We start from the raw sequence: 57,671 nt of genomic DNA on the forward strand, positions 1-57,671 counted from the left end.
ATGTCAGAAAAAGAAATTTGGGAAAAAGTCCTAACCTTGGCTCAAGAGAAAGTAAGTTATCCTAGCTATCAAACTTTCCTTAAAGATACTAAGCTTTACTCATTGCAAAATGATGAAGCTATCGTTGTTATCGATGATCCATTTGTTGCCAATTGGTTAAAAACACATTATGTTGAAATTATTCAAACTGCATTATATGAGGCAATCGGTCATGAAATTATGCCAGTTTTCTATTCTGAAGATCAGTTAGAGAGTTTAAAGTCCGGTGAAAATCAACACACAAGTCAGGAGATGCCACAAAAGAAAAAGTATACACCAGGTGTAGATGAAGCTGTCATTGGCGGCGAACAATTCAATACACACAATACTTTTGATACTTTTGTGATCGGACCTGGCAATAGATTTCCTCATGCAGCAAGTCTTGCTGTTGCCGAAGCACCTGCTCAAGCCTATAACCCGCTCTTCATTTATGGTGGCGTTGGTTTAGGAAAAACGCATCTAATGCATGCAATTGGTCATTATGTATTGGAAAACAATCCTGATGCTAAAGTTATTTACACGTCTAGTGAAAAATTTACTAATGAATTTATTAAATCTATTCGTGATAATAAAACTGAGCGTTTTAGAGAAAAATACCGTAATATTGACGTTTTATTAATAGATGATATTCAATTCATCCAAAATAAAGAGCAAACGCAAGAAGAATTTTTCCATACTTTTAATGAATTACATCAAGCAAACAAACAAATTGTTATTTCGAGTGATAGACCGCCGAAAGAAATTGCTAAATTAGAAGATCGTTTGCGTTCTCGCTTTGAGTGGGGATTAATCGTTGATATTACGCCTCCTGATTACGAGACAAGAATGGCTATTTTGCAGAAAAAAATTGGAGAAGAAAATTTAAATATTCCAACTGAAGCATTAACTTATATTGCTAATCAAATCCAGTCTAATATTCGTGAACTTGAAGGTGCACTCACTCGTGTATTAGCATTTTCTAAACTTCAAGGCCAACCGATTACAACTGAATTAACTGCTGCAGCCTTAAAAGATATTATCCAAGCGCCAAAATCGAAAAAAATCACGATTCAGGACATTCAAAAGATAGTTGGACAATACTATAACGTAAGAATTGAAGATTTTAGTGCTAAAAAACGTACAAAATCCATTGCTTATCCGCGCCAAATTGCAATGTACCTATCACGTGAGCTAACTGATTTTTCATTACCTAAAATTGGTGAAGAGTTTGGTGGTCGTGATCATACTACGGTTATCCATGCACATGAAAAAATAGCTAAAGAAGTAAGTAGTGATTCAACTTTTAAACAAGAACTTGAAAACTTGGAAAAAGAAATTAGAAATCAATAAAAAAACTGTACTATAACAGATTAATTGTAGAAAAATGAGGAATAACGTAGTAACGATAAATTTTGGGGAATTGTGGATAATGTGTAAAAGTCATACACACTGTGCACAAGTTATCCACAGTCGTTAAATAATGTCATACCTGAATTCATATAAGTTATCCCGTAATCCACAAGCCCTACTACTATTACTACTGTTTTAAAACCTATATAATTTATATATAAACGACTGGAAGGAGTTTGAAAATTAGATGGAATTCACAATAAGAAGAGATTATTTTATTGCTCAATTAAATGACACATTAAAAGCCATCTCACCAAGAACTACATTACCAATATTAACTGGTATAAAAATTGAAGTTAAAAATAACGAAGTGATACTTACTGGTTCTGACTCAGAAATATCTATCGAAATCACTATACCTAAACAAGTTGATGGTGAAGACATTATAGAAGTTGCAGAAACTGGATCAGTCGTACTCCCTGGTCGTTTCTTCGTAGACATCATTAAAAAATTACCTGGTAAAGAAGTAAAACTTTCTACAAATGAACAATTTCAAACATTAATTACTTCAGGCCATTCTGAATTTAACTTAAGTGGTTTAGATCCAGATCAATATCCATTATTACCACAAGTTTCTCGCGATGATGCGATTCAATTATCTGTAAAAGTACTTAAAAACGTGATAGCACAGACGAATTTCGCAGTGTCCACCTCAGAAACACGCCCAGTACTCACTGGTGTTAACTGGCTTATACAAGATAGTGAATTAATATGCACAGCTACTGATTCGCATCGCTTGGCTGTAAGAAAAGTGGCATTAGAAGACGAGTCAGAAAATAAAAATGTCATCATTCCAGGTAAAGCATTATCAGAGTTAAATAAAATAATGACAGATAGTGAAGAAGAGATTGATATCTTCTTTGCATCAAACCAAGTACTGTTCAAAGTTGGCAATGTGAACTTTATTTCACGTTTATTAGAAGGGCACTATCCTGATACATCTCGTTTATTCCCAGAGAATTACGAAATTAAATTAGGCATTAATAACGGTGAATTCTATCATGCAATCGATCGTGCATCATTATTAGCACGTGAAGGTGGTAATAACGTTATTAAATTAAGTACTGGTAATGAATTAGTAGAATTATCTTCAACATCTCCTGAAATTGGTACTGTTAACGAAGACGTTAAAGCAAGTAACGTTGATGGTGGCAACTTGAAGATTTCATTCAACTCGAAATATATGATGGATGCATTGAAAGCAATTGATAATGACGAAGTCGAAATAGAATTCTTCGGCACAATGAAACCATTTATTTTAAAACCTAAAGACGATGATTCGGTAACACAATTAATTCTACCAATCAGAACATATTAGAAATTAATAACTTATCCCTAGACAATTTATTTTGTCTGGGGTTTTTTCTATTCATTTTTAAATTCGAAAGTAATTACTGGTCTATATGCGTGTATATAAATAAAGCAGGGGACATTTTTTAAGACAAGCTTAAATTTCAGAAGTATTTTAAGTGGTATATTTCATTTTTAAAGGCACTGAGAGATTAAATATAAGCATTTATAGTTAATTGTTAGGGTATTTTAATAGAATTTTAAAATGCGTCTAAAACACGCTTTAAATGTCATTTAAAATCTCAAATATTAAAAATGAAGATATAATTTCGAATTATATTTGAAAATTACGGATAGAGAATCATAAAATCGGATTAAAACTACTCGAAATTTGATATAATATTACATGTAAAACAACTACTATAACGGGCTTTGTAGATAATTATTAAAAAGAAGTGGAAATTAGTTATAAGAATACGCTTACACACTGTATTTTACATGAAATTTTTCGTGAAAAAAGGTATAATATATTAGTGAGCTTAAAAGAAACGGAGTGATTGATTTGGTTGAAGAGGTAATCGTTGATGGAGACATTACTTTAGGGCAATTTCTAAAGACAGAAGGTATTATCGAATCTGGTGGACAAGCAAAATGGTTCTTACAAGATTTTGATGTCTTGATAAATGACGAACGTGAAACACGTCGCGGTAAAAAGTTAAACCATCAAGATAGCATTGTCATACCAGAAATCGGTTCATTTGTTATTTTACATCAAGGTGAAGAATGAGATTAAAGACACTCCAGATAGAAAATTATCGTAACTATGATTCAGTTACCCTTGATTGTCATCCAGAGGTAAATATATTGATAGGTGAGAATGCACAAGGGAAGACAAACCTCCTTGAATCTATTTATACATTAGCGTTGGCTAAAAGTCATAGAACGTCCAATGACAAGGAACTTATACGTTTCGGTATGGACTATGCTAAAATAGAAGGTGAACTTAGTTATAGATACGGTGAAATGCCTTTAACGATGTTTATAACCAAAAAAGGTAAGCAAGTTAAAATTAATCACTTGGAACAAAGTAGACTGACTCAATATATTGGTCACTTGAACGTCGTATTGTTTGCGCCTGAAGATTTAAATATTGTCAAAGGATCACCACAAATTAGACGCAGATTTATAGATATGGAGCTTGGACAAATTTCTGCAGTATACTTAAATGATTTGTCTCAGTACCAGCGAATTTTAAAACAAAAAAATAATTATTTGAAGCAGCTGCAATATGGTCAAAAGACAGATAGCACAATGCTAGATGTCTTAAATCAACAATTTGCAGCGTATGCGCTCAAAATTACGCTCAGACGTGAACATTTTATTAAAGAACTTGAATCACTAGCTAAGCCTATCCATTCTGGGATAACGGACGAACGTGAGACATTGTCATTAAAATATTTGCCTAGTATAAAACTCAGCGATGAAGAGAAAAGTGAGACGGAACGCTTAGAAGAAGTCTTAACTTTGCTCAATGACAATATGGAACGCGAGAAAGATAGAGGCGTTTGTTTATACGGTCCTCACAGAGATGATTTAGGTTTCAATGTAAATGGTATGGATGCTCAGACGTATGGTTCTCAAGGCCAACAAAGGACTACTGCTTTATCGATAAAACTCGCAGAAATCGAGTTAATGAATATCGAAGTAGGAGAGTACCCTATCTTATTGCTAGATGATGTATTAAGTGAATTAGATGATTCACGTCAGTCGCATTTATTAAGCACAATTCAACATAAAGTGCAGACTTTTGTAACTACAACATCAGTCGACGGTATAGAGCATGAAATTATGAAGAACGCTAAACTTTATCGCATCAACCAAGGCGAAATTATAAAGTAATAGAAAGTGAAGGTGGAAGCATTGTCAGATGTGAACAACACGGAAGATTATGGTGCTGGTCAGATTCAAGTATTAGAAGGTCTAGAAGCGGTTCGTAAACGACCAGGTATGTATATAGGTTCAACTTCAGCAAGAGGTTTGCATCATCTTGTATGGGAGATTGTCGATAATAGTATCGATGAGGCACTTGCTGGATATGCCGACGAAGTTGAAATTGTTATAGAAAAAGATAATTGGATAAAAGTTACTGATAACGGACGAGGAATTCCAGTAGGTATTCAAGAAAAAATGGGACGTCCTGCTGTAGAAGTTATTTTGACAGTGCTTCATGCTGGCGGTAAATTCGGCGGCGGCGGATATAAAGTGTCTGGTGGACTACATGGTGTAGGTTCATCAGTAGTTAACGCCTTGTCTGAAGATTTAGAAGTGTACGTTTATAAAGATAACGAAATTTATCATCAGGCTTATAAAAAAGGGGTACCTCAATTTGATTTGAAAGTCATCGGGGAAACTGATAAGCCTACTGGTACAGTAATTCGTTTTAAAGCGGATCCTGAGATCTTCACTGAAACTACAGAATATAACTATGATACATTACAACAGCGTACAAGAGAGCTTGCTTTCTTAAATAAAGGTATTTCAATTACGTTAAAAGATGAACGTGAAGAAGAAGTAAGAGAAGACTCATATCACTATGAGGGTGGTATTAAATCTTACGTAGAAATGTTGAATGAAACGAAAGAACCACTTCATGATGAACCGATTTATGTGCATGAATCAAAAGATGACATTGAAGTTGAAATCGCATTACAATATAACAAAGGTTATGCAACTAACTTATTAACATATGCGAACAACATTCACACATACGAAGGCGGTACGCACGAAGAAGGATTCAAACGTGCGCTTTCTCGTGTGCTAAACAGCTATGGCCTAAACAGTAAAATAATCAAAGAAGATAAAGAGCGACTTTCAGGTGAGGATACACGTGAAGGTTTAACAGCGGTCGTTTCTATCAAACATAGTGATCCACAATTTGAGGGACAAACTAAGACGAAACTTGGTAACTCAGAAGTGCGTCAAGTCGTTGATAAACTATTTGCTGAATTGTTTGAAAGATTCTTATACGAAAATCCACAAGTCGGACGTATTGTCGTTGAGAAAAGTATTATGGCGTCACATGCACGTCTTGCAGCTAAAAAAGCACGTGAAGTTACACGCCGTAAATCTGCATTGGAAATCTCAAGTCTACCTGGTAAACTTGCAGACTGTTCTAGTAAAGATCCATCTCGAAGTGAAATCTTTATCGTCGAGGGTGACTCTGCCGGAGGGTCTACAAAATCAGGCCGTGATTCAGAGACACAGGCGATTTTACCATTACGTGGTAAGATTTTAAATGTTGAGAAAGCACGATTAGATAGAATACTAAATAACAATGAAATTCGTTCAATGATTACTGCTTTTGGTACAGGAATTGGCGGAGAATTTGATTTGAGTAAAGCACGTTATCACAAGATTGTCCTTATGACAGATGCCGATGTCGATGGCGCGCACATTAGAACATTGCTTTTAACATTCTTCTATCGCTTTATGAGACCGTTATTAGAAGCGGGATATGTGTATATTGCGCAGCCACCACTTTTCAAATTGACGCAAGGTAAACAAAAATATTACGTGTTTAACGAACGTGAATTAGATAAGCTTAAAGAAGAACTAGACCCAAGTCCAAAATGGTCGATTTCACGTTACAAAGGTCTCGGTGAAATGAATGCGGATCAATTGTGGGAAACTACAATGAATCCTGAACATAGAGCGTTACTACAAGTATCACTCGATGATGCTATAGAAGCAGACCAAGTATTTGAAATGTTGATGGGCGATGTTGTTGAGAATCGTAGACAGTTTATTGAAGATAACGCAGTCTATGCGAACTTAGATTTCTAATACAATGAACTGAATTTTTGAAGGAGGATATCTTGATGGCTGAACTACCTGAATCAAGAATTAATGAACGAAATATAACCAATGAAATGCGCGAATCGTTCTTAGATTATGCGATGAGCGTTATTGTCTCACGTGCTTTGCCAGACGTTAGAGATGGATTAAAACCAGTACATCGACGTATATTATACGGATTACATGAACAAGGTATGACACCTGACAAATCATATAAAAAATCTGCACGTATTGTTGGGGACGTAATGGGTAAATATCACCCACATGGTGACTCATCGATTTATGAAGCAATGGTAAGAATGGCACAGGACTTCAGCTATCGATATCCTTTAATTGATGGTCAAGGTAACTTTGGTTCAATGGACGGCGATGGTGCTGCTGCGATGCGTTATACAGAAGCACGTATGTCTAAAATTACGCTTGAAATGTTGAGAGACCTTAACAAAAATACAATTGATTTCATAGATAACTATGATGGTAATGAAAGAGAGCCGTCAGTCTTACCATCAAGGTTCCCGAACTTACTAGTTAACGGTGCTTCAGGTATCGCTGTTGGTATGGCTACTAATATTCCACCGCATAACTTAACAGAAGTTATTAACGGCGTATTAAGTTTAAGTTATAACCCTGACATCACAATTTCTGAATTAATGGAAGATGTCCAAGGTCCTGATTTCCCTACAGGTGCTTTAATTCTAGGTAAAAGTGGCATCCGTCGTGCATTTGAAACTGGACGTGGTTCGGTTATAATGCGTTCTCGTGCTGAAATAGAAGAGCGCGGTGGCGGACGTCAACGTATCGTAGTGACTGAAGTACCATACCAAGTCAATAAAGCGCGTATGATAGAAAAAATCGCTGAATTAGCTCGTGATAAAAAAATAGAAGGTATTACAGATTTACGTGATGAAACAAGTTTACGTACAGGTGTACGTGTCGTAATTGATGTTCGTAAAGACGCAAACGCAAGTGTTGTTCTAAATAACTTGTATAAACAAACACCGTTACAAACATCATTTGGTGTAAACATGATTGCATTGGTAAATGGTAGACCGAGACTTATCACGCTTAAAGAAGCATTGGTTGAATATTTAGATCACCAAAAAGTAGTTGTAAGAAGACGTACTGAATACAACTTGAAAAAAGCATTAGACCGTGCACATATTTTAGAAGGCTTAAGAATTGCACTGGATCATATTGATGAAATCATTAGAGTAATACGTGAATCAGATAACGACAAAATTGCGATGGCAAGCTTGCAAGAGCAATTTAAGTTATCTGAACGTCAAGCTCAAGCGATATTAGACATGCGTTTAAGACGTTTAACTGGTTTAGAACGCGATAAGATTGAATCAGAATACAATGATTTAATTGCTTATATCGAAGAGTTAAAAGCAATTCTTGCAGATGAAGAAAAGCTTTTACAAATCGTGCGTGATGAATTGATTGATGTTCGTGATCGTTTCGGTGACGAACGTAAAACTGAAATTCAACTTGGTGGACTTGATAATATTGAAGATGAAGACTTAATCCCTGAAGAACAAATTGTCATTACATTAAGTCATAATAACTATATTAAACGTCTACCTGTTTCAACATATAGATCACAACATCGTGGTGGCCGTGGTGTACAAGGTATGAATACACTCGAAGAAGACTTCGTTAGTCAACTCGTAACGTTAAGTACACATGATCACGTTTTATTCTTTACGAATAAAGGTCGTGTTTATAAACTTAAAGGTTACGAAGTACCAGAACTCTCACGTCAGTCTAAAGGTATTCCAGTAGTCAATGCCATAGAGTTAGATAGTGATGAATCTATCAGTACAATGATTGCCGTTAAAGATTTAGAAAGTGAAGAAGATTACCTTGTATTTGCAACATTAAAAGGTAGAGTTAAACGTTCTGCGTTAAGCAACTTCTCACGCATAAACAGAAACGGTAAGATTGCTATCAACTTTAAAGATGATGATGAACTGATTGCAGTACGTCTTACAGATGGTGAAACTGATATTCTTATCGGTACTGCGCATGCGTCATTAATTCGCTTCCACGAAACTGCATTACGTCCACTTGGTCGTACAGCGGCAGGTGTGAAAGGTATTACGCTTAGAGAAGGGGATAAAGTTGTCGGCTTAGATGTTACTAAAGCGGAACAGGATGATGAAATCCTAGTCGTTACTGAAAATGGTTACGGTAAACGTACACCTGTAGGAGATTACAGATTATCAAACCGTGGCGGTAAAGGTATTAAGACTGCTACGATTACTGAACGTAATGGTAATATTGTTTGTATAACATCAGTCACAGGAGAAGAAGACTTGATGGTTGTAACGAATTCTGGTGTTATTATTCGTATTGATGTAAATGACATTTCACAAAATGGTCGTGCAGCCCAAGGTGTGAGATTAATCAAATTAGATGATAATCAATTTGTATCTACGGTAGCTATAGTAAACGAGGAAGATGAAGAAGAAGTTGAAGCAATTGAAGAATCTGAAGCAAATGAAGCAAGTTTAACAAATGCTCAAACAACGGATTCTGAATCACAAGATGCGTCATCTAGTAATGAAGCAGTTGTAGAAGATAACACACCAGGAAATGGTATTCATACAGAAGTTGAAGATGACAACTCTGAAGAAGATGGCCGTAAAGAAGTAAGAGAAGACTTTATGGATCGTGTTAACGAAGATATCGATAATGCAGATAGCGATGACAACGAAGAAGAATAATCTTTGATTAAATATAAATACACATATAAAAAGACCTACCTCATTAAGGTAGGTCTTTTTTCGTTATAAATTAGCTTTCTAATGATTTCATGGCATGTGGGATTTCGCTTATAAGTCTTGATGGCGGGACGACATACATTTTCTCTGCTAACTGTTCACCAATGAAGCTATGTGCGTATGTTGCACTTGTGACAGCTTCCTGAGTGTCATCAAACTGCCCGACGAAACTCGTAATCATTCCAGCTAGGGTATCACCCATGCCTCCGGTTGCCATAGCAGGCGTGCCGATTGGTAATTTATAATCTTTGTCTTTGAAATAAATCTCCGTACCATGCATTTTTAGGACAATAGTTGCTCCAATACGATCTGCTGCTTCACGATTACGTTCATATGTTTGTTCCTCAATTGGAATACCACTTAAACGTTCCCATTCTTTTTGATGTGGTGTAAAAATGACATGACAAGCAGGTATTTCAGGTTTCAATTTACTGAAAATCGTTATAGCATCGCCATCTACGATTAGCGTTTGATGCGGTTGAATATTTTGTAATAAGAATGTGATTGCATTATTACCTTTGAAATCACAACCTAATCCAGGGCCGATTAAGATACAATCTGTGTTTTCAATCATTTTTGTTAACATTTTTGTATCATTAATATCAATGACCATTGCTTCAGGACAACGAGAATGTAGTGCAGCATGGTTCGTTGGGTGTGTAGCTACTGTTATTAGCCCACTGCCACTATAAACACATGCACGTGCTGCAAGCATGATTGCGCCACCTAAGTTTGCATTACCTCCAATTAAAAGGATTCTGCCATAATCACCTTTATGTGTATCATCTTCACGTCTAGGAATGTTTACCGATGATAAAGTTTCCATATTGAAACCTCCTTTTAAAATTTATGATAATTTAATGCTATTCATTTTTGAATAATATACGTAAAAAGTCAGAGTTTAAAATTACAAAAGTAATTATAAATTGGTTTTAAAATCTTCAATTATACGTGCAAAATATTGCTGTCTATTGAAGGGGTTTTGTTTTTAAATTTTTAAGCTGTTTTTTAATACAATAGAAAATAATAAACCTGCATTGCATTTAAGTCAATAGGTAACGTTGTTAAAAAATGATTAAGTTTTCTAAAATGAAGATGAATGCTACTTCACCCTATTAAAACAGTGATTTGATACCATGTTACGGATGTCTCAAAAGCTATTGTTCTGCTGAAAATGTAAGCGTATACTCGAATTAATCGAATTAAATTCATAAGTAGGGAGATGGAGAAATGACATTACAATTAAATGGAGAAATGCTTACAATTGAAGATATCAAGAAATTTTTATATGAGAAAGATACGGTGGAAGTGACTGAAGAAGCTTTTGAACGGGTAAAACAAAGCCGTCAAACAGTAGAGAATATTATAGCGAATAAAGAGACAGTCTATGGTATTACGACAGGATTTGGTTTGTTCAGTGATGTGCGTATTGATGAAGGGGAATATAATCAATTACAAGTTAACCTTATCCGTTCACATGCATGTGGTATGGGGGATCCATTTTCAGAAGAAGTGTCATTAGTGATGATGGTATTAAGATTAAATACCCTACTTAAAGGACATTCTGGAACTACAGTAGCTTTAGTCGAACAGCTCGTATACTTCATTAATAATAGAATTGTACCGGTAGTTCCTCAACAAGGCTCACTTGGTGCTTCTGGAGATTTAGCCCCGTTATCTCACTTAGCATTGGCCTTGATTGGTGAAGGTAACGTCTTTTACCAAGGTGAAGAGGTAGACAGTCGGTATGTCTTAAATAACTTGAAGCGTAAGCCACTAGAATTACAGGCAAAGGAAGGACTAGCACTAATCAACGGTACACAGGCGATGACTGCCCAGGGTGTAATCAACTATATAGAAGCAGAAAGTCTAGGCTATCAAGCAGAATGGATTGCTTCACTTACACATCAATCACTCAATGGTATTACAGATGCTTATAATGAAAAAGTACATAAAGCACGTAACTTCCAAGAACAAATTGATGTAGCTGCGCGTATGTTAGATTGGTTAGAAGGTTCTGAGTTAACTACGACACAAGGTGAAGTACGTGTGCAAGATGCTTATACGTTACGCTGTATCCCACAAATTCATGGAGCAAGTTTCCAAGTGTTCAATTATGTTAAAGAAAAACTAGAATTTGAAATGAATGCTGCAAATGATAATCCACTTATATTTGATGAAGATGATGAAACACTAGTGATATCCGGTGGTAATTTCCATGGACAACCGATTGCTTTTGCTTTAGATTTCTTAAAATTAGGGGTCAGCGAACTGGCTAATGTTTCAGAACGTAGACTAGAAAGACTTGTGAATCCACAATTGAATAATGGCTTACCTGCATTTTTAAGTCCACAACCAGGTTTACAAAGTGGCGCAATGATTATGCAATATGCGGCAGCAAGTTTAGTTTCAGAAAATAAGACACTTGCACATCCTGCCAGTGTTGATTCTATACCGTCGTCAGCGAACCAAGAAGATCATGTATCTATGGGAACGATTGCTTCTCGTCACGGTTATATGATGGTAGAGAATGCACGACGTGTCTTAGCGATAGAGACGATTATTGCATTACAAGCAGTAGAATATAAAGATATTGATAAGTTATCACCAAAAACGTATGAAAAATATCAAACGTTACGCCAAATCATACCATCTATCACAGAAGATAGACAATTTCATAAAGATATCGCAGCGGTATCGCAATATTTACACGATATTGCGTATATGAATGAGATATAATAGACGTCAGCACTGTCACTCTTGAAAAACATAAGGTTATTTGCTATATTTAAAACAAGTTAATAAGTTATTGTTCGTAGGCTAAGTAGTATTAATTGTTTGATTTCAGAGAACTTGTGGTTGGTGTGAACAAGTAATCAACGTTAGTGTGAATCTACCTACTATTAGAAGAACAACCGGCTTTGGCCGTTATTTATGGAGAGTGCAGTCTAATTAGGCTGTTAAATAGGGTGGCAACACGTAGACCACGTCCCTTGTAGAGGGGATGTGGTCTTTTTTGTGTTATTATCCAAACATTTTTAAAAATTGAAAGGATGAATGCGATATGTTAGACATTAAATTATTCCGTAACGAACCTGATTTAGTTAGAGAAAAAGTAACAAAGCGTGGTATGGATGCACAAGTAGTTGACGATATTTTAGCATTAGATGAAAAGCGTCGCCAATTAATTAGCCAAGCTGAAGAAATGAAAGCGCAACGTAACAAAGTAAGTGGAGAGATTGCTCAGAAGAAACGTAATAAAGAAAATGCAGACGATGTTATTGCTGAGATGCGTAAACTTGGAGATGAAATTAAAGTCTTAGATGATGATTTAAATCAAATAGATCATGATCTTAATGATAAACTGTCTCGTATTCCAAACATAATTCAAGATGATGTTCCTGTAGGCGCGTCAGATGAAGAAAACGTAGAACTTAAACGTTGGGGCACACCAAGAAACTTTGATTTTGAAGAAAAAGCACATTGGGATCTTGTAGAAGATTTAAATATGGCTAACTTTGAACGTGGTGCTAAGGTATCAGGTGCGAGATTTGTCTTCTTAACTGGTGAGGGTGCTCAATTAGAAAGAGCATTAATGAACTACATGGTAACGAAACATACAACACAACATGGTTATACAGAAATGATGGTACCACAGTTAGTAAATGCAGATTCAATGTATGGTACGGGTCAATTACCTAAATTTGAAGAAGATTTATTTAAAATTGAAAAAGAAGGGCTGTACACAATTCCAACAGCTGAAGTACCACTAACGAATTATTATCGTAATGAAATTATAGGTCCTGATGTCTTACCTGCTAAATTCACAGCACAATCAGCATGTTATCGTAGTGAAGCGGGTTCAGCTGGACGTGATACAAGAGGTCTGATTCGATTACATCAATTCGACAAAGTTGAAATGGTTCGTTTTGAAAAACCAGAAGATTCTTGGGATGCGCTTGAAGAAATGACAAATCATGCAGAAGCGATTTTAGAAGAACTTGTGCTACCTTATCGTCGTGTGAATCTGTGTACAGGTGACATTGGATTTGGAGCTAGCAAAACATATGATTTAGAAGTTTGGTTACCAAGCTATAATGATTATAAGGAAATTAGTTCATGTTCAAATATAACTGACTTCCAAGCGCGTCGTGCGAATATCCGTTTCAAACGTGATAAAAATGCTAAACCAGAATTAGTGCATACACTAAATGGTAGTGGGTTAGCAGTTGGACGTACATTTGCAGCAATCGTTGAAAACTATCAAAACGCAGATGGTTCTATTACAATACCAGATGCTTTAGTTCCGTTTATGGGCGGTAAAACAGAAATCCGTCCTGTAAAATAAAATTAAACAAGCATGGCTAAAAGAGCGTAGCAAAGGCATTTGCTACGCTCTTTATTTATATCGTGGTGGGGTAGGGGAGGGGTAAAAATAACGTAATTTATAAAATTATATAAGTGACCTCAATGGTTTTTTATACGGAAAACAACAGGTAAGTCTAAAATATTTCATAAAATTCTGACACATCAAAAACCTTTTTATAACAACACATTTAAACTGAGGGTTGTCTTCCGTCACACAAACAGAAGTATAAAGTCATTGAATGAAACTCCTGCTTTATATTAAACTTAATCTATTGTTTTTAAAAATTAAAAATGAAAGGAGTGAGGTAATGGAAGCACATGTAACTTTTAAGCAAGGTGTGAAAGAATGTGTTCCTACATTATTAGGGTACGCTGGGGTAGGGTTGTCTTTTGGAATTGTAGCTGTAGCCTCAGGATTTAGTTTGCTTGAAATTATCTTACTCTGTTTACTCGTGTATGCTGGTGCTGCACAATTCATTATTTGTGCACTAGTCATCGCCGGTACGCCGATTTCTGCGATTGTGTTAACAGCATTTATCGTTAATTCCAGAATGTTTTTACTGAGTATGACACTTGCACCGAGTTATCAATCATACGGTTTATTAAATCGAATAGGGCTTTCAACGCTCATTACAGATGAAACGTTTGGTGTAGCAATTACACCACACCTTAAAGGAGAAAAAATTAATGATCGTTGGTTACACGGTTTAAATATCACAGCTTATTTGTTTTGGACATTTGCATGTGTTATGGGCGCTATTTTTGGAAAATACATAAACAACCCAGAGACGTTAGGTTTAGATTTCGCTATTGCAGCGATGTTTATCTTTTTAGCTGTATCACAGTTTGAATCAGTTCAACGCTCTCGCATTAAGACGTATTTTGTATTGATTATTACTGTAATCGTGATGATGCTTCTTTTAAGTCTCTTTATGCCATCCTATATGGCAATTATACTTGCTTCTACGATAGCAGCTGGGCTTGGGGTGGTGATGGAACGATGACAACAACGACGCACATGCTTATCATTATTTTGCTTTGTGGTATTGTGACGTGGTTTACACGGATAATACCGTTTTTACTTATATCTAAAATTAAACTATCTGAAAGAGTTGTAAAATGGTTGTCGTTTATACCAATTACGCTATTTACTGCTTTAGTTATTGACGGTTTGATTGAACAACAAGATGGAATGATGGGGTATAGCATTAATGTGCCATTTTTAATTACGATGGTCCCTACAGTAGTGATTGCAGTTATCACACGTAGTTTAACTATTACAATCGTAGGTGGCATTATTATTATGGCTGCATTAAGATGGGTGTTTTAATTTATTTCATTGATGTAAATCGTTTTATCCGTTAGAATAACAATAATTAGAAAATTCCGACATTTTCCAAAAAATAAATTGATTGTAGGAACATCAATAGTAGTAATGTAGTGCAATACAATTAAAATTAAATCTTATTTCGAGAAGCTAAGGGATTTGGCCCAATGATGCTTCAGCAACCGGCTGAATAAAGTACGGTGCTAAAACCAACGATATAGTCGAATGATAAGTAATTTTCAACTTCTTACTTATTATAGTGAGGAGTTTTTTTACTAAGTAGGAGGTAAATCATGACGAATTATACGGTTGATACATTAGAATTAGGACCATTTACAACAGAGTCAGGAGAAACAATCTCAAACTTAAAATTACGTTACGAACATGTTGGATTGAAAGGTCAACCTCTTGTGGTCGTGTGTCATGCTTTGACAGGAAATCACTTAACGTATGGTACAAGTGAACAACCTGGATGGTGGAGAGGCATTATTGATGGTGGTTATATGCCAATTAACGATTATCAGTTTTTAACTTTTAATGTAATTGGTAGTCCATTTGGTTCTAGTTCAGCACTTACTGATGAAGACTTTCCAGAACAACTAACTTTGCGTGATATAGTGCGTGCAATTGAATTAGGTATTGAGCACTTAAGATTTGAACGTATTAATATACTCATAGGTGGCTCTTTAGGTGGCATGCAGGCAGTAGAGTTATTATATAACCGTAAATTTGATGTTGATAAAGCAGTTATACTTGCTGCTACACAGAGAACATCTTCATATAGCCGTGCATTTAATGAAATTGCGAGACAAGCGATTCATTTAGACCATGAGCAAGGTATGAGTATCGCAAGACAGCTCGGTTTCTTAACATACCGTTCGTCTAAAAGTTATGAACAACGCTTCTCGCCAGATCAAGTAGTTGCATATCAAAGGCACCAAGGTGATAAGTTTATGAAGCACTTTAGTTATTCATGTTATCTAACACTGCTTGACGTCTTAGACAGTCACGATGTGGATAGAGGCCGTGATGACGTGGACGAAGTGTTCAGTAAACTAGATACTAAGATGATGACGATGGGCTTTGCCGACGACTTACTTTATCCTGATGATCTTGTTTATGCAGTTGGGCAACGCTTTAAATATCATAAACATTTCTTTGTACCTGACAATGTAGGGCATGATGGATTTTTAGTTAATTTTAATGATTGGGCACCTAATTTATACCATTTCTTAAAGGTGTATAAAATCAAGCGTAAATGAGAGTGACTTTATTATAGAATATTAAATTTAGGACGACAGAGTAGAATCAGAATAATCAGGTGGGATATACAAGGTAGACTGACTGCTACTGTATGTCCTATTTTTTATGGGAAAATGCAAGGAAATACCTGTGATTTTATGTAGTAGTAAGGAGTGTTCCTGTATCAAATATCAACTGAAAGGGTGAATATTAGTTTATCTTCAAATAGTTGAATGTGTAGTGTATGTTTAACTTCTATAGAAATGAGTTGGCAATAATTGTATAAAAGTTTTAAAGAGGTTAAAATAAAAGTTATAGTCAAAAATAGTATGGGAGTGGCGAATTTGTTTTCAAAAATATATCCTAAGGCAACTATACTTAGTATAATCACGCTAGTCATAGTAGCTTTAGCTTTACATATATTACCACCGCTTGGGCTTGTATTGAGTTTGTTTGCGACAATTCCAGTCATTATTTTATGGCATAAGTCTGTAGAATCATTTGGTTTAACAGCAGTCGTAACAGTTGTATTAACAACTTTATTAGGTAATATATTCGTATTAAGTATCATGGTCCTCGTACTCTTAGTGAGTTTCGTTGTTGGCCAATTATTAAAAGAACGTACATCTAAAGAGCGTATACTTTATATTACAACTACATACGTGAGTATGATCTCGTTAATTGCATTTATGGCTTTACAAACATTTGATAAAATACCAACATCAACAACATTAATGAAACCTGTGAAAGATCAAATAAATTATTATATTTCTAATGCAGGTGTTGGTGCAGATTATAAACAAATGTTTGAAGAAATGTTCCGTCAATTATCAGTTCAGTTACCAAGTTATGTAATCATTGCAGTATTTATACTCATATTAATCAATTTACTAGTTACTTTTCCAATTTTACGTAAATTCAAAATTGCTACACCAATATTCAAACCATTATATGCGTGGCAAATGAAGCGTTCATTGCTATGGATGTATATGATTGTCCTACTTTGTGTTATGTTTACTGTCGAACCGAGTGCGTTCCAAAGTATCGTATTAAACTTCGAAATTGTGTTATCATTATGTATGTATATTCAGGGGTTAAGTGTGATTCACTTTTTTGGAAAGGCAAAATCAATGCCGCTCACACTTACTGTGATTTTAATGGCAATAGGGACAATTCTAATGCCACTTACACATATTGTAAGCCTCCTGGGTGTTGTAGATTTATGTATTAACTTAAAACGTATCATTAAAAAATGATTTGAGGTGGAAAAATGAATCGTCAATCCACTAAAAAAGCCTTGCTCTTGCCATTTATCATAATGGCACTCACGGCAATTGCGCTTGTTGTAATATGGTTCGTTTTCAACCAAATTATGGCAGGCATCGCTGCGATTGTCTTAGTGGTTATAATTATAGGGACAGTATTTTTGGTAAGACAAGCTTTACAAAAACTAGATAGCTATGTAGATGGTCTGAGTGGTCATATTTCTGAAGGTAGCAACATCGCAATTAAGAATTTACCTATTGGGATGATCATCTTAGACGAAAATGAAAACATAGAGTGGATGAACCATTTTATGTCGGAACGATTAGACCGTAATGTCATTTCCGACCCAGTAAACGAAGTATATCCTAATATCTTAAAACAATTAGAAAAAACACAAGAAATTGAAATTAAAGAAAATGAATATCACTATCGCGTTCGATATTCTGAAAAAGAACATGTTTTATACTTCTTTGATATTACAGAAGAAATTCAGACGGAAGCATTATATGAAGAATCCAAACCGATTATCATGACACTATTCTTAGATAACTATGATGAAATTACTCAAAATATGAACGATACACAAAGATCAGAAATTAACTCTATGGTTACACGTGTAATCAGTAGATGGGCGACAGAATATAACATTTATTTGAAACGTTATAGTTCTGATCAATTTGTGGCGTATTTAAATCAACGTATTTTAAAAGATATCGAAGAATCTAATTTTAGTATTTTAAGTCAACTCCGTGAAAAGAGTGTCGGTTATCGTGCCCAACTGACATTAAGTGTTGGTGTCGGTGAAGGCTCAGAAAATCTTATCGACCTGGGTGAACTTTCGCAGTCAGGCTTAGATTTAGCGCTCGGCCGTGGTGGTGACCAAGTAGCGATTAAGAGTATGAATGGTAATGTACGTTTCTATGGCGGTAAGACTGACCCAATGGAGAAACGTACACGTGTAAGAGCACGAGTGATTTCACATGCTTTAAAAGATATCTTGATGGAAGGCGACAAAGTAATTATTATGGGGCATACACGTCCTGATTTAGATGCAATCGGTGCAGCAATTGGTGTATCCCGCTTTGCAATGATGAATAATTTAGATGCCTACATTGTATTAAATGAATCAGATATCGATCCAACGTTACGTCGTGTTATGGATGCAGTGAATGAAAAACCAGAACTAAAAGATCGTTTCATTACTTCAGATGAAGCGTGGGATATTATGACATCTAAGACAACATTAGTCATCGTAGATACGCATAAACCAGAAATGGTTATTGATGAAAATATTTTAAATAAAGCAAACCGTAAAGTCGTGATTGATCATCATAGACGTGGTGAAAGCTTTATCTCTAGTCCATTGCTTATATATGGAACCTTACGCAAGTTCGACAGCTGAACTTGTCACAGAATTACTAGAGTATCAACCGACAGAACAACGTCTGACACGTTTAGAATCAACAGTTATGTTTGCTGGTATTATCGTAGATACCCGTAACTTTACATTGCGTACAGGCTCTAGAACATTTGATGCCGCAAGTTATTTACGTGCACATGGTGCCGATACGATATTGACACAGCATTTCTTGAAAGATGATCTTGATACGTATATCAATCGTACTGAGTTGATTCAAACGGTGAAACTGCAAGAGAATGGGGTAGCGATTGCCTATGGTTCTAACGACAAAATCTATCATCCTGTTACAGTTGCACAAGCTGCCGATGAACTGTTAAGTTTAGATGGTGTAGAGGCTTCATATGTAATAGCGAGACGAGAAGACAACCTCATAGGTATGTCTGCTCGCTCACTTGGTGCAGTTAATGTTCAATTAACGATGGAAGCACTTGGCGGTGGTGGTCATTTAACAAATGCAGCTACACAAATGAAAGATGTAACTGTCGATGAAGCAATCGAAAAATTACAACAAGCTATAACAGAACAAATGAGTAGGAGTGAAAATTCATGAAAGTAATATTCACACAAGATGTAAAAGGTAAAGGTAAAAAAGGCGAAGTTAAAGACGTACCAGTAGGTTATGCAAACAACTTCTTAATAAAGAAAAATTATGCGGTGGAAGCAACACCAGGTAACTTAAAACAATTAGAACAAAAAAATAAAGCAGCTGAAGCTGAGCGTCAACAACAAATTGAAGACGCTAAACAATTAAAAGAACAATTAAGTAATATTGAAGTCGAAGTATCTGCTAAAACAGGTGAAGGCGGCAAATTATTTGGTTCGGTAAGTACGAAACAAATCACGCAAGCATTACAAAAACAACATGACATCAAGATTGATAAGCGTAAAATGGACTTACCAAACGGTATCCATGCATTGGGTTACACAAACGTGCCAGTTAAATTAGACAAAGAAGTCGAAGGTACAATTCGTGTACACACAGTTGAACAATAATAACGGATTGAGATATGAGGTGTAATCGTAATGGATGGAATGTATGAACAAAATCAAATGCCACACAGTAATGAGGCTGAGCAGTCTGTCTTAGGTGCCATTATCATAGATCCAGAATTGATCAACACAACTCAGGAAGTATTACTTCCTGAGTCCTTTTATAGAGGCGCGCATCAACACATCTTTAGAGCCATGATGAACCTCAACGAAGACAACAAAGATATTGACGTGGTAACAATCATGGATCAATTGTCACAAGAAGGACGATTGAATGAAGCGGGCGGTCCACAATATCTAGCTGAATTATCTAGTAATGTGCCAACCACACGTAATATTCAGTACTATACAGAAATTGTATTTAAACACGCAACCAAGCGTAAATTAATACAAACAGCTGATAGTATTGCGAATGATGGTTACAATGATGAACTGGAACTAGATATAATACTGAACGACGCGGAACGTCGTATATTAGAATTATCATCCTCACGTGAAAGTGATGGATTCAAAGACATTAGAGACGTACTTGGTGAAGTATATGAGACGGCAGAATTATTAGATCAAAACAGTGGTCAGACACCAGGTATTCCTTCAGGGTATCGTGATTTAGACCAGATGACAGCAGGGTTTAACCGTAATGATTTGATTATTTTAGCTGCCCGTCCTTCTGTAGGTAAGACTGCCTTCGCACTTAATATTGCGCAGAAAGTAGCTACAAATGAAAGTAATTATTCAGTTGGTATCTTCTCGCTTGAGATGGGTGCTGACCAATTAGCGACACGTATGATTTGTAGTTCGGGCAATGTCGATTCCAACCGATTAAGAACAGGTGCAATGACTGAAGAAGACTGGAATCGTTTTACAATTGCAGTAGGTAAGTTATCACGTACGAAGATATTTATTGATGATACACCAGGTATCCGTATTACAGATATTCGTTCAAAATGTCGCCGCTTGAAACAAGAACACGGGCTAGACATGATAGTGATCGACTATCTACAATTAATTTCAGGTAGTGGTTCACGCTTTTCAGACAACAGACAACAAGAAGTTTCTGAGATTTCTCGTACATTAAAAGCCATTGCCAGAGAACTTGAATGTCCTGTAATCGCACTAAGTCAGCTATCACGTGGCGTTGAACAACGTCAGGACAAACGACCAATGATGAGTGATATACGTGAATCTGGTTCGATTGAGCAAGATGCTGATATCGTTGCCTTCCTATATCGTGATGATTATTACAATCAAGGCGAAGATGAAGAAGACGATGACGACACGAACTATGAACCACAAACGAATGATGATAATGGTGATATCGAAATTATTATTGCCAAACAACGTAACGGTCCTACAGGAACTGTGAAGCTACACTTTATGAAACAATATAATAAATTTACAGATATAGATTATGCCCATGCAGATATGATGGGTTAGAAAAAAAGATTAAAATTAATTTTTCCGTACAATAATACAAACTTATGTTTTATTGTACGGTTTTTGTTTGGATTTTATTCTTGAATCTTAATGTAAGTATGTGTCTTTTTTAAATGCAAAATACAATGAAAACATTGGTATTACTATGTTTACCGTATTTATTGCGGTGTTTGAATATCGATGAGAATTAGAAAAATGATGAAAAATCAATGTTCGATTTTTGTTTGCAATATCGTTGTGGTATTGGTAGAATACTCATTGGTTAATTGAGAAAAACTTGGAGGTGCTCATATGTCATCAATAGTAGTCGTTGGGACACAATGGGGAGACGAAGGTAAAGGTAAAATTACGGATTTTCTAGCAGAACAAGCAGATGTTATTGCACGTTTTTCAGGCGGTAATAATGCGGGCCACACAATTATATTTGGTGGAGAAACTTATAAATTGCACTTAGTACCATCTGGTATTTTTTATAAAGAAAAATTATCAGTGATTGGTAATGGTGTAGTCGTAGATCCAGTTGCACTATTAAAAGAATTAGATGCTTTAAATGAACGAGGTATTTCAACAGATAATTTACGTATTTCTAATCGTGCACAAGTTATTTTACCTTATCACTTAAAACAAGATGAATATGAAGAAGAACGCCGTGGAGATAATAAAATTGGCACAACGAAAAAAGGTATCGGCCCAGCTTATGTAGATAAAGCGCAACGTATCGGTATTCGTGTGGCAGATTTATTAGACAAAGAAACATTTGAACAATTACTAAAAAATAATATTGAATATAAAAATGATTACTTCAAAGGTATGTTTGGCAAACCATGTCCAACTTTTGATGAAATCTTTGAAACATATTACGCTGCAGGTCAACGTATCGCACCTTTCGTAGTAGACACAGCTAAAGTATTAGATGATGCGTTTGTAGCAGAAGAAAAAGTATTATTTGAAGGTGCTCAAGGCGTTATGTTAGACCTTGACCATGGTACATACCCATTTGTAACTTCAAGTAATCCAGTAGCAGGTAACGTTACTGTAGGTGGCGGTGTTGGTCCAACATTCGTATCTAAAGTAATTGGCGTATGTAAAGCATACACATCTCGTGTGGGTGATGGTCCATTCCCAACTGAACTATTCGATGAAGATGGTCACCACATTCGTGAAGTTGGCCGTGAATACGGTACAACAACTGGTCGTCCACGTCGTATTGGTTGGTTTGACTCAGTGGTATTACGTCATTCTCGTCGTGCAAGTGGTATCACAGACTTATCAATCAACTCTATTGATGTATTGACTGGTCTTAAAGAAGTGAAGATTTGTACAGCTTATGAATTAGATGGTGTAGAAATCACTGAATACCCAGCAAACTTGAAAGACTTAAACCGTTGTAAACCAATCTTTGAAACACTACCAGGTTGGACTGAAGATATTACGGGTTGTCGTTCATTAGAAGAATTACCTTTAAATGCACGTAGATATTTAGAACGCATTTCTGAGCTATGTGATGTGAAGATTTCAATCTTCTCAGTAGGCCCAGACCGTAATCAAACAAACTTATTAAAATCTTTATGGTAGGAAAATAATACCAAGTTAGGCTTCCAGTCTAATTATGAAAAAATACCTTGTAGAGTTCACCGTTAACGGTGCGTCTACAAGGTATTTTTATTTATATATAACTGTTATTTAATTGAATTGGCAAATTTTATTACGAAAAGCGAGTATTTGGTCTACTGCATATGCATAACCCGCTACATCGATAGATTGCACGTTTTTTACTTTTTCGATATGTCGTTGATAATACATTTGATTTTCTAACATTTCTGATACAGCACAGCTTAATTGTTCAGACGTAATGGCCTCATCAATGTGATGACCTACATTTAAGTCTGCTATCTGTTTGGCTACCATAGGTTGGTCTGCACTCTGTGGGAAGGCTAGCATTGGCACATTCATCATCATAGCCTCGTTTGTACTATTCATGCCCGCATGTGTTAAGAATAATGCTGTATGCTGTAATAACTCAGTTTGTGGTACATAATCTTTAATTATAAAGTTGTCAGGTACCTCATCGAAATCGTTCAGATGATTTGTTTCACCGATAGAAACGACGATCGATGCATTGATGTCTGCTAATGCTTTAAAACATTTATTGAAAAAAGCGATATTTTGATTAAAAATAGTTCCTAAAGAAATGTAAATGATTGGTCGTGTCTGATCAATGTCATCCATAAATCCAGAGGGTTGTGGTTGAATGACTGAAGGGCCAGTAAAGACACAATGCTGTGCATCAAACAGGTCATAATTCATTTGGAAACCTTTCATTACATAACATAAGTTGAAATCTCCAGGATTATTCATCACTTCAAAGCGAGAAGGCACCTCAACGTTATATGTAGATTCAATATGTTGTTTCAATTCATTAAATGTGTCATCGGCTTGTTTAATTTCATTGGTATCAACCATTGTTGTTAATTTTTCTGTAAATGCATCAAAACTTTGTTTGCTATGCGCAAATGATGCAATAGAAGATATTGAAGGGATATTTAATTTTTGTGCAAGGATATGGCCACAACTAAACATAGAATCATGAATCATATAATCATAATGCTCATCTTTCGTTTCTTCCAAAATTTGAGGCACGATGATATCCGCAGTTTTCAATAAACCGTTAATTACGTTATATAAGTGATGTTGGCCATAAGATCTAAAACGGTCGACTATAGCATCAGTAGGTAACGTGCGTACTTCTACACCTGTGTCAGCTAATTTATCTTTATATTTATCGCATATGTAATAAACGACGTTTTCACCGCGCTCAACGAGTTCCTTACATACTGCAATAGTTGGATTAAAATGTCCGGGTGATCCTGAGTTGATAAATAATACATTTGCCAAAGGTAAGCCTCCTAATTTATTTTATTACACAAGTTTAGCAAAAAGTTTTGAAAACAAAAAAGATTTTAAGTTTAATAGTTTTGTTTTAAAATAAAAATTATTGACACGATATTGAATGAATTTAAAGATTTCTGCATTTTCATTAGTGGCTTTATAGCAGTTTTTTCAAAATAAATCTTAAAACACTAACTTTATACAATTAATATAGAAAATTATACTAATAAAATTAAAAAAAGAGCTTGTCTTCCTTCTAGAGACTTGGTATAATTTAACTTGTGCTTAAGACAGGCTCCTTGGTCAAGCGGTTAAGACACCGCCCTTTCACGGCGGTAACACGGGTTCGAGTCCCGTAGGAGTCACCATTTTTAAGGTCTCGTAGTGTAGCGGTTAACACGCCTGCCTGTCACGCAGGAGATCGCGGGTTCGATTCCCGTCGAGACCGTATAATGCCCATCCAATAGGATGGGCATTTTTTGGGAGTGGGACAGAAATCTAATGTTTTTAGCAAGATTTCGTCGTCTCACCCCGGCAAAGCTGACTAGAGTTGAAAATAACTTGGATAAGTGCATTTTCAATTCAGTCAGCCACTGCCAGTATAATGATTGAGGTTGAGACATGTATATATGTCTCAGCTTTTTTAATTATCAATTGATTATACTAGTGTTATTACATATAAAAGTTATAAAATGAGCTTAATTTGAATTTGATAAAAAAATTGCTTATGATAAATGAGCATATGGTAGATTAATATCAATTTTCAGCATAAACATAATGAGATGTCGCGGTGATGATGAGTAGTTATTGGCATAGCATCATATTAAATCAATGTGAGGAGTGTAAGTATGGCAAATGATAAAAGTATAGAGGGATTGGATCTCATAGATTTAATTAGTGAACGTCACAGTGCGCTTAGACAAACCTTGGAATCCACAACTTCTGAGCAAATACAAGATGTTCACTTCAGCAGCTCAGAATGGTATTTGATTGATAAAATCAACTATGAGAAACCAACTTTTGCCGAACTTACTAGAAAAATTCATCTCACACGCCAAGCTATTCATAAAGCGATCAAACAATTAGAGCACAAAGGTGTCGTTCAAGTTGAAGCTGTGCCCAATAATAAAAAAGAAAAATGCGTAAACTTAACTACATTAGGTCTGCAGTGTTTTGAAGAGTATGTAGAACATAAATTACAACTCGTCGCGCACATAGAAACAATGATTGGTAGTACACAGTTAGAGCAACTTAAACAAGTACTCCAGCAAGATTGGCATTTAGAAGATATTGAAATAAATACTAAATAGATACTTAAGTATCAAGCAATAGAAGCAATTGTTTGATGCTTAATTTTTTTACAATTATTTTCGTCAACTAGGTTGACATTATTTTGAAAAATTTGGTACAGTAAGTAAGTTCATATTGAGCGGACGTTGTTTGTTGTCATCATGATTTAAATTATTTCCTAGGTGATACTAAACTGATGTTCAATTTATATAGACTAAAATGAAATGGAAATATAGGAATAAGTAGTAAAGCATGGAGATGAATTTAATAAAATGAGCGACAAAGCACGATTGCTTTACACTTGAATTTTTACTTCAAGGCAACACTCACTTTATTATCTCTTAATTATACTTATACTTCGTTTACCATAAAAAGGAGTATATCAAATGGCAACACAAGTAATAGTGAAAAATCCAAAAATGTATGCACTCGTATTAATGATTGGCGGATTTATGGGTCTGTTTAGTGAAACAGCATTAAATATGGCTTTAACAGATATCATGGCTGATTTTCAAGTTTCAGCAGCAACTGTACAATGGTTAACGACAGGTTATTTACTCGTCATGGCTTGTTTAGTTCCTGCATCTTCGTATTTAATCAAATGGTTTAATACAAAGTCTCTAGTTATTACAGGCATATTATTATCTTTATTAGGCGTCATCGTAGGCGCACTTGCACCTAACTTTGGCTTGTTATTGTTAGGACGTATTATACAAGCATTAGGTACAGGTATCTTGTTACCGATTATGGTGACCGTACTAATGTTAATATTCCCAATTGAAAAACGTGGTGCAGTCATGGGTATAATGGGACTTGTTATTACAGCAGGACCAGCACTCGGACCGACATTATCAGGTGTTATTATTTCAGCATCAAGTTGGCACTTCATCTTCTGGATTAGCGCAATTTTATATATTGTTGTATTATTGATGGCTTTTTCAAATGTTGAAAACGTTGGAGAAATTACGAAACCTAGAATAGATATTATATCGATTTTCTTATCGACGATTGGTTTTGCAGGACTAATATTCGCACTTAGCTCAATGGCAGAAGCGGCATTTACAGATGTCATCGTATGGTTGCCATTATTCATTGGCGTAATTGGCTTAGCAATCTTTATTGTGCGTCAGTTTAAAATCGACTCACCAATGCTTAACTTAAACGTATTTAAGTACCCAATGTTTATATTAGGTGCAGCAATTGTGTTCATAACGATCTTATGTATATTATCTACAGGTATTTTATTACCACTCTATTTAAAAGGCGCGCTATTATTTAGTTCTGTTGTTGCTGGTTTAATCTTATTACCAGGTAACGCAGTGAACTTAGTATTATCGCCAGTTATTGGATCACTATTTGACCGCTTCGGCGCGAGATACTTTGGTATTATAGGTTTCGTACTTATGTTTATCGCAGCAATCTCATTCGCGTTTATGATTTCAGCTTCTACTCCAGTATGGGCAATCATTCTTGCATTCATGGTGTTGTTCTGTGGTATATCCATGGTTATGATGCCAGCACAAACAAATGCGTTAAATCAGTTGCCACATCATCTATATGCAGATGGTTCAGCTACGATTACAACATTAATTCAAGTAGGTGGCTCAGCTGGTACTGCGATTGCCATTACAATTTATACTACAGCAATGAAGGCATTCGGTTCAGCTAACCCGAATGCTGCACAAGAAGTTGTACTTGCACACGGTATCCAATATACCTTCTTCTTTATAGTAGGTTTAACAATAATTGGATTTATACTGTCTCTATTTGTTAAAAAAACGAAAACAATTTAAAAATGATAAGTGATACATATAAATAAGCGACGCGTACATATAGAAATTAGAGGGAATGAATCATTCTCCGCTGTAACCTAAATACATGAACCGTTACTTCATATATGTATCACTTTTTTTGATTTTAGTAGGGAAGATGTATGCGTATTGCATGCTTCTTAAAAGGAAGGTTAAATGCAGACTGTATATGGGTTATAGGCAAGAAGTTCGATTGATACGCTGATATTGTTTACACTTGATGCATCTATGATTTATCGATAAGTACCCATTTAATACGAACAATGTTATAATTTTACAATATACAAATATAATTTTCTATTTAGAAAAATAGAAGTAATAGGTTATAAATGGTAAATTATATTAGAGAGAAAGACGTAAAATTTTTAAAAATGAACGTACTACAATTTAGAAATGAGGTTTATAAATATGGCTAGAAAAGTTGTTGTAGTCGATGATGAAAAACCAATTGCTGATATTTTAGAATTTAACTTAAAAAAAGAAGGTTACGAAGTATTTTGTGCCTACGATGGTGATGATGCAGTTGATTTAATATATGAAGAAGAACCCGACATCGTGTTATTAGACATTATGTTACCAGGGCGTGACGGCATGGAAGTATGTCGTGAAGTACGTAAGAAATTTGAAATGCCGATCATTATGCTTACAGCAAAAGACTCAGAAATTGATAAAGTATTAGGTCTTGAACTCGGTGCCGATGATTATGTAACGAAACCGTTTAGTACACGCGAATTAATCGCACGTGTGAAAGCAAACTTACGTCGTCATTATTCACAACCAGCACAAGAAGTGGACAACGCATCCAATGAAATTTCTATTAAAGACATCGTTATTTATCCAGATGCATACTCTATCAAAAAACGTGGCGGAGAAATTGACTTAACACACCGTGAATTCGAATTATTCCATTACTTATCTAAACATATGGGTCAAGTAATGACACGTGAACATTTATTGCAAACTGTTTGGGGTTATGACTATTTTGGTGACGTGCGTACAGTAGACGTAACAATTCGACGCTTACGTGAAAAAATCGAAGACGATCCATCTCATCCAGAATATATAGTAACTCGTCGTGGCGTTGGATATTTCCTCCAACAACATGACTAGGGGACGCTTATAAATGAAATGGCTTAAATATTTTCAGTCTTTACACACGAAACTTGTTATTGTCTATGTGTTGCTCATTGTAATCGGTATGCAAATTATCGGTTTATATTTTACCAATAGTCTAGAAAAAGAATTAACACAAACATTTAAAAATAATATTTCGCAATACGCGAAACAAATCGAAATTAATATAGAAAAAGTCTATGACGAAGACAATTCGGTTAATGCTCAAAAAGAAGTTCAAAACTTATTAAATGAGTATGCCAATAGACAAGAAATAGAAGAGATCCGCTTTATTGATAAAGACCAGATTATTATGGCTACTTCAAAGCAGTCTACGCGTAGTCTAATAAATCAAAAAGCGAACGATAACTCTATTCAAAAAGCCTTATCTTTAGGCGAAATTAATAGCCATACCGTGTTAAAAGATTACGGTAACGGGAAACAACGCGTGTGGGTATATAACTTACCAGTTAAAACATCAAACGACGGTACGATAGGTAACGTCTATATCGAAGCGGATATTAACGATGTATTTAAACAACTTAGTAGCATCAACCAAATCTTTATCGTTGGTACAGGGATTTCCTTATTAATTACTATTATCTTAGGATTCTTTATTGCACGAACAATTACGAAACCTATTACAGATATGCGTAACCAAGCTGCAGAGATGTCTAAAGGTAACTATACGCAACGCGTAAAAATATACGGTAACGATGAGATTGGTGAGCTGGCACTTGCCTTTAATAATCTATCGAAACGTGTACAAGAAGCACAAGCGAATACAGAAAGTGAGAAACGTCGCTTAGACTCAGTTATCACTCATATGAGTGATGGTATTATTGCGACCGATCGCCGTGGTCGCGTGCGTATTGTCAACGACATGGCATTGACGATGATGGGCTCACTAAAAGAAGATATTATTGGGGACTACATGTTAAATGTCCTTAAATTAGAAGAAGAATTCTCTTTAGATGAAATTCAAGAGAATAATGATAGCTTCTTATTAGATATTAATGAAAATGAAGGCATTATTGCACGTGTTAACTTTAGTACAATTGTCCAAGAAACTGGGTTTGTGACAGGTTACATTGCCGTACTACATGACGTTACAGAACAGCAACAAGTAGAACGCGAACGTCGTGAATTCGTAGCAAATGTTTCACATGAATTACGTACACCACTGACATCTATGAACAGCTACATTGAAGCGTTAGAAAGTGGCGCTTGGGAAGATAAAGAACTTGCGCCGCAATTCTTATCTGTAACACGTGAAGAAACAGAACGTATGATTCGTCTCGTAAATGATCTCTTACAATTATCTAAAATGGATAACGAATCCGATCAAATTACGAAAGAAATCATAGACTTTAATATGTTTATCAATAAAATTATTAACCGTCACGAAATGTCCGATAAAGAAACGACATTCGTCCGCGAAATTCCAAATAATACGATTTTTACAGAAATCGATCCAGACAAGATGACACAAGTGTTTGATAATGTTATTACCAATGCGATGAAGTATTCTCGTGGCGATAAACGTGTAGAGTTTCACGTGAAACAGAACGCGTTATACAATCGTATGACAATACGTGTGAAAGATAATGGCATTGGTATTCCAATTAATAAAGTGGATAAAATCTTTGACCGTTTCTACCGTGTGGATAAAGCACGTACACGTAAAATGGGTGGTACAGGCTTAGGCTTAGCCATTTCCAAAGAAATTGTTGAAGCACATAATGGTCGCATTTGGGCAAACAGTGTAGAAGGACAAGGAACATCAATATTCATTACACTGCCATGTGAAGTACTAGAAGATGGTGATTGGGATGCGGAGTAAAGAGTTAATCAAATCCATCATCCTTTACCTTTTAGTATTAATGAGTGTTGTGCTGACATACATGACGTGGAACTTCTCGCCAGACTTAGCGAACGTAGATCAACAAGATAGTAGTAATAAAGATGCGAAAGCAAATACGATAGGTAAACCACTTGATCAAGGCATGAGTAAAGTTGTTGCTCCATATCAAATTATTCACTCTAATGGTGATGACACAGAAGGTATGGAAGCGACACGTAGCAACGTCGAAGAGACCATCAGTCCCTTGAAAAATCAGCGCGTACTACATGCCGAACAAATGCATAGTAACCATAATTTGATTATTCCAGATTTAAGCGACGAATTTTTAGTACTGGATTTCAGCTATGATATGCCACTAGCAACCTATTTAGGCCAAGCATTGAACATCGATGCGAAAGTGCCGAATAACTTTAAATTCGACCGTTTATTAATTGATGACAATCAAGACGGCAAAGTTAAACTCTATGCTGTTAGTAAAGATCGTCATAATGTCGTACGTATGACGACGACGGCGAAGATCAGTTCATTTGCTAAACAAATGAAAGAACAACAGAAAAGTATGAAGCCATATACAGAGATTATTACGAATAAAGATACCATCGATAAGGCTACACATATTTTTGCACCGAAGGCACCTAAAGGTTTAAAATCATACCACACGATTTATAATCGCATTAGTGTCGATACGATGAATTCTATACTCTTCAATGACTCAGTAGTCGTACGTAGCACGAAAAGCGGGACAGCAACATACAACAACAACACGGGTGTCGCCAACTACAGTGAAGATAATGAAAAATATCGTTACACGAATCTCTCAGAAGATGAGGATCGTTCAACAAACATGCAAGATAGTATTCCAAGTACTTATGATTACATCAACAATCATGGTGGCTTTACAGATGATTACAGACTGTTCAGCACAGATAATAAAGGCGGCGAACTGACATATCAAATGTTCTTAAACGGCAGACCAACCTTCAATGATGACGACTTGAATAATATTAAAGTCTCGTGGAGCGACAAAGGCGTCTTCAGTTATGCACGTGCATTGTTAAAATCTAATGTCACGATAGACAGCGGTGAAGATGAAATAGATTTACCAGGTGCTGAAACAGTACGTTCAGAACTGGCAAACAATCCTGAAATCGACTTTGAAGAAGTAACAAACATGACGATTGGTTACAACATGGAACACAAAGATGACGGTAGCGACATCGAAATTCAACGTAATAGTGAATTCAAACCACAATGGTATGTAGAGTATAAAGGCGAATGGCATGCATACAACGATGGGGGGCTAGAATAAATGAACTGGAAACGCGCAAAAACATTATTTATTATCGTATTTATTCTAGTCAACATTAGCCTGATTATTATCTATGTGGATAAAGTGAATAAATCACAAATTAGTGATAGTGAAGATGAAAATGCAGTGAATTTTAAACAAGAAGAAATTAAAATTCCAGAGAACCTCCCAAGCGTGAATGGTTTGAAAATGCAGTTACTGACAGCAAGGTCTAATGATTTTTCATCTTATGCGAAGACACGTCCAAGTATCACCAGCGAGCATTCAGGCGCATTAGCCAAAGGTGATATTAGTGACCCAATTAACATCAGTAATGATCAATTCACCGACCTTAAATCGTATGTCAAAGGCAGCGTCTATAAAGGTGAAGATTACGAAATGAGCCATATTGATGATGAAAAAGTTACATTTGAACAGACATATAATGATTATCCAATTATGAATAATAGTAGAGCGAAATTAGAATTTAATGTAGAAGATGGCAAAGCTTCAAGTTATGAACAAACTGCTATGAAATCTATCGAGCCTTCAGAAGGTACGAATAATGATAAAAAGCAAGTGAACACAGCGCGAAGTGCCATCGAAGACCTTTACTATAATCGTTATCTCAAACGCAATGATGAAGTAACCAATGCACGACTAGGCTACTATACTGTTGTCAAAGAGCCGAATGTTCAAGTGCTTGAAGCCAATTGGGAAATCAAAGTAAAACACGGTGACAAGATTAAAACATATTATGTCGAAGCTGTAGCAGACAGTCCAAAAATTATTGAAGAATAATCTTGTGGATAACTGTGGATAAGTTGAGAATGAATTACGCACACCTTTTTAGTAAGGTGTGCTCATGCTGTTGACAAAGTCTCTGACTTTGTTGGCAGTTTTTTTATGCACGCTTTCCGCGGGCACTGCCTTAGCCTGTAGTCTTTGGCTAGTGCTGTTTCCTCAGGCGTATCGTTAAAAATTTTTATAAGTTACGTATAATTATTAAATCACTTTTTAGAAAGTGATTAATGTAATTTAAAAGATAGTTTAGTATTTAAATAAACAATTTGGACATGCTGAAAGCTAAAAGTATGTTAAAATTAAATACTGCTAATGAGAGTTATTAAAGAAGTATGAAATAGTTCGAAAGCTTATCATATACTTAGAATTTCGAAGATAGCTTAAGCCAATTTTTAGAAAAGAGCTCGTTTCATATTCTCAAAAACTTAGATAAATTACTTTATTATAATAAATAATTAGACAGAGGGCATGTTGATGGCACATAAACCGGAGACTTCCCCATAAGTAATAGAAGCAATAGATTAGAAAGGGTGAATCGCTTGATACGTATGAGCGCATTAGCGAGTGGCAGTACAGGGAACGCCACTTATGTGGAAAGTGATAAAGGTAGTATTCTTGTCGACGCAGGTTTGACAGGGAAAAAAATGGAAGAGCTATTTGGACAAATAGACAAACAAATTAAAGATTTAAACGGCATCTTAGTTACACATGAACATACTGATCATATTAAAGGTCTAGGTGTGTTAGCACGTAAATATGGTTTGCCAATTTATGCGAATGAGAAGACATGGACAGCCATTGAAAAGAAAGATAGTAAAATTCCAATGGATCAGAAATTCATTTTTAATCCATACGAAACGAAATCAATTGCTGGATTTGATATCGAATCGTTTAATGTTTCACATGATGCGATAAATCCACAATTCTACATTTTCCATAATAATTATAAGAAATTTACGATTTTAACAGATACAGGTTATGTTTCAGACCGTATGAAAGGCATGATTCAAGGTAGTGATGCCTTTATCTTCGAAAGTAATCACGATGTGGATATGTTACGCATGTGCGGTTATCCTTGGAAGACGAAACAACGTATATTGAGTGATATGGGACACGTTTCAAACGAAGATGCAGGTTTAGCAATGACAGACGTCATCACAGGCAGCACAAAACGCATTTACTTGTCTCACTTATCACAAGACAATAATATGAAAGACTTGGCACGCATGAGCGTTGGACAAGTCCTCAACGAACACGACATCGACACAGAAAAAGAAGTATTGCTATGCGATACGGATAAAGCCAAAGCAACACCGATATATACATTATAGAACATTTTAACTGGTTTGAAATTTAGATTTTCTTAATGCATTAGCTTCAAGCTAATGTAATCCATGGTCAACATTAAAGTGAAGGAACCGATATCTCAATAGGAGATATCGGTTTTTTATATTTTTCTAGCATATATATAAGATAAAATACATTTAATAGGATGATTTTTATAAGGAAATTTACTCAAAAAAAGAAGGAATATATGGGTATACAACCCTAGGTCTTAACTGAAAATAGCTATATGCAATTGACGGATAATTATAACAATTAATGAAATTACTATGTAGTAAGGATTCAGCAAAGATAGTATGAAGATAATGTAAACACTGTGAATAAGTATGTAAGACAACCTCGTACTTATCCACAGAATTATACATAGTTATCCAGAGATGTGCACAATTCACAGGTAAGTACCCACATTGTACACAGAGTTATCCACAAATAAACAGGTTATTCACTTACTTTTGTGTAGAAACCGTAAACATTATTAAAAAATAGTATGCATTCCTGTTATAATAAGAGGGAATAGTGTGAATAAGTGTATAACTTGTGGATAAGTCTAATAACTATCAACTACTACACAATTTTTGGAGGATAACTATGAAGATTACGATACTCACAGTAGGTAAACTAAAAGAGAAATACTGGAAACAAGCTATAGCAGAATATGAGAAGAGATTAGGAGCTTATTCTAAAATAGAAATCATCGAAGTAGCTGATGAAAAAGCACCCGAAAATATGAGTGACAAAGAGATAGAGCAAGTTAAAGAGAAAGAAGGTCAGCGCCTACTAGCAAAAGTAAAACCACAATCCACAGTGATTACTTTAGAGATTAAAGGAAACATGCTGACGTCAGAAGGATTAGCCAAAGAAATAGAAAGCCGCATGACACGCGGTCAAAGCGACTTTACATTTATTATTGGCGGATCAAACGGTCTACACAAAGAGGTTTTAGACCGCAGCAACTACGCCCTGTCATTCAGTAAAATGACTTTTCCACATCAAATGATGCGCGTCATCTTAATCGAGCAAGTCTACCGTGCGTTTAAGATAATGAGGGGAGAAGCATATCATAAATGATGCGGTTTTTGATAAGGTTCCCCTTATTAGTTATAACACTAAAAATTTAATTATTTTATAAATATCAGCTACTTAATATATATAAAATTCACATTGTCTAGTATATTTTTGATATATTAAAAGTAAACTTATTTTATGGGGGAGTATATGAAACTTGCTGAAATCAATCATAATAAATTTGAAATTGATGATGACAATAATGATGTGGTATTGAATTCTTTAAATATAGGATTAAAATCGTATTTTAGTAGTTATAAAAGTATAAGTGAAAATTTTAACGAAAGAACATATAAACATATTTATACCCGACGTTACTATGAGGAATTTTCAGAAACTATATTACATTTTCATCACTTTTTTGAATTAATATTAAAAGATTTATTAAGGAAAGAGGAAGAATTATTACCCTTAGATATAACGTGTGATTCATATAAGATAACGGAACTTATTAAGAAAATACCACTATCTAATGATGAGCGTATGGAATTTATTCAAGAAATAACTTCATCTAAGAAAAAAAGAAAAATTTTAACACTTTGACCTTTAATAAATTACTTAATAGAACTTGTAAAGTAATTGAATTAAAACCAGAAGTAAATTTCAAATTCATAAAAAAATTTCAAAATGAATTAAAAGAATTAAATAGTTTAAGAAATAAAATATGGCATCAAGGAAAAGTAATGCTTAAATATGAAGCGTTCGACTTTTTAATAGGACAATATATTTTACCCTTAGTAAAAGAATGCTTAGAAGTTTCAGAATATAAGGAAAAATATAGGAGCCATAAAATTTGGAGATTTAATAAAAACAGTTTAGAAATTAATCCTTTTGAAGATATAATTGAAGAATTTAAAAATGAATCTCCGGCGATTGATAAAATTGCTGTCTTAAAAGAACTTGGTAGAGCATCCTATTATAGTCATTATGGTAAAGGTTTTGGTAGCATTATAGATTCAAGAAATCAAAGTGCTAATCAACTAGCACAAGCTGAATTGGAAAACAATTTATCTACTAATGAAATTTTAAAATGTCCATGTTGTGCTGCAAATTCACTAGTAACTTATACTTATACAGAAATTACAGATATAGAAGAAGTTGAATATGAAGATGAAAATGGAAATCATCGAATTGAAGAATTTAAAGACTATTATGAGTATATAAACAAAGTTAAGTGCGCAAATTGTGGTTTTCAATTAAATGATAAAGGTATTAAAAATTTAAAAGAATATGAGTTTGATGTTGAAGATTACTGGAAAAATATAGATCATTATTAATAAAAGGGAGAGAAAAAATATGACAACTATCGGATTTGAAGAAAAGTTATGGCAAGCTGCAGATAAGTTACGCAAGATGTTCAATATGAATACGATGAATATATACCTGAATCATCTAAAAAATGGCCGTTAATAATGGATGATGATTTTATTTTATTAAACAAATAAATTTAAATTAATATAAAAATGAAATAGATAAAATTAAAAATAAAATTTCAAAGGAAGAAGATGTATTAATAAAAAAATCTTTGATGTTGACAATCTTTGTTTTGTCGGAAAGCTATGTCAGTTCGTTAATTATTTCTAACTTACCTGATAGGGATGAAAGCTTAATAGATAAAACATATGAAAAAATTATTAAACAATATATAAGTGATAACATACGCACAAGAAATGGGAGGAAAGGACTAGTAAAGGATTTTTTTGGTAAAATAATGATAGAAATCCCTCACACTAGGTTGAGAGATGCCCTTGCTCACGAGATAGATAAAGTTGAATTGAATGATAATCGTTTTAAATATAATAAAAGTAGACCCAATAAAAACGAAAACATTATAGAAATTGACATTGAGCAAATAATTAATGAGCTAGAACAATTTCACACAAATTTAGACTTTATTTATGACCTTTTACACTAATTTCATAGTTTAATGTGAACTGTTTTAATATAGATTCTTACTTATTGATTTATAATATGGGTAATAGAGAAATAATGTATTCGTTTCTTAAAATTGCAGATGATTATTTAGAAATTTAAAAGTTTATGACACGAAAATATGAGAAATTAAATAATTGAATTGTTTTGTATGGATGTAATTCATATGAAGTAAGAGTATGAGAATAAAAATTATTCAAGGAGAAATGTGAAGAATGTATTTATTATCACAAAATAACCTAGAAGAAATCGAACCAGTTACCTTTGGAGAAATGAATATACAAGAAAAAGATATAGAAGAGATGTTACGACAAAACATCGAGATAATTACAGATGAAGAAGAATCTTTGTTAATTATTGGAGACCAAATAAAAAATAAAGAAAATGCCAGAAGTGATTTAACTGCTTTAGATCAAAATGGAAATATAGTTCTTATTGAAATTAAAAGGGATTTAAAGGATATTAAACAAAGAGTAGAAGCCTTTGAAATTCAAGCTATTAGATATGCAGCTAGTTACGCAACAATTGAAACTATCTCTGATGCAGTGAACAAAATTTATGCCCCATATATAAATAAACATGAAGAAGAATTTTCAAAAGATTTAACTTATCTTAATAGCGATGAATTAGCCAAACGTAAAATAGTTCAATTTTTAGAAGTTAATAAAAGTTTAGATAATTTTAATAAATCTCAAAGGATTATATTGGTAGCTTCTGATTTTGATGTTCAAACTTTATCGGCAGTAGCTTGGCTAAGTGAGAACGGTGTTCAAATAGAATGTTACAAACTAATACCTTATGTATTCAATGGGTCTTTTATAATTAATGCTGAAAAAATATTACCGGTAACTAAAAATCAAGCACATTTTATAGACATAGAGGATAAACAAACTTTAAATAGCAGAAAACAAGCAAAAAATAGAAGTCTCCCAAGACTTAAAGAAATGATTATTTGGGGAGTAGTTCAACCTGGAGATATAATAACACCTAAAAATACAGATATAAAAGGTACAGTATTAGAAAATGGGCTAATTAAATATGGTCAAGAGGAAAAATCACTTAGCTTATTTGTAAAAGAAGCATTGGGATGGTCGAGTGTTAAACCCTATATTTTAGCCATACATGAACAAACTAATAAATCATTGTCACAATTAAGGATTGAATATATGGAAAAAAATAATATGATTTAACTCAAAATTAAGCACTTAACAATATTATGTTGAGTGCTTTTTATCAATATCACTAACAAGGGGAGAATCACAATCTTCTGGATTAATACAAACATTTGGTAAATTAGGTTACTTCTTAGTGTTCTTGCTATTTTTACCATCTGTATTTGATTCATTAAATATGCAGTCGGTGTCTAAACCTATTAAAGGCATGATGAGTAGTATACTTAACTTTGCACCTAAAATTATTGTTGCAGTTATTATACTAGTAATCGGTATTTTTATTGCAAAAGTCTTAGGTACTTTAGTAAAAAATATTTTATCAAGCCTAAATGTGAGCAAATTTAACCGTTATGTGAATTTTGGTGAAAACAAAGAAAGTATAGATATCCCAGTGGCAACAGGTTGGGTTATCACTGCGTTAATTGGTTTATTTTTCACTGTTCAAGCATTAAATACAGTGAACTTAACGGTATTAAATCAAATTGGCGCGGCTATTATCGGTTATTTACCATTAGTAATATCAGCAGCGATTATTTTAGGATTAGGTTTAATAGGTGGTAACTTAATTGCTAAATTAATTAACAAATCTACAGGAAATGGTATGTTAGCTGAAATTGTAAAATATTTAGTTATTATCGTTTCCGTATTTATGACTTTAGACCAATTAAACTTTGCGCAAAGCATTGTAAACGTAGCGTTCTTATTAATTTTAGGTGCCGTTGCAGTTGCTTTCGCAATCGCTTTTGGCATAGGTGGAAAATCATTTGCTGAAAAACAATTAAATAAATTCTCAGACAAAATTGACTCTGAAAAAGATAAAAGTTAAAAATACTGAGAAACTTTTAAAAGAGTATCAACTTTAAAAGGTTGATACTTTTTATTATGTTTCTTTTCAACTGATAAATTAACGAATAAGAGCTTTATTTGATTTATTTAAATCTTATAAAAACCTCATCGTTAAACGATAAGCAGAAGCGTATCATAAGTGATGAGGATATAATTTTATAAATTATAGGAGGTATAATATAATGTCAATTAAAAATATCAAAATAGCTAATAATTATTTACCCTATAAAGAACTGGATTTAAACTTTATAGATGGTAACGGTGTGTTAATTAGAGAGCTATTAATATTTGGTAGAAATGGCACTGGAAAATCAACTATTGCAAAAGCAATTGCAGATAATGAAAAAAATAAAAGTGATAATTCAACAGAAGTGAATATTGAATTTAATTCTTCAGATATTACTCAACCAAACTATTTTATATTTGATGAAAATTTTATGAGAGATAAAATTAGGTTTAGTGAAAATGATAATTTAGAAGCTATTGTAATGTTTGATGAACAAAAGGGTTTCGTTGATGATATTGAACTTTGTCAAAAAAATTTAGACAGGAATATAATAATTAATCAAAAATATGGTGGACTAATAGAAAGTTATAACCCAGGAAAAGCTTTGAATAAAGTTCTTCAAGTATTAAAAGGGGAAAATAATTGGGCTGAAAGAGCTAATAGAATTAATAGTAAATCAAAACAAAATAAGAGAGTAGATAAGGCAGTTTTAGATAGAATTCTAAAATATGAAAATAATGAAAAATTAGAAGACTTATTTAATGAATTAAATGAAAAAAGAGCATTGATTTTAACATTTAGTAATGAAGAAAAAAATGATAATATAAATTCTTTTGAGAATTTGAATATAGAATTAATTAAGGAAATAGAATGTACTTTAAAAGAAAAGCCAGCAATAGAATTTTCTGGAAATTTAGATAGTGATTTGGACATAATTTTTGAAGAATACGGTAACCAATATTTAAAGGATCTTAATAAATATTTTGAAACTGAACCTAATATATGTAAAACATGTTTTAGACCTTTAGATAAAGAATATATAGAAAACTTGAGAAGTAAATTAAAAAAAGCCTTTGAAAATGAAGTTATTGAAACACAAATCAAAAAAATTGAGGATATAATTGTAAAGCTACCTAAAGAATATAACCCTATAGAAATTAATAATATTAAAACTAAGGAATTAAATTATAGTATAAAAGAACTTAATAATGAATTAAATCAAATTGTTAAGATTCTTAAAGAAAAGGCAATGAATATAAATAAGGAATATAGTTATAATTTGAGCAAATACGACGAAATTACAGAAAAAATAAATAAATTAGTTAGTGATAAAAATAAAGAAATAAATAATTATAATAAAAAAATAGATGAGTTACATCTCCATATAGAAGAATATGAAAGTATAAACAATAAGATAGCATTTATAGAAATAAAAAAAGAATATGAAAACTATCAAGAAAAAAAACTTAAGAATGAAATGAATAACAAATTGCACTTAAAAAGTAATAAGTTGGTAGAAGAAAGAAAAAAAGTTATTGCCACTTTAAAAATACAACAAAAGCAAACACAAATTGCGTTAAAAAATATAAATAGAGAATTAGCATTAATATTTTTTGATAAAAATAGATTGGTTCTTGAAGGAATGGAGGGGCATTATAAAATATTAACTAGGAGTAAGAATATTCCTCTATCCAAATTATCTACAGGAGAGAAAAATGTATTAGCATTGGTGTACTTTTTCTCATTAATAAATAAAGAGAAAAAAACAAACCAATTTTTTAAAGAAAATAATTTTATTATGCTTGATGATCCTATTTCAAGTTTTGATTTTGAAAATAAAATTGGAATTTACAATTATATAAGAAAACAATTCAAGGATGTATACAGCAAAAATAAATATTCACAAATACTAATTACAACTCATGATATGGAAGTATATTATAATCTTGAAAAGGTTTTTCAAGATATTATTTTAGATAACGGTAAAAAGTTAACGAATAGAGTTAATAAATATGTTTTAACTGAAATAGGATTAGAGTCTGATAAAAAGGATAAATTGAATAATATATATAGTAATCAAGTGAAATTTATTTATGAATTTGCTAATGGAAATAAAGATGAAGCGGAAAACTATATTGGTAATACAATGAGGAGAGTGTGTGAAGCTTTCAGTACATTCAAGTATAGATGTGGTATAGATAATTTAAGAACTGATAAGATTGTAATTGAAACTATCGATTCTGAAGAATTAAAAATATTTTTTGAAAATTATCTTTTCCGACTTATACTTAATAATGAAAGTCACGAAAGTGATAGGAGTAAAGGGATTACTGATCAGAATATAATAGATTATTTAACATTAAATGAGAAAAAGAAAACAGCCAAACTAGTAATACTCTTTTTATACAAACTTGATAACATACATATAATTAAACAATTAGTAAGTAAAAACAATGAAATAGAACAGGTTAAAAATATAATTGATGATTGGGAAAAAGAAATTACTAACTTATTAATTTAAATAAACTTTAGGAGTGATAATTTTTGGGAGAGATTGTTGAGGCGATTTGGGGGCTTTTAAAATTAATCGTCTTTATTCCATATATATTAATTGTATTCGGGACGATGTTGTATGTTTATTTTTGCATATTTATATGGATAAGACGCCCATTGAAAAGAATTTGTGATCAATATTATGGTGGAGATAGTGACGATATTCCTAATATTGGCGGACCGTATATTGTATTTATGGCTGCACTTGGTATAAGTTTCGTAATAATAATGATACTTGCTCTTTTATTTGGAACAATATTCGGTAATTTCGGAGTATTTTTACTATTTATTTATGGAGTCTACCTAATAGCAATTAAATTAAAAAAAAGCTGTAAAACATAAAATAACAAATAATATTAAATTTATATGTTAAAATTCTAAGTAATAGTACTGAAAATATAACGGGGGAATATGATTGGGATATCAAAGTGAATATGGTTTAGAAGAAAATGTTATTAATCAACTACAAGATATTGGTTATGAGCGCGTGACATTGCGCAATGAAGAACAATTGATAGAGAATTTTAGACACATTTTAAATGAAAGAAATGCAGATAAATTAGAAGGCACACCTATATCAGATAGTGAATTCAAACGAATTATGATTGATATTAGTGATAAAAGTGTGTTCGAAAGTGCACTAATATTAAGGGATAAATACGTGCTAGAGCGTGATGATGAAACGAAGGTTTATCTTAGTTTAATGAATACTCAGAAATGGTGTCAAAACAAATTTCAAGTCACAAATCAAGTGAGTGTCCATGATACATATAAGAGCCGTTATGATGTAACAGTACTTATTAATGGGCTGCCGCTTATTCAAATTGAGTTAAAACGTAGTGGTGTTGCGATTACAGAAGCTTTTAATCAAATTGAACGCTATCGTCGACAAAATTATACAGGACTATTTAGATTCATACAAATGTTCATTGTGAGTAATAAAATGGAAACACGATATTACGCGAATAGTGATAAAAAAATTATGAAAAGCCATATGTTCTATTGGAGTGATGTGCAAAATGAGCGCATTAATGTGCTGAAAGATTTCATAGAATCTTTCTTAGAACCGTGCCATATTGCTAAAATGATTAGTCGATACATGATTATTAATGAAACAGATAAAATATTAATGGCATTGAGACCATACCAGGTCTATGCAGTAGAGGCTTTATTAAACCGTGCTATAGAAACAAATAACAATGGCTATATTTGGCATACGACTGGGAGCGGTAAAACCCTCACTTCGTTTAAAGCGAGTCAAATTTTAGCACAAGAGCCAGATATTAAAAAAGTTATATTTTTAGTCGACCGCAAAGACTTAGATAGCCAAACATTATCAGAGTTTAATAAGTTTGAGTCAGATTCTGTTGATACTACGTTTAATACTAAGAAATTACTAAAACAAATGGATGACCCTATGCGTAAACTGATTGTTACGACGATTCAAAAGATGGATAATGCGATTAAATCGGGTCACCCAGCGATGGAACGGTATAAAGAAGACAAAGTTGTTTTCATTATTGACGAGTGCCATCGAACACAATTTGGTTCAATGCATCGTATCATAAGACAACATTTTGGAAACGCCCAATACTTTGGTTTTACAGGAACACCAAGATTCGAAGAGAATGCGAGCCAAGATGGACGTGCGACAGCTGATATTTTTGGTGAATGTCTACATCACTATTTGATTAAAGATGCGATTAGAGATGGTAACGTGCTAGGATTTTCTGTTGAATATATGAATACGTTTGATCGTAGTGAAAAAATAACTGAAGATGCTTATGTTAATAAAATTAATGAATCTGAAATATGGACGGCAGACGAACGTGTTCAAAATGTGGCTGAGCATATTATTGCCAATCATAATAAAAAAACACGTGATCAGATGTACACGGGTATGTTAACTGTTCAAAGCATACCAATGGCAATTCAATATTATCGTATTTTCCAAAAATTGAAGGAACAGGGTGCACATAACTTTAATGTTACTACAATATTCAGCTATCAAGATAATGAAGTTATAGACGATTCGATGGATGAACAAACTAGAAAAGTTATATTAGAAAGTATTATTCAGACATATAATCAAACCTATGATACTAACTTCTCAACAGAAACATTCGATGGTTACTTTAATGATATTTCTAAACGTGTAAAACAAGGCTTACCAGATCAAAAACTAGATATTCTTATCGTTGTCGATATGTTCTTAACAGGCTTCGATAGTAAAAAATTAAATACGTTATATGTGGATCGTAATTTACAACATCATTCACTCATCCAGGCTTACTCACGCACTAATCGCGTTGAAGAACCAACGAAACCTTATGGAAATATCGTTGCTTATAGAAATTTAAAAGAAAAAACAGATGAAGCAATCGAGCTCTTCTCTAAAACTGATAACACAGACACAGTGTTGAGTTTGTCATTCCAAGAATATGTAACGAAATTTAAACAAGCGCTTATTGAACTTTTTGAATTAGCTGAAACACCGCAATCAGTAGATAAACTTGAAAGAGAAGAAGAGAAACGTGATTTTGTAATTGCATATCGTGAATTGGCGAAGCAAATGCAAAAATTAAAAACTTTTGAAGAGTTTTCGTTTGATAAGGAAACATTAGGTATTGACGAACAAACTTATGAAGACTATAAAGGAAAATATCTTGATATATATGATAAGATTCGTCCTGAGAACGAGACAGGAGAGACGACATCTATATTAGAAGATCTTGATTTTAATATTGAAATTCTGCGTAATGATTTAATTAACGTGGAATATATATTAGATTTACTTAACCAAATTGACTTAAGTGATGCAGATAAACAAGAAAGGGATATCAAGGAGATTCGTAAAATTCTCGATAAAGCAGATGATGATCAATTAAGATTAAAATCTGATTTGATTAGGACTTTCTTAGACAAAGTAGTACCAGACTTAAGCGAAGGTGATTCTATTGATGATGCTTATTATAACTATGAATCTAAAGTGAAAGTCGGAGAGTTAGAACAATTTTCTGAGGAAACAGATTATCCGTTAGAATTATTGAAATCGTTAGTTAAGGAATTTGAATTTAGTGGTCATTTAAATAATAACTTAATTGAAGAAGGCGTTTCGGGCGGTCTTTTAATACGTACTAAAAAAATAAAGCGTGTTAAATCATTTATTAAAGATATGGTTAAAAAATATAGTGTTTAATGTAAAACAAGTGTAGTTTTAAAAAACTACACTTGTTTTTATTTTGAAGTCATGCTATATTTGTTTTGTAGAAAAACATAACTACAGGAGGTTTGGTATGTTAAAAGATTATGTTAATTATCAAAGTGGCACATTAATACAGCGCTTAGAAGTTGATGAGAGCGACCTGGGGAATCGTTATATGGTATATGATCAAAATATGTTAGATATAGATTTAGGGTTAACCATAGATGATACATATCAACCTAGAGTCATCAAATTAAAAGATACATCAAGAGCAACCGTTGTACGTAAAGATGATATTGTCATAAGTATGATGACAGGTGAGTGTACCTTAGTGAGCGCAAGACACGACGGTTCAATTTTACCTTATAACTATACAAAAATAGAAGTTACTTCAGACTTATTGGAACCTGCTTATTTAGTCTATTGGTTTCAACTAGCACCAGAGGTACAATCACAATATAAGCAATATATGCAAGGTGGCTCAACAATAAAAAAACTAACCCATCAACAGTTAAAATCACTCTATATTACCTTACCTTCCATTGAACGACAACGGTTGATTGGGCAAATTGGTATTAAAGAAAAACAATTAAACGTATTAAAACAAAGACAAAGTCGATTAAAAAAGCAATTCTTATCTAACACTTTATTCAAGGAGGACAATTAAATGTCTATTACGGAAAAACAACGCCAACAACAAGCTGAATTACAAAAAAATCTATGGTCTATCGCTGATGACTTACGGGGCAATATGGATGCCAATGAGTTTAAAAACTATATTTTAGGTATGATTTTTTATCGTTTCTTAAGTGAAAAAATTGAAGAACAAGCACAAATACTCTTAGCTGAAGACAATATAGATTATGAAACAGCCATGGCAGATGAAGATTATAGACCTGTCTTAGAGCAAGAATTTATTTCACGTATCGGTTACGTAATTGAACCACAATATCTATTTAGTCACTTAGTTAAAAAAATTGAGAAACAAGTTTTTGAAATGGAAGACCTGAGTAATGCGATTAAAAACATAGAAAACTCTACACGGGGTCATGATAGTGAAGATGACTTTATTCACCTATTTGATGATTTAGACCTTAATTCTTCACGTTTGGGTAATTCTAATGCTGCACGTACAAAATTGATTTCAAAAGTAATGATGAAGATATCTACATTACCTTTTGTTCATAGTGATATGGAGATTGATATGTTAGGTGATGCTTACGAGTACTTAATTGGTCAATTCGCAGCAAGTTCAGGTAAAAAGGCAGGAGAATTCTATACACCACAACAAGTTTCAACGATTTTAGCTAAAATCGTAACAGCCAATAAAAAAGACCTTAAAAGTGTTTATGACCCTACATGTGGATCGGGATCATTATTACTTCGTGTTGGTCGTGAAGCCAATGTACGTCAATATTACGGTCAAGAGTACAATAGTACAACATACAACTTAGCACGTATGAACATGTTGTTACATGATGTCAATTATGCGAATTTTAAGATTGAAAATGGAGATACGATAGAAGATCCGGCCATTTCAGATGAACGTTTTGAGGCAGTCGTGGCGAATCCGCCTTATAGTGCGAAATGGAGCTCAGATCCACAATTCTTAGAAGATCCACGTTTTAGTAATTATGGTAAATTAGCTCCTAAATCAAAAGCAGATTTTGCATTTATTCAACATATGATCTATCACCTAGATGATAATGGCACAATGGCTGTCGTTTTACCGCATGGCGTGTTATTCCGTGGCGCAGCTGAAGGTGTTATTCGTCAGTATTTAATTAAAGAAAAAAATTATTTAGACGCAATTATTGGGTTACCGTCCAACTTATTCTTCGGTACATCGATACCAACAAGTATACTTGTCTTTAAAAAGTGTCGTGAAGATGATGAAAATGTGTTGTTTATTGATGCATCGCAATCATTTGAAAAAGGAAAAAATCAAAACCATTTAACAACCGAAGATGTAGAAAAAATTGTTGAAACGTATAAAAATCGAGAAACATTAGATAAATATAGTTATGCGGCAAGTTTAGAAGAAATTGCAGAAAATGATTATAACCTTAATATTCCAAGATATGTCGATACATTTGAAGAGGAAGAACCTATTGATTTAGAACAAGTTCAAAAAGACTTAAATCAAATTGATGATGAAATTGTAGAAGTGGAACAAGAAATTAATAGCTATCTCAAAGAATTAGGAGTGTTGAAACATGACTAGTGAAGTGAAAAGAGTGCCTGAACTAAGGTTTCCAGAGTTTAGTGGAGAATGGGAAGAAGACAAGTTAAGAGACCTGTTAGAAGATAATGTTATTTTAGAACAAAGTGATGGCAATCATGGGGAATTATATCCAAAAAGTTCAGAATTTACAGAAGACGGCATACCATACCTAGCTGCTAGTAATATAAGTAACAATAGTATTAGCTACCAAAATATTAAGTACTTGCCATTGGAGAGAGCTAAACAATTTAAAAAAGGAGTTGCTCGAGATGGAGATATATTATTGGCACATAATGCAACGGTTGGGCCTTCCACATTATTAATAACTGATTTTCCTTTTGTAATTTTGAGCACTACATTAACTTTATATAGAATTAATAAAGTTAAAATGGATAATCATTTTTTCTTAAATGAAATTCGATCAAATAATGTTCAAAATCAGTTAAAGAAATTGATGAAGCAAACTACACGAAATCAAGTACCAATACTTTTGCAGAGAACCATGCATATTTCTTACCCTAAAATTTTAGCAGAACAACACAAAATCGGTAGTTTTTTCAGCAAACTCGACCGACAAATCGAATTGGAAGAACAGAAATTAGAGAAGTTAGAAGAACAAAAAAAGGGATATATGCAAAAAGTTTTTTCACAAGAACTACGATTTAAAGATGAGAATGGGAATGAGTATCCGGAGTGGGAAGATAAGAAATTAGGAGATCTAATAAGTGAAATAAGTATTAAAACAAAAACAAATAATCAATATACTTTATTATCTTCAACTAAAAATGGTTTGGTTTCTCAAGAAGAGTATTTTAGAAAACAAATTGGAAGTAAAGATAATACAGGTTATAAGATTTTAAAGTTAAATCAAATGGTAATTAGTCCTCAAAATTTATGGCTAGGTAATATTAACTTTAATGAGCAATTTAATATTGGGATCGTCTCTCCTTCTTATAGGGTTTTCGAGTTAAATACTACGTTTTATTTACCTTTTGCTAAAAATATTCTGAGGTCAGCTAGGTATATTTATGAATATTCTCAAGCATCTGAGCAAGGAGCAAGTGTTGTTAGGAGAAACCTAAATATTGATTTATTCAATGATATAAAAATCAATTTACCTATTATAGAAGAACAAGAAAAGATAGGTAATTTCTTTAGTGAAATTGATAAGATTATTGAAAAACAAAGTCAAAAAATTGATGGGTTGAAGTCACGTAAGAAAGGATTTTTACAAAAAATGTTCATATAGGTTCTGATAACGACCTATTATGTAAACTTAAGTGTTCTCAAATAAAGCGAACTTGTTTAAAGTTAGGGGGATTCTATGGATGATATTAAGGTAAGTGATCTGAGATTATCAAATCGTTGTAAAAATCAATTAATAAAGAACGGTTATATTTATGCTTCTCAACTCAAAGGGGTAACTGATGAGGATTTAGAAAATATTAAAAATTTAGGAGCCAAATCTGTTCAAGAAATTAAAATATTTAGGGATAATATGATTTCTAGTTATGAAGTTGATATTAGTATTCCAATAGGTATGCCTATTGAATCTTTAAGGTCTGTTGAGATTGAAAAAGTGATTAATGATGAAAATATTTTAAGTGTTTTGAAAATAAATAATATAAAATTAATGGGTGTAATTCTTGATTTGAGTTACGAGGATATCAAGAAATTTAGAAACGTTGATGATGATCTTATAAATGAAATTCAAAGTGTTTGTAAGCGAGTAAGAGAAAAAATAAATCTAGTTGATAGAAATTTATTTAAATTAGTATGTAAAAATACTAATAAAAACATTAAGGAAATTATTCATGAGAATATTCCTGAAACTATTTCTAATTTAACGATAAAATACTTTTTTAAAAACAGATATATGAATGAAATTAATATTGAAGACCATGTTTTTTCTAGTAAAGAGAGGAAATTAGTGCTTACACACAGTCTGAATGAAATAGATACTTTGCTATCAACTTCACACCATAGCTTGCTAAATAATTCACGTATATCTAAAAAAACTTTGAATACTGTTCTTGAAAAACTTTTAAACCAAGTTGTTGTTCAAAACAATCATGAATTTTTTATAGGTGATATTGCAAGACTATATTTAAAAAAATCACCATATAGTTACTTATTAGTTATGAGAGAAAATCTATTAAGCAATGTTTTGGTGACTTTAAACAATACTATTGTCGAAGTGTTGAAAGATGAGCAGTTTTCAATTAATCATGAAATAGATTTGTTAATAGAAAACCAATTTATGGATAAAAGTATAAAAACTTTGAAATTTAATGAACTAGTTGCACAAGAGATAGTATATGCATATGTGAAAAAAAGCCCATCTGTATATAGTAAGAATGAAATATGTAATGAATTAAGTAAACATTTCATGAATTTAGATATTTACAAACATTTTGATGAGCTCATCGAATTAGATTTAATCGCAATTGATGAACTTGATAAAGTCTATTTTAAAAAACATTCAATATTATCATATGTAGTTGAGAATTATAATGAAAATATATTAGAAATGATGAAACTCAGACTAGAAGGTAAGACCTTAGAAGATATAGGTGATGCTACTGGTGTTACTAGGGAAAGAGTAAGACAAGTGGTTAAAAAGGTTATCGATAGTACGAATCAAACCTTTAAAGAAGATGAGAATGCATATTGGTTTAATAACTATGATTTAGATAATAAACAATATCAATGGTTGTTTAAAGACAACTTATACCACTACCTATCTAATAGATATGAAAAAGGAATCAAGTCATGGAAGGATATTCTTAATGATGATAAAGCTTCCATGCAATTAAAATTTATGATTCGAAATAAACTATTAAAAGGAAAAATTGAAATTGGCAATAAAATAATTCCTAAAAAGAGAACAAGTATTATTGATTATGTGTTAGAAGAGTTTGGAGAAGATGTATTACATATTGATGATTTATCAGAAATAATTAATTTATTTCTTGAAGAACTGGGCTTAGATAAAGAAGAATTTGAAATTAATATTAGATATTTAGAAAATAGATTAAGTGATACTTCAAATGCAGTAAGTCGTGGCAAGAAATATCATAGATATTATGAATATGATGCATACGATTGGGATTTATTTTATGAAGAAATTAACTTCGATGAATGGAAAAACCTTGAGATATCAACAGCAATATTGTTTAAGTATCACCCTTTGCTTATGGAAAACTTTGATATTAAACATGAGAATGAGCTGCATAATATCATCAGAAGAACAAGTGAAAAAAGAAGTGATTTAAATATAGAGTTGACTAGGATGCCTAATATATCAATTGGTAATGTTGATAGAGAACAACAAGTAAAAGATTTAATGTATGAACATGCGCCTCTTTATGTAGACGAATTTGTACAGTTATATTACGAAACATTTGGAGTTAAAGAACAAACAGTCAAAGCCAACTATCTAAAATATATAGATAAATATATTGTTGATGATTACATTAAAAGTAACTTTGATCCTGTTAATGAAGACCATATTAAATATGTCGAAAGTATTATTGATGGTAGAGACTTCATGTTTATAGAGGATTTAAAAGAAGCGTTAGAGCAGGACATTATAGACTTACAAATTATCTTGAAACATTTGAATTATAAAACATTCACATCATATATATTAAAAAGTGAATATGAGACAAGCGTCAATTACTATAACGAAAATTTTTATCATAATATGGATATTGTTGATTTATCAAATATAGATAAAAGAATATGGAATTTAAGTTCATTTGGGGCATGGTTATATGATAAGTATAAAACAATGGAATTATTGGAATTTTCATCTAAGAAGTACATTACAAGAAAGAAACTTAACGAGATAGGACTAACATCAGATATCTTAGTGGATTTTAGACTTAAGGTGTCAGAAAAATTAAATGATAAGCAAGTATGGTCGATTAATACCATAATTGATGTTATTGATAATGAAAAAATTGACTCGTTTGGCTTTGAACCTATATTCTATCGTTCTATTTTAAGAGGCTTAGAAAATATATATAGTAATAAAATAGGTGGAAACTATCTTCTGAAAAAAGACGAAGATTTTAGTGTCAGTGATTTAGTTGAAGAAGAAGTTACAAAATTAAAAATGATAGATATCTTTGATTTAACGGAAGTTATAAATGAAAAGTACGATATGAATTTCGAGTATTATAAATTAATTGAAGCAATTAGACGAACTAGTATGTATTATGATGAAATTATGGAAAAAGTTTATTTAGATTTAAATTACTATTATGAGGAGTTTGAATATTAATGACTAAAATAAAGACAGATGAATTAATTAAAACTGATTTGACGACTAGATTAACAGTGGATGGTATAACTGACACATATGATGTATATAAAATTAAACTAGATAAACTATATTACAATGACCAGAATGATAGAATTGCAACTTGGATTAGTAAATATAAAGCAGATAATCATTTAAAATCATTTGATTTAAGTAACCGTGAAGAGTACAACGAAATCATTGCTGATTTTATTAAAGAAAGTGATGAAAAAGCGTTTAAAAAAACAAAGAATAATATTAAAGCGTTAGGGCAGACTGAACCAGCAGTTATATTAAGCGACGGACGAGTCATTGATGGTAATCGTCGTTTTACATGTTTAAGAGATCTTGGTAAAGAAGATTCTAAATTCAATTATTTAGATGCTATTATTATAAGTAAAGACATACAAGATAGTAAGAAAGAAATTAAATTATTAGAGTTATATTTACAACATGGACGTGAAGAAAGAGTCGGATATAACCCTATAGATAGATTAGTTGGCGTATACAACGACGTTATAAAAAACAATTTAATTACAGTTGAAGAATATGCTAAAAACACCGAACAAACAACTAATGAAGTTAAAAAGATGATAGATCGTGCAAATCTAATGGTCGAGTTCTTAGAGTTCATTGATATGCCAGAACATTATTATTTAGCTCGTGACTGGGATTTAGATGGTCCATTAGGTGAAATAATGGCAGTGCTGAATAAAATAAAAACTGAAGAAGAGCGTGAAGATTTAAAAAATATTATTTTTACTAATATAGCAGCTAAGCCTAATACTGATATGACACGCTATATACGAAAAATTAAAAATCTAGTAAATACGCCACAATTCAGACCATTCATTGAAGATAACTTAGAATTATGCGAAAAGTTCTTAGAAAAATTTGATGGTGCAGAGGAAAAAACTGTTGAATTTATTAATAAAGAAGTTCGTGGTGATGAAGAACTAAGAGACGAACTTAGAAATACTTATGATAAATATCAAGAAAAAGTTAAAAAAAGAAACAGTATTAATGCACCAAAAAATCAAATAGAAAAAGCAATAGATGCTTTGCAAAATATTGATTTTGAGATGGTGTTGAGATTAAATGATGAGTCAGACTATCCACAATTCTTAAATTCTTTAGAAATGCTAGAAGAAGAAGTTAAGAACATTAAGAATGAGGTGTACGGTAATGTTTCAGGTTCAAATGAATCATAATGAACAGTTAACATTAGAAACAAATGAACAATTACTAGATAAAGTAATTAGTCATAGAATATATAAGCTACGTATCAAAAGACATGTAGAAAATTACACTGATTCAAAGATTATATTTAGAGGAAATATATACTATAAAGATATTCATAATGTAATTGAGCAAATAAAGAAATTGGCTGATAAATTAAATTTAAGTGTAAATATTGATGAAAATGTTATTCAATACATTAATAGAATTGACTCATATATTGATTATAAATATACAGTTGGCAATGATATTAAAAATGATGATTTAAGGTTTGATGAAAGATACCTTGAGTTCAAAGAAATAGTTAATCAAACATTAGAAAGACAATTGAGAACAAAACAAATGAAAGATGCTTTTTATTTAACTATGATGCAAAAATCGGGAAACTTTTCTGTGCCCGGATCTGGAAAAACATCTACAGTATATGGTATGTATGCCTATTTAAATACTACTAATAAAGTAAATAAAATTATAATGATTGGACCATTGAATGCATTTAGTTCTTGGGTAAACGAATATCAATCTTGTTTTGGTCACAGCAGAAAATTAACTTGTTTGAATATTAAAGATCTCAATACATCTAATGAAAAGAAAATGGCATTAAAATATGAAAGTGGTAATAAAGAGTTGATATTACTCAACTATGAAGTGCTTCATACTCTAGAAGATGAAATTAAGAACTTAATTACTGAAGATACTTTAGTTGTATTTGATGAAGTTCATCGTATTAAAAACCCTGTAGGTATGAGAGCAGGAGCTGCCTTAAGAATCACTGAAAATGCCAAATATATGGTAACGTTAACTGGTACGCCAATTCCTAATGGCTACAAAGATATTTATAATCTATTGAATTTATTATACCCATATGATTATAATCATTTCTTCAATTTTGAAATACCATTATTAAGTAATCCTAATGATTCAGAAGTCAAAATGATTAATGATAAGATACAGCCATTTTTTACAAGAACTACAAAAGATGAACTAGGCGTGCCACCTATAAACTCAGATCAAATTATTGATATAAAAGCCAGTCATGAAGAACAAGAATTATTCAAAATTATCTTATCAAAGTATAAGTCTAATCAATTAGCATTGTTTGCTAAAATTATGCAGTTAGAAAGTTCACCTTCACTTTTACTCGAGACATTAGATTTGAAAGAATTTGAAGATATGCTTGATTTAAGTGTTAATCACGAAGAATTTGTTGAGTATCAAGATTATTCGAAAGACATAGAAGGTTTAGTAGATCAAATTGATAGAACATCTAAAATGGAAGCACTACTGAAACTTGTTAATCAAATTGTAAGTGAATCTAAAACAGCAATAGTTTGGTGCATTTTCATTAAAACGATGTACAAATTAAAAAGTGATTTAAAACAAATGGGCATAAGAGTAGAAGTGATTTCAGGTTCAGTAAGCCAAGAAGAACGAACTGAAATTATCAATAAATTCAAAAATAAAGAAATAGATATACTCATTACCAATCCACATACTTTAGCAGAGTCCGTCTCACTACATCAAAGTTGTCATGATGCAATCTATTTTGAATACAGCTACAATTTAGTCCACTTGCTACAATCTAAGGATAGAATCCACAGGTTAGGGTTAGGGCAAGATGATTACACGCAATATTATTATTTTCAACAATATTATCCAATGGAACAAGGAAACTATTCTTTAGGTGAAAGAATATATAAAAGATTATCTGAAAAAGAACAATTAATGTTAGATGCTATTGATAAACATGAACTGGAAATATTACCTACTGAAGACGAAGATCTAGAATTTTTCTTTGCCCACGTAGTAGACAAATAAGGAGTGATATAAAATTTTTGTTTTATGGCTTTTATTTTTAATAATAGCAATACCTTTTGGTGGAACATTTTTATTTATGTATTTAATGGCTTTTTGGGCTGATATTCTTGAAAACGACGATAGCGTTTTTCTTCTTATTCTACCAATTCTATCTTTAATAATAATATTAGTGTTATTTGTTCTATTTATCTATTTATTTAAGTACATAATAATAGTACTCATTATAATAATAATCGTTATATATATTAAAAAATAAACGTTCGTTTTTGACACAAAACCTCTTAACTATAAATTAAGAGGTTTTTCTTGGATATTTAAGTCTATAAACTTGTGTTATAATCAATGTGTCAAAAATATCAAAAAATATGAGTTTTCAGATGATGACAGACGTGTTTATTTACGTCGAGAATTAGATTTCATTAGTAAGTACCCATAAAATGCTTAAAAGAGGTGGTATTCAAATGGCTAAAATTGGTTATGCACGTGTATCAACACAAGATCAAAGTCTTGATGGACAGATTGATACGCTTGAAGACTATGGTTGTGAACGTATCTTTAGCGAGAAAGCGAGTGGTCGCAAAACAAAAAGAACGGAACTTGATAAGTGTTTGGATTATTTACGTGAAGGAGATATTCTAGTTATCTATAAACTAGATCGCCTTGGACGTACAACAAAGCAATTAATTGAGTTATCTCAATGGTTGGATGAGAACAATATTGATTTACATATTATAGATATGAACGTATCGACCAAAGATGCAATGGGTAAAATGTTCTTTACCATGATGAGTGCATTTGCGGAACTTGAAGCTAACTTATTAAGTGAACGTACGAAAAAAGGGTTAGAAGCTGCAAGAGCAAGAGGACGAAAAGGCGGAAGACCTTCATTACCAAATCATAAGAAAAGAGAAATTAAATTCTTATATGATGAACAAAAACTTACTGGGGAAGAAATTGCGAAACAAACAGGGGTAAGCAGATCTACAGTTTATCGAGTATTAAAATAGCAACTGTTTTGAATGTGTTTATTACATAATGTGATATTAGTCCCTTCATTATTGGAGGTGATAGATACATCTAATAAACTTTCAGATAAAAATTTTCTTGTTATTTAAATTTAGCTAAGCTCTCTTATTATAAAAATAAATTTTTAATAAAATATGGTAAAATTGGATAAAATAATATTAGAGGTGAGTAATGCTATGAATTATTGGATTTTTCAAGGGAATCCTAAAAAATTTGAAGTTGATCAATCGATTTACCCAGATATAAAAGACATGGATGATTACATTTCTAAAAATTCAAGTGTTGATTGGAACATCAAGCAAAAGCATTTTATTGATGATTTACAGTCAGGTGATCAAGTGTTTATTTGGCGTTCAAACGCAGGTGAAAAAGATAATGGAGGGATTATTGCTTTAGGAGAAATTGAACATCTTTCTACAGATGATGATAACCCTTCAGCTAAAATTAAAATCCTTGAACATAAAATGACTAAGGAAGATGGTAAATTATCTATTTCTAGTTTGAAAATTGTACCTGAAACTAAAAATTTATTAATTTTAAAGGCGCCTCAATCAACAAATTATAAATTGAGTGATCAAGAATTTAATACACTACTATCTTTTTGGGAAATTCCACAAAGTTTAGAATCTAAAGTGAACCAAGATATTATCGATAGGTATCTTGAATTTTATAAAAAGCATCGAGATATATCCATGTCTGAAATTGAGTATTTAGAACAAAGTTATTTATATTTCAAAAAATTTCATCAACCTGGATATATAGATCAAATGCATTGGGAAGATTTTCAAGAAATGGGCAGCCATTTGAATGCTTTTCGCATGCCTCTCGCACGTTCAAGAGCTTTAGGTAAGCCCAATGCAGAAACTCAAAAATATAGAGACACTTTTAACTATTTAGTACATAGTGATGATTCTATAGAAATTAAAATGAATAACTTTCTTCATAATGAGAGTTACCGTCTCTTTGGTTTTGGAGACAATATATTAAGTGAAATTTTAGGGAATTTATTCCCAACAGAATTCTGTTTCTATAATCAGCGTGATAAAGTCGCAGTGCAAAATGTACTCCAACTAAAATTAGGCTTTCAAAGAGGAGATAAATATGCAGATAAATTTTTGAAATTTCAAAAAGCATTAAAAGCATATGACGTAGTAGACAAATATGAATCTATAGTGCAAAAACAAACTGACTTACCAATATATTACGAATTAGACCAATTTTTCAGTTTTTTATATGAAAACTATGAGAAAGAATCTAAAACAACAATTGAAGAGGATTACTGGGTTTTGACTTTAGAATCAAACAGAACTTGGGAAGAATATACTTCTCAAAACAAAATTTTTAACTCCTGGCCAGAACTTGGAGATTTAAATAAACTTCCTTCAAAAAGATCGATTAAAAAGAAACTTACGGAAGTTTTTGCTTTTACAGCCAATCCAACCAACGATACTTTAGCAAACTATCAATTTGCCTACGAAATGAAAGAAAATGATACTGTATTTCTTAAAGATAGCACTCATTCTATTGTAGGTGTAGCAACCATTATATCTGGTTATAGATACTCAAAAGAACTGGGTTCATATAGAGAAGTCGAATGGTTAGAACATGGAAACTGGAATTTTAAAAATTTAGGTATCAGTTTCAAATTTCTAACCAAAATCACACCATATGAAGAAGTAGTAAACACACTGATTGAGAGATGTATCACTCAAACTGATAACGACGATCTTGCAGTCAATGTAACTTCATCAGAAAATAGTTATACTTTGGAGAATAATTCGAGCGATTTATTTATGGAAATCGATGACATTGAAGATATTCTTGAATCATTAAACTATAAACAAAATATAATACTTCAAGGTCCACCAGGCGTAGGTAAAACATTTATAGCTAAAAAGTTAGCCTATTTCCATATGGGAAAAGTACAAGCTGAAAATATTGAAATGATTCAGTTTCATCAATCATACTCTTATGAAGAATTTATTCAAGGATATAAACCAGATAATCAAGGATCGTTTTCTCTTCAAGATGGTACATTTTATAACTTTTGCCAAAAAGCTAAACAAAATAAAAAGGATAATTATTATTTTATAATAGATGAAATCAACCGAGGAAATTTATCAAAAATATTTGGTGAAGTTATGATGTTAATGGAAAAGGACAAACGTGGCTCTAAAAATGCAATTAAACTAACATATAGCACTAATCAAAACGATAAATTTTATATTCCTGACAATGTGTTCATTATAGCAACAATGAATACGGCAGACCGCTCATTAGCTATGGTTGATTATGCCTTACGTCGTAGATTTTCATTTATTAACCTTAAACCTGGTCATAATACAGAGCCCTTTAAAGAATTCTTGCAAGGTAATGGCGTATCCAATGACTTTGTAGAAAAAATCATATTATTATTAAATGAAGTGAATCAGGCGATATTAGAAGATACTATAAACCTTGGTAAAG

At 32.7% G+C, this 57,671-nt stretch carries 41 protein-coding genes, 2 tRNA genes, 1 pseudogene, 1 riboswitch and 1 other annotated feature (1 of these 46 running past the window's edge); of the genes and pseudogenes, 42 read left to right on the forward strand and 2 right to left on the reverse strand.

What is annotated here, in order from left to right; genetic code table 11:
- The 6 genes from dnaA (at position 1) to gyrA (ending at position 9,302) form a co-directional block, all read left to right on the forward strand.
- Positions 1-1,368 carry a chromosomal replication initiator protein DnaA gene (dnaA, locus tag PYW44_RS00005; RefSeq protein WP_002506214.1) on the forward strand — a complete coding sequence of 456 codons (1,368 nt, stop codon included), beginning with the start codon at positions 1-3 and terminating at the stop codon, positions 1,366-1,368.
- Positions 1,369-1,615: 247 nt separating this feature from the next.
- Positions 1,616-2,746: a DNA polymerase III subunit beta gene (gene dnaN / locus PYW44_RS00010; protein ID WP_002506215.1), complete on the forward strand. Its 1,131-nt coding sequence runs from the start codon at positions 1,616-1,618 to the stop codon at positions 2,744-2,746.
- Positions 2,747-3,271: 525 nt separating this feature from the next.
- A complete protein-coding gene (gene yaaA, locus PYW44_RS00015; RefSeq protein WP_172457949.1) occupies positions 3,272-3,505 on the forward strand; it encodes a S4 domain-containing protein YaaA in 234 nt (77 codons plus the stop codon).
- Positions 3,502-4,617: a DNA replication/repair protein RecF gene (recF, locus tag PYW44_RS00020; RefSeq protein WP_002511869.1), complete on the forward strand. Its 1,116-nt coding sequence runs from the start codon at positions 3,502-3,504 to the stop codon at positions 4,615-4,617. The genes yaaA and recF overlap by 4 nt, the downstream gene beginning before the upstream one ends.
- Before the next feature lie 12 nt (positions 4,618-4,629).
- Positions 4,630-6,561 carry a DNA topoisomerase (ATP-hydrolyzing) subunit B gene (gene gyrB, locus PYW44_RS00025; RefSeq protein ID WP_172457950.1) on the forward strand — a complete coding sequence of 644 codons (1,932 nt, stop codon included), beginning with the start codon at positions 4,630-4,632 and terminating at the stop codon, positions 6,559-6,561.
- A 35-nt stretch (positions 6,562-6,596) separates the two neighbouring features.
- Entirely contained in the window at positions 6,597-9,302 is a 2,706-nt protein-coding gene (gene gyrA / locus PYW44_RS00030) for a DNA gyrase subunit A (RefSeq protein WP_046465664.1), read from the forward strand.
- A gap of 70 nt (positions 9,303-9,372) precedes the next feature.
- On the opposite strand, the gene PYW44_RS00035 is transcribed toward gyrA, so the two are convergent.
- Positions 9,373-10,185 carry an NAD(P)H-hydrate dehydratase gene (locus PYW44_RS00035; protein WP_046465665.1) on the reverse strand — a complete coding sequence of 271 codons (813 nt, stop codon included), beginning with the start codon at positions 10,183-10,185 and terminating at the stop codon, positions 9,373-9,375.
- A 404-nt stretch (positions 10,186-10,589) separates the two neighbouring features.
- On the opposite strand from PYW44_RS00035, the gene hutH reads away from it, so the two are divergent.
- The 10 genes and pseudogenes from hutH to PYW44_RS00085 all read left to right on the forward strand — a co-directional run bounded on the left by hutH (position 10,590) and on the right by PYW44_RS00085 (position 22,984).
- On the forward strand, positions 10,590-12,098 hold the full coding sequence (gene hutH / locus PYW44_RS00040) for a histidine ammonia-lyase (RefSeq protein WP_046465666.1): 1,509 nt from the start codon (positions 10,590-10,592) through the stop codon (positions 12,096-12,098).
- A gap of 63 nt (positions 12,099-12,161) precedes the next feature.
- Positions 12,162-12,356: a binding site (T-box leader), on the forward strand.
- Between the two features lie 67 nt (positions 12,357-12,423).
- Positions 12,424-13,707, forward strand: a complete 1,284-nt coding sequence (gene serS / locus PYW44_RS00045) for a serine--tRNA ligase (protein ID WP_056936191.1) — start codon at positions 12,424-12,426, stop codon at positions 13,705-13,707.
- 328 nt (positions 13,708-14,035) lie between these two features.
- On the forward strand, positions 14,036-14,731 hold the full coding sequence (locus PYW44_RS00050) for an AzlC family ABC transporter permease (RefSeq protein WP_115075883.1): 696 nt from the start codon (positions 14,036-14,038) through the stop codon (positions 14,729-14,731).
- Complete coding sequence (locus tag PYW44_RS00055; RefSeq protein ID WP_002506225.1) at positions 14,728-15,057, forward strand: AzlD domain-containing protein; 330 nt, start codon at positions 14,728-14,730, stop codon at positions 15,055-15,057. Before PYW44_RS00050 ends, PYW44_RS00055 begins: the two co-directional genes overlap by 4 nt.
- Before the next feature lie 131 nt (positions 15,058-15,188).
- Positions 15,189-15,289: riboswitch (SAM riboswitch) on the forward strand.
- A 58-nt stretch (positions 15,290-15,347) separates the two neighbouring features.
- On the forward strand, positions 15,348-16,316 hold the full coding sequence (metX, locus tag PYW44_RS00060; RefSeq protein WP_115075884.1) for a homoserine O-acetyltransferase MetX: 969 nt from the start codon (positions 15,348-15,350) through the stop codon (positions 16,314-16,316).
- 309 nt (positions 16,317-16,625) lie between these two features.
- Positions 16,626-17,552 (forward strand): DUF2232 domain-containing protein, encoded by a 927-nt coding sequence (locus PYW44_RS00065; protein ID WP_172457960.1) that lies wholly within the window; start codon positions 16,626-16,628, stop codon positions 17,550-17,552.
- A 14-nt stretch (positions 17,553-17,566) separates the two neighbouring features.
- Positions 17,567-19,532: pseudogene (locus tag PYW44_RS00070) on the forward strand (DHH family phosphoesterase).
- On the forward strand, positions 19,529-19,975 hold the full coding sequence (rplI, locus tag PYW44_RS00075; RefSeq protein WP_002506229.1) for a 50S ribosomal protein L9: 447 nt from the start codon (positions 19,529-19,531) through the stop codon (positions 19,973-19,975). Before PYW44_RS00070 ends, rplI begins: the two are co-directional and overlap by 4 nt.
- A 30-nt stretch (positions 19,976-20,005) precedes the next feature.
- Entirely contained in the window at positions 20,006-21,409 is a 1,404-nt protein-coding gene (dnaB, locus tag PYW44_RS00080) for a replicative DNA helicase (protein WP_115075886.1), read from the forward strand.
- 291 nt (positions 21,410-21,700) lie between these two features.
- Entirely contained in the window at positions 21,701-22,984 is a 1,284-nt protein-coding gene (locus tag PYW44_RS00085) for an adenylosuccinate synthase (RefSeq protein ID WP_064783319.1), read from the forward strand.
- Positions 22,985-23,092: 108 nt separating this feature from the next.
- Here the strand turns inward: PYW44_RS00085 and PYW44_RS00090 are convergent, their stop codons facing one another.
- Positions 23,093-24,304: a macrolide family glycosyltransferase gene (locus PYW44_RS00090; protein WP_115075887.1), complete on the reverse strand. Its 1,212-nt coding sequence runs from the start codon at positions 24,302-24,304 to the stop codon at positions 23,093-23,095.
- 287 nt (positions 24,305-24,591) lie between these two features.
- Here PYW44_RS00090 and PYW44_RS00095 point away from each other — a divergent pair.
- From PYW44_RS00095 to PYW44_RS00220, 26 genes are all read left to right on the forward strand, one after another.
- A tRNA-Glu gene (locus tag PYW44_RS00095) sits at positions 24,592-24,666 on the forward strand.
- 7 nt (positions 24,667-24,673) lie between these two features.
- Positions 24,674-24,746, forward strand: a tRNA-Asp gene (locus PYW44_RS00100).
- Between the two features lie 400 nt (positions 24,747-25,146).
- A complete protein-coding gene (locus PYW44_RS00105) occupies positions 25,147-25,608 on the forward strand; it encodes a MarR family winged helix-turn-helix transcriptional regulator (RefSeq protein WP_046465674.1) in 462 nt (153 codons plus the stop codon).
- A 366-nt stretch (positions 25,609-25,974) separates the two neighbouring features.
- Positions 25,975-27,381: a DHA2 family efflux MFS transporter permease subunit gene (locus tag PYW44_RS00110; RefSeq protein ID WP_115075888.1), complete on the forward strand. Its 1,407-nt coding sequence runs from the start codon at positions 25,975-25,977 to the stop codon at positions 27,379-27,381.
- Positions 27,382-27,807: 426 nt separating this feature from the next.
- Positions 27,808-28,509, forward strand: a complete 702-nt coding sequence (gene yycF, locus PYW44_RS00115; RefSeq protein ID WP_002506236.1) for a response regulator YycF — start codon at positions 27,808-27,810, stop codon at positions 28,507-28,509.
- A 13-nt stretch (positions 28,510-28,522) separates the two neighbouring features.
- Complete coding sequence (gene walK / locus PYW44_RS00120; protein ID WP_002506237.1) at positions 28,523-30,355, forward strand: cell wall metabolism sensor histidine kinase WalK; 1,833 nt, start codon at positions 28,523-28,525, stop codon at positions 30,353-30,355.
- On the forward strand, positions 30,345-31,685 hold the full coding sequence (locus tag PYW44_RS00125; RefSeq protein WP_002511858.1) for a YycH family regulatory protein: 1,341 nt from the start codon (positions 30,345-30,347) through the stop codon (positions 31,683-31,685). The genes walK and PYW44_RS00125 overlap by 11 nt, the downstream gene beginning before the upstream one ends.
- Positions 31,686-32,465 carry a two-component system regulatory protein YycI gene (locus PYW44_RS00130; RefSeq protein WP_002506239.1) on the forward strand — a complete coding sequence of 260 codons (780 nt, stop codon included), beginning with the start codon at positions 31,686-31,688 and terminating at the stop codon, positions 32,463-32,465.
- 533 nt (positions 32,466-32,998) lie between these two features.
- Positions 32,999-33,799 carry an MBL fold metallo-hydrolase gene (locus PYW44_RS00135; protein WP_107516584.1) on the forward strand — a complete coding sequence of 267 codons (801 nt, stop codon included), beginning with the start codon at positions 32,999-33,001 and terminating at the stop codon, positions 33,797-33,799.
- A gap of 601 nt (positions 33,800-34,400) precedes the next feature.
- Positions 34,401-34,880 (forward strand): 23S rRNA (pseudouridine(1915)-N(3))-methyltransferase RlmH, encoded by a 480-nt coding sequence (gene rlmH / locus PYW44_RS00140; RefSeq protein WP_002511857.1) that lies wholly within the window; start codon positions 34,401-34,403, stop codon positions 34,878-34,880.
- 147 nt (positions 34,881-35,027) lie between these two features.
- Positions 35,028-35,420, forward strand: coding sequence for a hypothetical protein (locus tag PYW44_RS00145; protein WP_115075889.1), 393 nt, complete (start codon positions 35,028-35,030; stop codon positions 35,418-35,420).
- Entirely contained in the window at positions 35,417-36,154 is a 738-nt protein-coding gene (locus tag PYW44_RS00150; protein ID WP_115075890.1) for a hypothetical protein, read from the forward strand. The genes PYW44_RS00145 and PYW44_RS00150 overlap by 4 nt, the downstream gene beginning before the upstream one ends.
- A 251-nt stretch (positions 36,155-36,405) precedes the next feature.
- The gene (locus PYW44_RS00155) at positions 36,406-36,792 is read left to right on the forward strand and encodes a hypothetical protein (RefSeq protein ID WP_236593595.1); all 387 of its coding nucleotides are present in this window, start codon (positions 36,406-36,408) and stop codon (positions 36,790-36,792) included.
- Between the two features lie 232 nt (positions 36,793-37,024).
- The gene (locus PYW44_RS00160) at positions 37,025-37,999 is read left to right on the forward strand and encodes a hypothetical protein (RefSeq protein WP_107514415.1); all 975 of its coding nucleotides are present in this window, start codon (positions 37,025-37,027) and stop codon (positions 37,997-37,999) included.
- A gap of 46 nt (positions 38,000-38,045) precedes the next feature.
- Complete coding sequence (locus PYW44_RS00165; RefSeq protein WP_256609976.1) at positions 38,046-38,807, forward strand: mechanosensitive ion channel; 762 nt, start codon at positions 38,046-38,048, stop codon at positions 38,805-38,807.
- Between the two features lie 202 nt (positions 38,808-39,009).
- Positions 39,010-41,355, forward strand: coding sequence for an AAA family ATPase (locus PYW44_RS00170; RefSeq protein ID WP_115075891.1), 2,346 nt, complete (start codon positions 39,010-39,012; stop codon positions 41,353-41,355).
- 23 nt (positions 41,356-41,378) lie between these two features.
- Positions 41,379-41,729, forward strand: a complete 351-nt coding sequence (locus PYW44_RS00175; protein ID WP_115075892.1) for a hypothetical protein — start codon at positions 41,379-41,381, stop codon at positions 41,727-41,729.
- Between the two features lie 73 nt (positions 41,730-41,802).
- Positions 41,803-44,586 carry a type I restriction endonuclease subunit R gene (locus tag PYW44_RS00180; RefSeq protein WP_115075893.1) on the forward strand — a complete coding sequence of 928 codons (2,784 nt, stop codon included), beginning with the start codon at positions 41,803-41,805 and terminating at the stop codon, positions 44,584-44,586.
- Between the two features lie 97 nt (positions 44,587-44,683).
- Complete coding sequence (locus tag PYW44_RS00185; RefSeq protein WP_115075894.1) at positions 44,684-45,259, forward strand: restriction endonuclease subunit S; 576 nt, start codon at positions 44,684-44,686, stop codon at positions 45,257-45,259.
- A complete protein-coding gene (locus PYW44_RS00190; RefSeq protein ID WP_115075895.1) occupies positions 45,260-46,816 on the forward strand; it encodes a type I restriction-modification system subunit M in 1,557 nt (518 codons plus the stop codon).
- Positions 46,809-48,065, forward strand: a complete 1,257-nt coding sequence (locus PYW44_RS00195; protein ID WP_115075896.1) for a restriction endonuclease subunit S — start codon at positions 46,809-46,811, stop codon at positions 48,063-48,065. Before PYW44_RS00190 ends, PYW44_RS00195 begins: the two co-directional genes overlap by 8 nt.
- 75 nt (positions 48,066-48,140) lie before the next feature.
- Positions 48,141-51,104, forward strand: a complete 2,964-nt coding sequence (locus PYW44_RS00200; protein ID WP_115075897.1) for a DNA-directed RNA polymerase subunit alpha C-terminal domain-containing protein — start codon at positions 48,141-48,143, stop codon at positions 51,102-51,104.
- Positions 51,104-52,333, forward strand: coding sequence for a ParB N-terminal domain-containing protein (locus tag PYW44_RS00205; RefSeq protein ID WP_115075898.1), 1,230 nt, complete (start codon positions 51,104-51,106; stop codon positions 52,331-52,333). Before PYW44_RS00200 ends, PYW44_RS00205 begins: the two co-directional genes overlap by 1 nt.
- Positions 52,308-54,179, forward strand: coding sequence for a DEAD/DEAH box helicase (locus PYW44_RS00210; protein ID WP_107517175.1), 1,872 nt, complete (start codon positions 52,308-52,310; stop codon positions 54,177-54,179). The genes PYW44_RS00205 and PYW44_RS00210 overlap by 26 nt, the downstream gene beginning before the upstream one ends.
- A gap of 461 nt (positions 54,180-54,640) precedes the next feature.
- On the forward strand, positions 54,641-55,186 hold the full coding sequence (locus tag PYW44_RS00215; RefSeq protein ID WP_115075899.1) for a recombinase family protein: 546 nt from the start codon (positions 54,641-54,643) through the stop codon (positions 55,184-55,186).
- Positions 55,187-55,381: 195 nt separating this feature from the next.
- Positions 55,382-57,671: the 5' portion of an AAA family ATPase gene (locus PYW44_RS00220; protein ID WP_115075900.1), read on the forward strand. The gene runs 161 nt beyond the window's last position; the window shows 2,290 of its 2,451 coding nt (coding positions 1-2,290); the start codon lies at positions 55,382-55,384; its stop codon lies beyond the right edge, outside the window.

This window comes from Staphylococcus equorum, from assembly GCF_029024965.1.
In the GTDB taxonomy this organism is placed as follows: Bacteria; Bacillota; Bacilli; order Staphylococcales; family Staphylococcaceae; genus Staphylococcus; species Staphylococcus equorum.

Excerpts from the sequence above, each read along its gene's own strand:
- dnaA (WP_002506214.1), top strand. The coding sequence starts at position 1 with ATGTCAGAAAAAGAAATTTGGGAAAAAGTCCTAACCTTGGCTCAAGAG.
- dnaN (WP_002506215.1), top strand. The coding sequence starts at position 1,616 with ATGGAATTCACAATAAGAAGAGATTATTTTATTGCTCAATTAAATGAC.
- recF (WP_002511869.1), top strand. The coding sequence starts at position 3,502 with ATGAGATTAAAGACACTCCAGATAGAAAATTATCGTAACTATGATTCA.
- gyrA (WP_046465664.1), top strand. The coding sequence starts at position 6,597 with ATGGCTGAACTACCTGAATCAAGAATTAATGAACGAAATATAACCAAT.
- PYW44_RS00035 (WP_046465665.1), bottom strand. The coding sequence starts at position 10,185 with ATGGAAACTTTATCATCGGTAAACATTCCTAGACGTGAAGATGATACA.
- hutH (WP_046465666.1), top strand. The coding sequence starts at position 10,590 with ATGACATTACAATTAAATGGAGAAATGCTTACAATTGAAGATATCAAG.
- serS (WP_056936191.1), top strand. The coding sequence starts at position 12,424 with ATGTTAGACATTAAATTATTCCGTAACGAACCTGATTTAGTTAGAGAA.
- PYW44_RS00050 (WP_115075883.1), top strand. The coding sequence starts at position 14,036 with ATGGAAGCACATGTAACTTTTAAGCAAGGTGTGAAAGAATGTGTTCCT.
- PYW44_RS00055 (WP_002506225.1), top strand. The coding sequence starts at position 14,728 with ATGACAACAACGACGCACATGCTTATCATTATTTTGCTTTGTGGTATT.
- metX (WP_115075884.1), top strand. The coding sequence starts at position 15,348 with ATGACGAATTATACGGTTGATACATTAGAATTAGGACCATTTACAACA.
- PYW44_RS00065 (WP_172457960.1), top strand. The coding sequence starts at position 16,626 with ATGGGAGTGGCGAATTTGTTTTCAAAAATATATCCTAAGGCAACTATA.
- rplI (WP_002506229.1), top strand. The coding sequence starts at position 19,529 with ATGAAAGTAATATTCACACAAGATGTAAAAGGTAAAGGTAAAAAAGGC.
- dnaB (WP_115075886.1), top strand. The coding sequence starts at position 20,006 with ATGGATGGAATGTATGAACAAAATCAAATGCCACACAGTAATGAGGCT.
- PYW44_RS00085 (WP_064783319.1), top strand. The coding sequence starts at position 21,701 with ATGTCATCAATAGTAGTCGTTGGGACACAATGGGGAGACGAAGGTAAA.
- PYW44_RS00105 (WP_046465674.1), top strand. The coding sequence starts at position 25,147 with ATGGCAAATGATAAAAGTATAGAGGGATTGGATCTCATAGATTTAATT.
- PYW44_RS00110 (WP_115075888.1), top strand. The coding sequence starts at position 25,975 with ATGGCAACACAAGTAATAGTGAAAAATCCAAAAATGTATGCACTCGTA.
- yycF (WP_002506236.1), top strand. The coding sequence starts at position 27,808 with ATGGCTAGAAAAGTTGTTGTAGTCGATGATGAAAAACCAATTGCTGAT.
- walK (WP_002506237.1), top strand. The coding sequence starts at position 28,523 with ATGAAATGGCTTAAATATTTTCAGTCTTTACACACGAAACTTGTTATT.
- PYW44_RS00125 (WP_002511858.1), top strand. The coding sequence starts at position 30,345 with ATGCGGAGTAAAGAGTTAATCAAATCCATCATCCTTTACCTTTTAGTA.
- PYW44_RS00130 (WP_002506239.1), top strand. The coding sequence starts at position 31,686 with ATGAACTGGAAACGCGCAAAAACATTATTTATTATCGTATTTATTCTA.
- rlmH (WP_002511857.1), top strand. The coding sequence starts at position 34,401 with ATGAAGATTACGATACTCACAGTAGGTAAACTAAAAGAGAAATACTGG.
- PYW44_RS00145 (WP_115075889.1), top strand. The coding sequence starts at position 35,028 with ATGAAACTTGCTGAAATCAATCATAATAAATTTGAAATTGATGATGAC.
- PYW44_RS00155 (WP_236593595.1), top strand. The coding sequence starts at position 36,406 with ATGTTGACAATCTTTGTTTTGTCGGAAAGCTATGTCAGTTCGTTAATT.
- PYW44_RS00160 (WP_107514415.1), top strand. The coding sequence starts at position 37,025 with ATGTATTTATTATCACAAAATAACCTAGAAGAAATCGAACCAGTTACC.
- PYW44_RS00170 (WP_115075891.1), top strand. The coding sequence starts at position 39,010 with ATGTCAATTAAAAATATCAAAATAGCTAATAATTATTTACCCTATAAA.
- PYW44_RS00185 (WP_115075894.1), top strand. The coding sequence starts at position 44,684 with ATGTTAAAAGATTATGTTAATTATCAAAGTGGCACATTAATACAGCGC.
- PYW44_RS00190 (WP_115075895.1), top strand. The coding sequence starts at position 45,260 with ATGTCTATTACGGAAAAACAACGCCAACAACAAGCTGAATTACAAAAA.
- PYW44_RS00195 (WP_115075896.1), top strand. The coding sequence starts at position 46,809 with ATGACTAGTGAAGTGAAAAGAGTGCCTGAACTAAGGTTTCCAGAGTTT.
- PYW44_RS00200 (WP_115075897.1), top strand. The coding sequence starts at position 48,141 with ATGGATGATATTAAGGTAAGTGATCTGAGATTATCAAATCGTTGTAAA.
- PYW44_RS00205 (WP_115075898.1), top strand. The coding sequence starts at position 51,104 with ATGACTAAAATAAAGACAGATGAATTAATTAAAACTGATTTGACGACT.
- PYW44_RS00210 (WP_107517175.1), top strand. The coding sequence starts at position 52,308 with ATGTTTCAGGTTCAAATGAATCATAATGAACAGTTAACATTAGAAACA.
- PYW44_RS00215 (WP_115075899.1), top strand. The coding sequence starts at position 54,641 with ATGGCTAAAATTGGTTATGCACGTGTATCAACACAAGATCAAAGTCTT.